This window comes from Massilia sp. 05N420, assembly GCF_056397205.1.
The window spans coordinates 1-55,802 of the sequence record NZ_JBFTMX010000017.1 but is presented as its reverse complement, the minus strand read 5'-3'; the positions used below and the strand labels follow the sequence as shown (position 1 = coordinate 55,802).

At 65.9% G+C, this 55,802-nt stretch carries 55 protein-coding genes, 1 tRNA gene and 1 pseudogene (1 of these 57 running past the window's edge); 38 read left to right on the top strand and 19 right to left on the bottom strand.

Annotation, left to right across the window (positions count from 1 at the left end; genetic code table 11):
* The 6 genes in view from AC1DIX_RS13865 to AC1DIX_RS13840 are tightly spaced (at most 3 nt apart) and all read left to right on the top strand, a layout consistent with a single transcriptional unit that may run on beyond the window.
* Positions 1–620: the 3' portion of a lambda exonuclease family protein gene (locus tag AC1DIX_RS13865; RefSeq protein WP_477325022.1), read on the top strand. The gene continues 355 nt to the left of window position 1, outside the view; only the last 620 of its 975 coding nucleotides appear in the window; its start codon lies beyond the left edge, outside the window; the stop codon is at positions 618–620.
* Positions 617–757, top strand: a complete 141-nt coding sequence (locus tag AC1DIX_RS13860) for a hypothetical protein (protein WP_477325020.1) — start codon at positions 617–619, stop codon at positions 755–757. The genes AC1DIX_RS13865 and AC1DIX_RS13860 overlap by 4 nt, the downstream gene beginning before the upstream one ends.
* Positions 738–977: a hypothetical protein gene (locus AC1DIX_RS13855; protein ID WP_477325018.1), complete on the top strand. Its 240-nt coding sequence runs from the start codon at positions 738–740 to the stop codon at positions 975–977. Before AC1DIX_RS13860 ends, AC1DIX_RS13855 begins: the two co-directional genes overlap by 20 nt.
* 3 nt (positions 978–980) lie before the next feature.
* Entirely contained in the window at positions 981–1,670 is a 690-nt protein-coding gene (locus AC1DIX_RS13850; protein WP_477325016.1) for a hypothetical protein, read from the top strand.
* A gap of 2 nt (positions 1,671–1,672) precedes the next feature.
* Positions 1,673–2,086, top strand: coding sequence for a hypothetical protein (locus AC1DIX_RS13845; RefSeq protein ID WP_477325014.1), 414 nt, complete (start codon positions 1,673–1,675; stop codon positions 2,084–2,086).
* A 2-nt stretch (positions 2,087–2,088) separates the two neighbouring features.
* Positions 2,089–3,888 carry a DNA cytosine methyltransferase gene (locus AC1DIX_RS13840; protein WP_477325012.1) on the top strand — a complete coding sequence of 600 codons (1,800 nt, stop codon included), beginning with the start codon at positions 2,089–2,091 and terminating at the stop codon, positions 3,886–3,888.
* A gap of 3 nt (positions 3,889–3,891) precedes the next feature.
* Here AC1DIX_RS13840 and AC1DIX_RS13835 read toward each other — a convergent pair whose 3' ends face one another.
* The gene (locus AC1DIX_RS13835) at positions 3,892–4,089 is read right to left on the bottom strand and encodes a hypothetical protein (protein ID WP_477325010.1); all 198 of its coding nucleotides are present in this window, start codon (positions 4,087–4,089) and stop codon (positions 3,892–3,894) included.
* Positions 4,090–4,160: 71 nt separating this feature from the next.
* Between AC1DIX_RS13835 and AC1DIX_RS13830 the strand changes: the two genes are divergently transcribed.
* Genes AC1DIX_RS13830 through AC1DIX_RS13815 form a run of 4 tightly spaced genes read left to right on the top strand, consistent with a single transcriptional unit; the run spans position 4,161 to position 5,425 of the window.
* Complete coding sequence (locus tag AC1DIX_RS13830; protein WP_477325008.1) at positions 4,161–4,580, top strand: hypothetical protein; 420 nt, start codon at positions 4,161–4,163, stop codon at positions 4,578–4,580.
* On the top strand, positions 4,573–4,953 hold the full coding sequence (locus AC1DIX_RS13825; protein WP_477325006.1) for a hypothetical protein: 381 nt from the start codon (positions 4,573–4,575) through the stop codon (positions 4,951–4,953). The genes AC1DIX_RS13830 and AC1DIX_RS13825 overlap by 8 nt, the downstream gene beginning before the upstream one ends.
* 8 nt (positions 4,954–4,961) lie before the next feature.
* A complete protein-coding gene (locus AC1DIX_RS13820) occupies positions 4,962–5,141 on the top strand; it encodes a hypothetical protein (RefSeq protein ID WP_477325004.1) in 180 nt (59 codons plus the stop codon).
* 14 nt (positions 5,142–5,155) lie between these two features.
* The gene (locus AC1DIX_RS13815) at positions 5,156–5,425 is read left to right on the top strand and encodes a helix-turn-helix transcriptional regulator (protein WP_477325002.1); all 270 of its coding nucleotides are present in this window, start codon (positions 5,156–5,158) and stop codon (positions 5,423–5,425) included.
* 20 nt (positions 5,426–5,445) lie between these two features.
* Here the strand turns inward: AC1DIX_RS13815 and AC1DIX_RS13810 are convergent, their stop codons facing one another.
* The 3 genes from AC1DIX_RS13810 to AC1DIX_RS13800 form a co-directional block, all read right to left on the bottom strand.
* The gene (locus AC1DIX_RS13810) at positions 5,446–6,456 is read right to left on the bottom strand and encodes a tyrosine-type recombinase/integrase (RefSeq protein WP_477325000.1); all 1,011 of its coding nucleotides are present in this window, start codon (positions 6,454–6,456) and stop codon (positions 5,446–5,448) included.
* A 179-nt stretch (positions 6,457–6,635) separates the two neighbouring features.
* Positions 6,636–6,720: transfer RNA gene (locus tag AC1DIX_RS13805), tRNA-Leu, on the bottom strand.
* 73 nt (positions 6,721–6,793) lie between these two features.
* On the bottom strand, positions 6,794–7,597 hold the full coding sequence (locus tag AC1DIX_RS13800; RefSeq protein ID WP_477324998.1) for a lysostaphin resistance A-like protein: 804 nt from the start codon (positions 7,595–7,597) through the stop codon (positions 6,794–6,796).
* A 124-nt stretch (positions 7,598–7,721) separates the two neighbouring features.
* Here AC1DIX_RS13800 and AC1DIX_RS13795 point away from each other — a divergent pair, with 124 nt between their 5' ends.
* The 10 genes from AC1DIX_RS13795 (at position 7,722) to AC1DIX_RS13750 (ending at position 18,960) form a co-directional block, all read left to right on the top strand.
* Complete coding sequence (locus AC1DIX_RS13795) at positions 7,722–8,507, top strand: hypothetical protein (protein ID WP_441933231.1); 786 nt, start codon at positions 7,722–7,724, stop codon at positions 8,505–8,507.
* Positions 8,508–8,560: 53 nt separating this feature from the next.
* Entirely contained in the window at positions 8,561–10,837 is a 2,277-nt protein-coding gene (locus AC1DIX_RS13790) for a penicillin acylase family protein (RefSeq protein WP_477324996.1), read from the top strand.
* A gap of 154 nt (positions 10,838–10,991) precedes the next feature.
* Positions 10,992–11,615, top strand: coding sequence for a PEP-CTERM sorting domain-containing protein (locus AC1DIX_RS13785; protein ID WP_477324994.1), 624 nt, complete (start codon positions 10,992–10,994; stop codon positions 11,613–11,615).
* 120 nt (positions 11,616–11,735) lie between these two features.
* Positions 11,736–12,287 carry a thymidine kinase gene (locus AC1DIX_RS13780; protein ID WP_477324992.1) on the top strand — a complete coding sequence of 184 codons (552 nt, stop codon included), beginning with the start codon at positions 11,736–11,738 and terminating at the stop codon, positions 12,285–12,287.
* 13 nt (positions 12,288–12,300) lie between these two features.
* A complete protein-coding gene (locus AC1DIX_RS13775; protein ID WP_477324990.1) occupies positions 12,301–12,810 on the top strand; it encodes a hypothetical protein in 510 nt (169 codons plus the stop codon).
* A gap of 117 nt (positions 12,811–12,927) precedes the next feature.
* Entirely contained in the window at positions 12,928–15,216 is a 2,289-nt protein-coding gene (locus AC1DIX_RS13770) for a carboxy terminal-processing peptidase (RefSeq protein ID WP_477324988.1), read from the top strand.
* Positions 15,217–15,405: 189 nt separating this feature from the next.
* Positions 15,406–15,987, top strand: coding sequence for a PEP-CTERM sorting domain-containing protein (locus AC1DIX_RS13765; RefSeq protein ID WP_477324986.1), 582 nt, complete (start codon positions 15,406–15,408; stop codon positions 15,985–15,987).
* A gap of 136 nt (positions 15,988–16,123) precedes the next feature.
* On the top strand, positions 16,124–17,314 hold the full coding sequence (locus AC1DIX_RS13760; protein ID WP_477324984.1) for an acyl-CoA dehydrogenase family protein: 1,191 nt from the start codon (positions 16,124–16,126) through the stop codon (positions 17,312–17,314).
* A gap of 24 nt (positions 17,315–17,338) precedes the next feature.
* A complete protein-coding gene (locus AC1DIX_RS13755) occupies positions 17,339–18,496 on the top strand; it encodes an acyl-CoA dehydrogenase family protein (RefSeq protein WP_477324983.1) in 1,158 nt (385 codons plus the stop codon).
* Positions 18,493–18,960 (top strand): MaoC family dehydratase, encoded by a 468-nt coding sequence (locus AC1DIX_RS13750; RefSeq protein WP_477324982.1) that lies wholly within the window; start codon positions 18,493–18,495, stop codon positions 18,958–18,960. The genes AC1DIX_RS13755 and AC1DIX_RS13750 overlap by 4 nt, the downstream gene beginning before the upstream one ends.
* 7 nt (positions 18,961–18,967) lie before the next feature.
* Here AC1DIX_RS13750 and AC1DIX_RS13745 read toward each other — a convergent pair whose 3' ends face one another.
* The 5 genes from AC1DIX_RS13745 to AC1DIX_RS13725 form a co-directional block, all read right to left on the bottom strand.
* Positions 18,968–19,888 carry a diguanylate cyclase gene (locus tag AC1DIX_RS13745; protein ID WP_477324980.1) on the bottom strand — a complete coding sequence of 307 codons (921 nt, stop codon included), beginning with the start codon at positions 19,886–19,888 and terminating at the stop codon, positions 18,968–18,970.
* Positions 19,885–24,381, bottom strand: a complete 4,497-nt coding sequence (locus tag AC1DIX_RS13740) for a PAS domain-containing protein (protein ID WP_477324978.1) — start codon at positions 24,379–24,381, stop codon at positions 19,885–19,887. Before AC1DIX_RS13740 ends, AC1DIX_RS13745 begins: the two co-directional genes overlap by 4 nt.
* A gap of 52 nt (positions 24,382–24,433) precedes the next feature.
* Entirely contained in the window at positions 24,434–25,654 is a 1,221-nt protein-coding gene (locus tag AC1DIX_RS13735; RefSeq protein WP_477324976.1) for an acyl-CoA dehydrogenase family protein, read from the bottom strand.
* A 69-nt stretch (positions 25,655–25,723) separates the two neighbouring features.
* Positions 25,724–26,788, bottom strand: a complete 1,065-nt coding sequence (locus tag AC1DIX_RS13730; RefSeq protein WP_477324974.1) for a phosphotransferase — start codon at positions 26,786–26,788, stop codon at positions 25,724–25,726.
* A gap of 94 nt (positions 26,789–26,882) precedes the next feature.
* On the bottom strand, positions 26,883–27,581 hold the full coding sequence (locus AC1DIX_RS13725; RefSeq protein ID WP_477324972.1) for a histidine phosphatase family protein: 699 nt from the start codon (positions 27,579–27,581) through the stop codon (positions 26,883–26,885).
* A 358-nt stretch (positions 27,582–27,939) separates the two neighbouring features.
* On the opposite strand from AC1DIX_RS13725, the gene AC1DIX_RS13720 reads away from it, so the two are divergent.
* The 4 genes from AC1DIX_RS13720 to AC1DIX_RS13705 all read left to right on the top strand — a co-directional run bounded on the left by AC1DIX_RS13720 (position 27,940) and on the right by AC1DIX_RS13705 (position 31,958).
* Positions 27,940–29,646, top strand: coding sequence for a GspE/PulE family protein (locus AC1DIX_RS13720; RefSeq protein WP_477324970.1), 1,707 nt, complete (start codon positions 27,940–27,942; stop codon positions 29,644–29,646).
* Between the two features lie 3 nt (positions 29,647–29,649).
* Complete coding sequence (locus AC1DIX_RS13715; protein ID WP_441933200.1) at positions 29,650–30,894, top strand: type II secretion system F family protein; 1,245 nt, start codon at positions 29,650–29,652, stop codon at positions 30,892–30,894.
* Positions 30,891–31,370 carry a type II secretion system protein gene (locus tag AC1DIX_RS13710; RefSeq protein WP_477324968.1) on the top strand — a complete coding sequence of 160 codons (480 nt, stop codon included), beginning with the start codon at positions 30,891–30,893 and terminating at the stop codon, positions 31,368–31,370. The genes AC1DIX_RS13715 and AC1DIX_RS13710 overlap by 4 nt, the downstream gene beginning before the upstream one ends.
* A 63-nt stretch (positions 31,371–31,433) precedes the next feature.
* Positions 31,434–31,958, top strand: coding sequence for a prepilin-type N-terminal cleavage/methylation domain-containing protein (locus AC1DIX_RS13705; RefSeq protein WP_477324966.1), 525 nt, complete (start codon positions 31,434–31,436; stop codon positions 31,956–31,958).
* Positions 31,959–32,009: 51 nt separating this feature from the next.
* On the opposite strand, the gene AC1DIX_RS13700 is transcribed toward AC1DIX_RS13705, so the two are convergent.
* The 5 genes from AC1DIX_RS13700 to AC1DIX_RS13680 are packed head-to-tail and all read right to left on the bottom strand — an operon-like array spanning position 32,010 to position 37,413.
* Positions 32,010–32,483, bottom strand: coding sequence for an MSHA biogenesis protein MshP (locus AC1DIX_RS13700; protein WP_477324964.1), 474 nt, complete (start codon positions 32,481–32,483; stop codon positions 32,010–32,012).
* Positions 32,484–32,494: 11 nt separating this feature from the next.
* The gene (locus tag AC1DIX_RS13695) at positions 32,495–33,385 is read right to left on the bottom strand and encodes a type II secretion system protein (protein ID WP_477253479.1); all 891 of its coding nucleotides are present in this window, start codon (positions 33,383–33,385) and stop codon (positions 32,495–32,497) included.
* Positions 33,382–33,882 carry a prepilin-type N-terminal cleavage/methylation domain-containing protein gene (locus tag AC1DIX_RS13690; protein WP_477324962.1) on the bottom strand — a complete coding sequence of 167 codons (501 nt, stop codon included), beginning with the start codon at positions 33,880–33,882 and terminating at the stop codon, positions 33,382–33,384. Before AC1DIX_RS13690 ends, AC1DIX_RS13695 begins: the two co-directional genes overlap by 4 nt.
* Positions 33,872–34,354, bottom strand: a complete 483-nt coding sequence (locus AC1DIX_RS13685; protein WP_477324960.1) for a pilus assembly FimT family protein — start codon at positions 34,352–34,354, stop codon at positions 33,872–33,874. The genes AC1DIX_RS13690 and AC1DIX_RS13685 overlap by 11 nt, the downstream gene beginning before the upstream one ends.
* A complete protein-coding gene (locus AC1DIX_RS13680; RefSeq protein ID WP_477324958.1) occupies positions 34,351–37,413 on the bottom strand; it encodes a DUF6701 domain-containing protein in 3,063 nt (1,020 codons plus the stop codon). The genes AC1DIX_RS13685 and AC1DIX_RS13680 overlap by 4 nt, the downstream gene beginning before the upstream one ends.
* Before the next feature lie 307 nt (positions 37,414–37,720).
* Between AC1DIX_RS13680 and pilM the strand changes: the two genes are divergently transcribed.
* From pilM to AC1DIX_RS13645, 7 genes are read left to right on the top strand one after another with little or no spacing between them, the layout of a single operon-like run.
* A complete protein-coding gene (pilM, locus tag AC1DIX_RS13675) occupies positions 37,721–38,614 on the top strand; it encodes a type IV pilus biogenesis protein PilM (protein WP_477324956.1) in 894 nt (297 codons plus the stop codon).
* Positions 38,611–39,285 (top strand): PilN domain-containing protein, encoded by a 675-nt coding sequence (locus tag AC1DIX_RS13670; protein WP_477324954.1) that lies wholly within the window; start codon positions 38,611–38,613, stop codon positions 39,283–39,285. The genes pilM and AC1DIX_RS13670 overlap by 4 nt, the downstream gene beginning before the upstream one ends.
* Positions 39,282–39,971, top strand: coding sequence for a hypothetical protein (locus tag AC1DIX_RS13665; RefSeq protein ID WP_477324952.1), 690 nt, complete (start codon positions 39,282–39,284; stop codon positions 39,969–39,971). The genes AC1DIX_RS13670 and AC1DIX_RS13665 overlap by 4 nt, the downstream gene beginning before the upstream one ends.
* A gap of 8 nt (positions 39,972–39,979) precedes the next feature.
* Complete coding sequence (locus AC1DIX_RS13660; protein WP_477324950.1) at positions 39,980–40,414, top strand: hypothetical protein; 435 nt, start codon at positions 39,980–39,982, stop codon at positions 40,412–40,414.
* Positions 40,411–42,192 carry a pilus (MSHA type) biogenesis protein MshL gene (gene mshL / locus AC1DIX_RS13655; RefSeq protein WP_477324948.1) on the top strand — a complete coding sequence of 594 codons (1,782 nt, stop codon included), beginning with the start codon at positions 40,411–40,413 and terminating at the stop codon, positions 42,190–42,192. The genes AC1DIX_RS13660 and mshL overlap by 4 nt, the downstream gene beginning before the upstream one ends.
* Positions 42,192–43,100: an ExeA family protein gene (locus AC1DIX_RS13650; protein ID WP_477324946.1), complete on the top strand. Its 909-nt coding sequence runs from the start codon at positions 42,192–42,194 to the stop codon at positions 43,098–43,100. Before mshL ends, AC1DIX_RS13650 begins: the two co-directional genes overlap by 1 nt.
* A gap of 10 nt (positions 43,101–43,110) precedes the next feature.
* The gene (locus AC1DIX_RS13645) at positions 43,111–44,349 is read left to right on the top strand and encodes a tetratricopeptide repeat protein (protein WP_477324944.1); all 1,239 of its coding nucleotides are present in this window, start codon (positions 43,111–43,113) and stop codon (positions 44,347–44,349) included.
* Between the two features lie 163 nt (positions 44,350–44,512).
* On the opposite strand, the gene AC1DIX_RS13640 is transcribed toward AC1DIX_RS13645, so the two are convergent.
* Complete coding sequence (locus AC1DIX_RS13640; protein ID WP_477324942.1) at positions 44,513–45,670, bottom strand: pyridoxal phosphate-dependent aminotransferase; 1,158 nt, start codon at positions 45,668–45,670, stop codon at positions 44,513–44,515.
* A gap of 8 nt (positions 45,671–45,678) precedes the next feature.
* A complete protein-coding gene (locus tag AC1DIX_RS13635; RefSeq protein ID WP_477324940.1) occupies positions 45,679–46,125 on the bottom strand; it encodes a putative toxin-antitoxin system toxin component, PIN family in 447 nt (148 codons plus the stop codon).
* A 36-nt stretch (positions 46,126–46,161) separates the two neighbouring features.
* On the opposite strand from AC1DIX_RS13635, the gene yaaA reads away from it, so the two are divergent.
* Entirely contained in the window at positions 46,162–46,929 is a 768-nt protein-coding gene (gene yaaA, locus AC1DIX_RS13630) for a peroxide stress protein YaaA (protein ID WP_441933169.1), read from the top strand.
* A 204-nt stretch (positions 46,930–47,133) separates the two neighbouring features.
* Here yaaA and AC1DIX_RS13625 read toward each other — a convergent pair whose 3' ends face one another.
* Positions 47,134–47,973 (bottom strand): outer membrane protein assembly factor BamD, encoded by an 840-nt coding sequence (locus tag AC1DIX_RS13625; RefSeq protein WP_441933168.1) that lies wholly within the window; start codon positions 47,971–47,973, stop codon positions 47,134–47,136.
* 98 nt (positions 47,974–48,071) lie between these two features.
* On the opposite strand from AC1DIX_RS13625, the gene AC1DIX_RS13620 reads away from it, so the two are divergent.
* Both AC1DIX_RS13620 and pgeF read left to right on the top strand, forming a co-directional pair.
* On the top strand, positions 48,072–49,088 hold the full coding sequence (locus tag AC1DIX_RS13620; protein ID WP_477324938.1) for an RluA family pseudouridine synthase: 1,017 nt from the start codon (positions 48,072–48,074) through the stop codon (positions 49,086–49,088).
* Positions 49,088–49,876, top strand: coding sequence for a peptidoglycan editing factor PgeF (gene pgeF / locus AC1DIX_RS13615; protein WP_477324936.1), 789 nt, complete (start codon positions 49,088–49,090; stop codon positions 49,874–49,876). The genes AC1DIX_RS13620 and pgeF overlap by 1 nt, the downstream gene beginning before the upstream one ends.
* On the opposite strand, the gene AC1DIX_RS13610 is transcribed toward pgeF, so the two are convergent.
* Positions 49,869–50,075, bottom strand: coding sequence for a hypothetical protein (locus tag AC1DIX_RS13610; protein ID WP_441933163.1), 207 nt, complete (start codon positions 50,073–50,075; stop codon positions 49,869–49,871). The genes pgeF and AC1DIX_RS13610 overlap by 8 nt on opposite strands.
* 55 nt (positions 50,076–50,130) lie before the next feature.
* On the opposite strand from AC1DIX_RS13610, the gene phaC reads away from it, so the two are divergent.
* From phaC to AC1DIX_RS13590, 4 genes are all read left to right on the top strand, one after another.
* Complete coding sequence (gene phaC / locus AC1DIX_RS13605; protein ID WP_477324934.1) at positions 50,131–51,888, top strand: class I poly(R)-hydroxyalkanoic acid synthase; 1,758 nt, start codon at positions 50,131–50,133, stop codon at positions 51,886–51,888.
* Positions 51,889–52,072: 184 nt separating this feature from the next.
* Positions 52,073–52,630: a polyhydroxyalkanoate synthesis repressor PhaR gene (phaR, locus tag AC1DIX_RS13600; protein ID WP_441933161.1), complete on the top strand. Its 558-nt coding sequence runs from the start codon at positions 52,073–52,075 to the stop codon at positions 52,628–52,630.
* A gap of 179 nt (positions 52,631–52,809) precedes the next feature.
* Complete coding sequence (gene rimO / locus AC1DIX_RS13595) at positions 52,810–54,267, top strand: 30S ribosomal protein S12 methylthiotransferase RimO (RefSeq protein WP_477324932.1); 1,458 nt, start codon at positions 52,810–52,812, stop codon at positions 54,265–54,267.
* 165 nt (positions 54,268–54,432) lie between these two features.
* Positions 54,433–55,596 (top strand): cystathionine beta-lyase, encoded by a 1,164-nt coding sequence (locus AC1DIX_RS13590; RefSeq protein WP_477324930.1) that lies wholly within the window; start codon positions 54,433–54,435, stop codon positions 55,594–55,596.
* 41 nt (positions 55,597–55,637) lie between these two features.
* Here the strand turns inward: AC1DIX_RS13590 and AC1DIX_RS13585 are convergent.
* Positions 55,638–55,802, bottom strand: a pseudogene (locus AC1DIX_RS13585) (electron transfer flavoprotein subunit alpha/FixB family protein); the annotation flags it as partial.

Below are 55,802 nucleotides of genomic sequence, written 5' to 3'. Positions count from 1 at the left end.
ACGGCGACGGCCTCATCGAGATCAAGGCGCCGATCGACAGCACGAAGATCCTGGCCATGTGGGCGACCGGCGACACCAGCGAGTATGACCACCAGATGCAGGGTGGGATGTGGATCACCGGCCGGCAGTGGTGCGATTTCATCATGTACGTGCCTGACCTGGCCTGCATTGGCAAGGACCTGTATGTGAAGCGCGTGTTCCGTGACGACGCCTTCATCGCCGATATGGCGGCGCGCCTGGTGAAGTTCGACCAGCTGGTCGACCAGTGCGAAGCCGTGTTCCGCGGCCCGCAGGCCGGGACGCTCGTCGATGCCGAATTTGACCCAGACTTCCAGGAAGTGGCGGCCGCGCCGGTGCGGGCCACGGCACAAAACGAGCCACAGATTATTCCGGAAATTATTCCCGAGCTGGCGCCGGCGCCGCGCGTCGCGATGGCTGCTGAGGTGACCAGCATCGACGTTGCCCGCGTGCCGGCGGCGCCGGCCGCCGCGCCCAGCCTGCGCTTGGGCCAGATCGGCGAGGCCTGCGTCCATGCCTCTGGACGGTCCTGCAGTGCAAGCAGCAGGACTTCCAACGCTTCCTCGGCGTCGCCGACGAACAGGCCGCCGCCGACCGCGTGAAGCAGCTGTGCGAAGTCACCACCCGCGCGCAGCTGGACCGCGACCCGGCCGCGCAGGCGCGTTGGGACGAGCGGATCCGGCGCGCCTACCTGAAGCACCAGAACAAGGAGAGCGCCGATGCGCACCATAACGATTGAGATCGACGACCAGGGTTACACGGTCCGCGAAGGCGACCGGTACCACGACGGCCTCTGCTGGGACGAGATGCTCGGCCAGGTCGTGGAGCTGACGCACAGGAAGCTGGGCGAGACGCGGTACCCGATGCTGACCGAAGCCCAATGGATGGAATGGCGCAAGCGCCTGAACCGTCCGAAGAACCACCCCAACACCAACCACAACCAGGACCAGGAGATGTAACGAATGAACGCCACCAACAAACACGAACAGACCAGCCTCGAAGGAATGGGCGACGATGATCAGGGCCCCGGCCACTTGATCGCGCGCGTCAGCGCCGTCGCCGTCAAGCTGGTGTTCCCGTTCGCCGGACAGAACGACATTCGCTTTTACCTGAACGGCATCAACATCCGCCCGCTGGACGACGGCTCTGTAATGGTGGTTGCTAGTGACGGCCACCGGCTGATCGTGGTGCGCGACCCGAACGGGTACGCCGAGCGCGAGGTGATCGTGCGCATTGACAAGGACGCGCTGAAGCATGCGGCCAACGCGAAGCACACGCTGGACGTGATGTCGAACGGTGCAGCGATGTTCTCCGGCGAGGTGGCGCAGCCGCTGTTCATCCAGCCCGGCAATTCGCTGATCGACGGCGCCTTCCCGCGCGTCGAACGCATCATCAGCACAATCGGCTACCGCGAAGGCATCGCTGGCGCGGTCAATCCTGGCTACCTGAGCGACGCGCTGGCGATCGCGAAAAGCTTCGGTAACTCGATCCGCTTTTTCACCCGCGACGCCGACAGCCCGCTGAACTTCGTGCTCGGCGGCCTGGGCGACCTGGAATGCTTCGGCGGGATCATGAAGCTGCGTGACAACTTCGACGTGCTGCCGGGCTGGTTCCCGCTGCCTGGCGCGCCGAACAGCCTGGGCGAGTTCTGATCATGTGCGCCGCCCACCAGAAGCCGCGCAAGCACCCGGACAACCTGTCGAATGCGGAGAAGGTGTCGCGCCGCGACGCCGCGATCGAGCGCATCGGCGAGATGCTGGCCGAGAAGCCGCGGACCGTGATCGAAATGGCCGCCGACCTAAGCATCCCCTGGAACACGGTCTACGGCTACATGCGGTTCATGCAGGAGGTGGGCGATGCGCACCAGACCGGCGAATTCGACGGCGGCCGCCGCGAGTTCTGGGCTGCTGGGAGAGCGAACCAGGGCGAGGTGCTGGAAACTCTGGATGCCAACCCGCGCCGCGCCTGGATCGTGCCGGCGCGCCAGATGGGCATGCCGCGCGATCCGCTGGTGGCGGCGCTGTTCGGGCCGGCCGCCACCCAACCGATGATTCAACAAGGACAATAAGAATGCTGCGCGAGAGCCTCACCCGAGAATTTACCCACTTCCATTTCTGCTGCGGCATCGGCGGCGGCGCCAAGGGCTTCAACAAGGCGAGCCCGCGCGTCGGCGCCATGGCCGCGCGCTTCCGCTGCCTGGGCGGCGTCGACGTGTCGCCGGCGGCGATCCGCGACTTCAACCGCATCGCCGGCGTGCCCGGCACTGTGATGGACCTGTTCAGCCGCGGCCAGTACACCGCCTTCCACGGCAAGGAGCCGCCGGCAGACTGGCGCGAAATGGGGCCGACAGACATCCGGCGCGCCGCCGGCAACGAGCGCCCGAACGTCGTGTTCATCAGCAGCCCGTGCAAGGGCGCCTCGGGCCTACTGTCCGAGACCATGAGCCTGACGCCCAAGTATCAGGCCCTGAACGAGCTCACCCTGCGCTGCATCTGGCTGATGGCCGAGGCCTGGGCCGACGATCCGGTCGACCTGATCGTCTTCGAGAACGTGCCTCGGCTGGCCACGCGCGGCCGGCACCTGCTGGACCAGATCAACCAGGTGCTGCAGCGCTATGGCTACGCGGTGGCGGAGACCACGCACGACTGCGGCGAGCTGGGCGGCCTGGCCCAGAGCCGCAAGCGCTTTCTGCTGGTGGCGCGCCATGCCGAGAAGGTGCCGCCGTTCCTGTACGAGCCGGAGAAGAAGCGCCTGCGCGCCGTCGGCGACGTGCTCGGCCGCATGCCGTTCCCGGGCGACACCAGTGCCGGCCCGATGCACCGCATCCCGCGCCTGCAGTGGAAGACCTGGGTGCGCCTGGCATTCGTCGAGGCCGGGAGCGACTGGCGCAGCCTGAACCGCCTGGCGGTCGAGAACGGGCACCTGAGCGAATACCTCATCGTCCCGGAAATGCACCGCGGCGTGCTGGGCGTGAACGGTTGGGGCGAGCCGATCGGCACGGTGACCAGCCGCAGCATGCCCATGAACGGGAACTTCGGTGTGGCTGATCCGCGCTTCGACTCTGGCGTCTACGACTGCGGCCAGTATGGTCTGTGCGGCTGGAACGAGACGATGGGCGCCGTCATCAACGTCAAGAGCCCGGGCCAGGGCACGTTCGCGGTCCAGGATCCACGGCCGCCGCAGCGCGACCTGTTCGGCAAGTACGCGATCACGCGCTGGGACCGCGGCACCGGGACGGTTATTGGCGGCGATGACTCGGGCGCCTACGGCGTGGCCGATCCGCGATCGACCAGCAGCTTCGACGGCGCGGGCAAGTACCAGGTCACGCCGTTCGACCAGCACGCCGGCACCGTGATCGCGGCCAGCACCACCGGCCAGGGCGCCTTCGCCGTCGCAGACCCGCGCACCAGCCTGAACGCCCGCCAGCAGGGCGACGCCTACCTGACCGGCGGCCACTACGGTGTGGTGCCGTGGGATTCGCCCAGCGGCGCCGTAAGCGCAGCAGCGCGCCAGGACAACGGCCGGTGGTCGGTGGCGGATCCGCGCATCGACGTGCTGCCGGCGCCGGACCAGAAGACGGTCGCCATCATCCGCGCGCTGGACGGCACCTGGCACCGGCCGTTCACCACGCTCGAGCTGGCCGCGCTGCAGTCGCTGATCGAGCCCGAGGAATACTTGCTGCTGGACGGGATGAGCGACAGCGTCTGGCGCGAGCACATCGGCAACCTGGTGCCGCCGGACGCCGCCACCGCGATCGCGGAAGTGATGGGCACCACGCTGCTGCTGGCAGGCGCCGGCGAAACCTTCGTACTGAGCGCGACGCCGATCTGGGTGAGGAACGTCGCGCTGGCCCTGACGATGCCGCAGTAGGGATTAGGAATGCTCCCGCGTTACCTCGGCAAGGTAGTTCGTCGCCAATGCCTGAGCGATAAAGGGAACAGCATCTTGGTTCATATTGAGCTGATCTGCAAGTTCGCCAGCTACAACAAACTGAGCGAGGGTCAGCGCCCTTGCCGCCGACAAGACGCGGAAGTGGTGCTTTTTCAACGCGACTTCTTCGACATGATCCATATGGCTCTCCTTTTAGTTGTAAGAAAGAAAATACTATCACACCGTGCTGAGCAGCCGGTGGAAAGGACAAGATGAGCAATACGACCGACATCCTGCACGAAGCGAAGCGCCTGCGCCTGCTGGCGGCCGCGCTCGAGCTGCAGCATTACACCAGCACCGCGGCGAACGTGGTGCCGATCCCAGGCGGCGAGCGCGTGATTGCGATCGGCACGCCGGCGGAGGTGCGCGCGCTGCTGGCGGACGCCCGCCGTTGCCCGCACTGTGACGGTACCGGCGACGTCCACCGTCCGGACGGAACCTGGGCCGGTACCTGCACGTGCGCAGCAGGCGCGGCAGTGCCGGCAATCGACGCGGCCGCGATCTGTGACAGCGTGGCCGCCAAGAGCAAGTACCACCTGTTTCGGTCGGGCGCCAAGATTTGCGCCGGTGAGATCCGCGCGGCGCTGGCCGGCGTCGACCAGGTCGACAGCGAAGGTGGTCACCATGACTGAGCTCTACTACCTGCAGGACAGCCGGAGCTATGTCGGCAACGACATGCTGTTCTGGGCCGTCGACGGCAAGGGCTACACGACCGATCTGCGCAAGGCCCAGGTCTATACCAAGGACGAGGCCGTGGCCCAGCACCGCAGCCGCGAGACGGATATTCCCTGGCCGAAGGAATACATCGACGCCCGTACCCGGCCCGCTGTGGACATGCAGCATGTGAAGCGCGCGGACGCACTGGCCGGCACCGGGATCGAGCTTACGAAGGCGCGCCCGAAGCGCCCTGACGTCATCAACTGCGGCGGATGCGGCCAGTTCATAGGCGGCACGCAGCGATACCTCGAAAGCTGCCGGACCTGCGGCGCTGATAACCGACCATGAGGATGCAAATGATCGAACGAAAAGCAGACCGGCGCCGCGGCGCGTCATCTTACTTCACCAGCCCGGTGAATGACCGCCGCCGGCCAGCGTACGAGCGCCGCGGTACGGTGCGGGCCACGCCGCCGCCGACCCGTGAGGTGCTGGTGCATGGAGAGCGCCGGGTGCTGCCCAATGCTGGACTGGAATAACGGAGAAAGAAGAGATGAGCGAACAAGAACTGATTCAGCAGATGGCCGCCGCGGTGGCCCAGCACCTGCAGCCGGCTATCCCGGTGAACGTCGACCTGTGGGATGTGGCCACGATCGCGCGCGTCCTGAAGCGGAGCGAGAGCCAGGTGCGAAACCGCCTGATCTGCCTGCCGGACTTTCCGAAGGCGATTCGCCTGCCAGTGGAAGGGGGAGGGCGCGGCAAGCCACTGTACCGAGCCAATGAGGTGCTGGAGTGGACCCGGAAGTACCAGGACCGGCACTGACCGGCCCTGCCGGCGCCGGCTCAATCGAGCCGCGCCGCCATATTCTCGGCACTCTCGTTGTAATAGACCTGCAACTGGCGGAGGTCTCGGTGCCCGACCATTCGCGCCAGGTCCAGCACGCTCAGCTTTTTTGCCAGCCTGGTGATGGCCAGATGGCGCGTATCGTGGAAGGTGGCGTCCGTAATCCCGGCGCGGATCCGGTATTTCCGGAACATGGCGTCAAGTGGCTTCGGCGCTAGGCCAAACACGGACCCGCCTTCGTCAGGCGCTGGAAGGAGCTCGAGCAGCTGCACGGCACGTGTCGACAGCGGCACCTTGCGCTTCGTGCCATTCTTCGTTTCGGTCAGCGTGGCCACGCGGCCGACCACGTCATGCGGCACCAGACCGCAAATCTCACCTGCACGCATCGCTGTCTCGATGGCGAATAGGAAGGCCACCGCGATCCGCTGGGCAACCGTCTCGACCCGCTCTTCGCCCCCAAGATCAAACCCCAGCACAAAGCAGATGCGCTCGATCTCGTCCTCGGTGTACAGTCGGTCGCGCGGTTCCGACTCCTTCGGCCGGCGCACATCGGTGGTGGGGCTGACCGCGATCCACTTCCATTCCTTCGCGGCGATGGCAAAGACATTCGACAGTAGGTTCAGCTCACGGYTGACAGTCGAGCCCGTCATCTTGTCGGTATTGAGGCGGTGGTCACGCCACTTCCCGATCACTTCCGATGTCGCATCAGCGAGCTTCATGTCTCGAAAGGGTTTTCCATCGACTTGCCACTGCCCGATGGCGCCAAGCCTGAGCACTTCGAAGCGATACCCGCGCTTCGTTGCCGAAACCTCTTTTTCGTAACGATCGAAGGCGTCGCCAACGGTGCGGCCACGCTGCACCCCGGTCGTCTTCTCTATCCGGATCTCGGTTTCGCGTTGAGACGCCCAGGCGCTGGCCTCACCCTTCGTCGGGAAGGTGCGCGACTCGCGCACGCCCTGAATCGCCACCTGAACCCGCCATCCGCCCTTTACCTTCGAAAACGACGCCACGTCATCTCTCCATGCTCAACAGTACGCGCGTAATTATCTCGTAAATTACGCGTAATGGCAGCGTGCATTAAGGTGCGAAAAGGTGCTGGAAGCGGATCAAATAACGGGACTGATTTCTCGATAAGTCCCTGATTTGATGCGGAAAGATGGGGGAAGATGTAAAGCGTAAAGCTTTTCTGTGGTGCCGGTGACCGGAATCGAACCGGTACGGGTTGCCCCGGCGGATTTTAAGTCCGCTACGTCTACCAATTTCGTCACACCGGCGTAGTGTGAATAGCCCTTGCAGGCGGGCGCCGAATTCTAGCACAGCCGCTCCCGCCGCGGGGGCGATTCGAAGTCAAACAGGCAAGATCGTCGAACCCGGGCGCGGGCGGCGGCCGGCGGCCAGCATGACCACGCCCAGCATCGCCAGATGCGTCAGCGAGGACAGGGCCGGCCCGAGCAGCGGATCCAGCAGCTCGATGTTCGCGACCCGGTCGCCCAGCTGGCCGGCGAAATTCCAGCCCCAGTGCAGCCCGACCGCGGCCCACAGCGAGCGGCTGTAGTACAAGGCGGCCGCATAGGCGAGGCCGAAGGAGAAGATCCGGCCCAGTTCGAGCGCGCCTTCCTGGAAGCGGTAAATATGATTCAGGGTGAACAGCAGGGCCGAGCAGACGATGAACAGGCGCCGCCGCGACAGCGCGGGAATGGCGCGCATCAGGAAGCCGCGGGTGACGATGTCCTCGGCAATCGAGGGGATGAAGGTTTCGGGCAGCAGGGTCAGCACGGACAGCAATATCGCGCCGGCCGTCAGCCCCGGCGGGAAGGCGATGCTGTAGATGCCGGCGCCACTGCCGACGGCCAGCGCCGTGATCTTGGCCAGCAGCGCCAGCCCGAAGGCCACCACCAGCAGCAGGCCCCAACCCGGCCGCAAGCCCAGGTACCAGGCGCCCAGCCCGGGGTAGCCGAGCCAGCGGCCCACCAGCCAGGCGACCGGCAGGAAGGCGATCATCAGCGCGGCCTGGACCGGGAAGCTGTGCAGGATGTGGCCGCCCAGGCCCTCGGGCAACTGGTAGGCGGTGAACAGCAGCAGGAAGGCGAGCGCTAGACGCCCCTTCGAGGCGGGCGCCGTATGCATGTGGTGGTCGGGCCGGGTCGTCATGGTATTTACGCTGAAAATCATTAAGCTTATGTTAATGATGCCCCGTCGTCAACGCAGTCCTTGCTTTTGAAGAAGCATGCAAGGTGGTAGCATGCGGGTCCAGTTGTTGCTGCAAGGACCAGAATTGAATATCACGATTAACGACGAACTCCGTAGCTACGTCGACCCCCTCACTCCCGCCGAACACGAAGCCCTGGAACGCAGCCTGCTTACCGAAGGATGCCGCGAGGCGCTGATCCTGTGGCGCGACGTGCTGATCGACGGCCATAACCGCTACGCCATCTGCACCCAGCACGAGATCCCGTTCCGGACTGTCCAGAACGACAATTTCGACTCGATCGAAGACGTCAAGCTGTGGATGATCGACAACCAGCTGGCGCGCCGCAGCGTCACCGATTTCCAGCGCGGCCTGATGGCCCTGCGCAAGAAGGAGATCCTGGCCGCGCGCGTGGTGCAGAAGACCGACGACGACCTGCAGACCGAAGCCGACCAGGCCGTCCCGTTCGCGCCGCCGTGGAACACGCGCCAGGAGGTGGCCCGTGCCGCGCGCGTGTCGGCCAACACCATCAGCCAGATCGAGCGCATCCAGAAGACCGCGGCGCCGGAACTGGTGGACGCGGTGCGCAGCGGCGCCATCTCGATCAGCTCCGCCGCCAACGTCGCCTCGCTGCCGAAGGAAGCCCAGGTGGCGGCGGTCGCCGGCGGCAAGAAGGAGCTGCAGCAGGCCGCGCGCCAGGTGCGCGAGCAGAAGAGCGCCGCCAAGCCGAAGAAAGAGGCCGAGTTCGAGACGCCCGAAGACCAGATCAAGGCCCTCAAGGCCCAGGTGGCCGAGCTGAAGGACCGCGTCGCCACCCTGATCGGCGAGAACGATGTGCTGAAGCAGAAGCTGGTGCACCTCGGCGCGGCCTGAGCGCGGGCGGCAAGCATAACGATAACGATAACGACATCCCCAGGAGACCATTGATGCAGACTTCCCGCCTGTTCGCCTCGACCGCCCTGAGCCTGGCCGTGCTGGCTGCCTTGCCGCCGGCCGCGGTTGCCGCCACCGCTGCCACTGCGGCCGCGCCGAAAGCCGCGGTGCAGTCCGCCGCGCAGTCTGTCGCCCAATTCTCGCCCGCCGAACTGGCGCGCCTGAAGAAGGCCGCCCAGCGCGTGACCATCCTGCGCGACAAGTGGGGCATCCCCCACGTGTTCGGCAAGCGTGACGCGGACGCGGTGTTCGGCATGGTGTTCGCCCAGGCCGAGGACGACTTCAACCGGGTCGAACTCAATTACATCAATGCGATGGGACGCCTGGCCGAGGTCGAGGGAGAATCGGCGCTCTGGCGCGACCTGCGCATGAAGCTCTACATCGACCCGGCCGACCTGAAGGCCAAGTATGCGGCCAGCCCGGCCTGGCTGAAGAAGCTGATGAACGGCTGGGCCGATGGCCTGAACTGGTACCTGGCCAGCCATCCCCAGGTGAAGCCGAAGCTGCTGACCCGCTTCGAGCCCTGGATGGCGCTCAGCTTCAGCGAGGGCAGCATCGGCGGCGACATCGAGTCGATCAACCTGAAACAGCTCGAAGCCTTCTATGAAAAGCGGCCGGCGCCCGCGCTTGCCATGTCATTCGCCATGGCCGACCTGGGCAAGGGTTTCGACAAGGAGCCGCAGGGGTCGAACGGCTTCGCGATCGCGCCCCGGCTCAGCGCCGGCAAGCACGCGCTGCTGATGATTAACCCGCACACTTCGTTCTACTTCCGTCCCGAAGTCCACATGGTCAGCGAGGAAGGCCTGAACGCCTACGGCGCCGTGACCTGGGGCCAGTTCTTCATCTACCAGGGCTTCAACGAGCGCCTCGGCTGGATGCACACTTCGGGCGGCGGCGACGTCATCGACGAATACCTGGAAACCGTGGCCGAGCGCGACGGCAAGTTCTACTACAAGTACGGCAACGAAGAACGTCCGATGCGCAGCAGGACCATCGTGCTGCCGTACAGGACCGCGGACGGCATGGCCAGCCGCAGCGTCACCGCCTACTTCACCCACCACGGCCCGGTGATCCGGGAAGAGGGCGGCAAGTGGGTGGCCGTCAGGATGATGGACGATCCGGTGCATGCCCTCGAGCAGTCCTATGGCCGCACCAAGGCGCGCGACTACGCCGCCTTCCTGAAGGTGATGGACCTGCGCACCAACTCCTCGAACAACACCGTGTATGCGGATGCCGACGGCAATATCGCCTACTTCCACGGCAACTTCATCCCGCGCCGCGATCCGCGCTTCGACTGGACCCATCCGGTCGACGGCAGCGATCCGGCCACCGAGTGGAAGGGCCTGCACGAGGTGAAGGAAACCATCACCGTCTTCAATCCGAAGAGCGGCTATATCTCGAACACCAACAACTGGCCCTGCACCGGCTTCGGCGTCAGCAGCCCGGACTGCAAGGCCTACCCGAAATATATGTGGTCGCTGCCGCAGAACGCCCGCGGCGTGCACGCCGAACGCGTGCTGCACGACGCGAAGGACCTGACCCTCGACAGCCTGATCGGCAAGGCCTACGACCCCTACCTGACCGCCTTCGAGCCGCTGGTGCCGGCCCTGGTCAGGGACTGGGACGCGCTGCCGCAGGGCGACGCCCTCAAGGCGCGCCTGGCCGAGCAGGTGGCGCTGCTCCGCGCCTGGGACCTGCGCTGGGCTGTGGACTCGGTCCCGACCTCGCTGGCGGTCTACTGGGGCCAGGACATGGTCAAGCAGGCGGCACAGCGCGCCCGCGCCCAGGAAACCCCGGTGGTCGACTTCATCCAGACCCGCCTGAGCGCCCAGGAACGCCTGGCGTCGCTGGCGCGCGCCTCCGACAAGCTGCAGGCCGATTTCGGCAGCTGGAAGACGCCCTGGGGCGAGATCAACCGCTTCCAGCGCATCAGCGGCGAGGTCGACCAGCACTACGACGACAGCAAGCCCAGCATCCCGGTCGGCTTCAGCTCGGCCAACTGGGGTTCGCTGGCCTCCTTCGGCATGACGGCCAAGCAGACCACCAGGCGCATCTACGGCGACCGCGGCAACAGCTTCGTCGCCGCCGTGGAGTTCGGTCCGCGCCTGCGCGCCAAGAGCATCCTGGCGGGCGGGGAAAGCGGCGATCCGAAGTCGCCGCACTTCAACGACCAGGCCGAGATGTACAGCCGAGGCCAGTTCAAGGACGTCCTCTTCTATAAAGAGGACATCGAGAAACAACTCGAGCGCAAGTATCACCCGGGGCAGTAAGACGTTCTGAGCCGCCCCTGCGCGCACTTTTATGCACCGCAAGGTGGGCGTAAAACGGCTGTTGGCACGATTGCAACATGGCTTGTATTCCTGATATCTACTGATGCCAGCCCAAAGGCTGTCCGATCGATGTCTCGACAACAGGAGTGCAATCGTGCCTACCAAAATGTCTCTGCTGAAACCCTTCTGCGCCGCGGCCTTGCTGTGCGCGGCCGCGGCCGCCCAGGCCGACATCACCGTCTACACCAGCCAGGCCGAGTTCCTGGCCGCGGTGCAGGCGCCCGGCGTCGACACCTACGACGACCTGACGGTCACGCTGTACGGCGAAACCCTGACCCGCAGCGCGGGCGCCTATACGTATAACGCCTACTCGGCCACCGGCCTGTACGGCGCGGGCGGCGACGGCGGCGATTTCTGGCTGTCGAATAACACGCCGATCGCCCCGATCGTGTTCTCCAACTTCAGCGGCGGGGTGAGCGCCTTCGGCGGCAACTTCTTCGCCTCCGACGTCTTCGGCCAGTACACCACGGGCAACCTGATCCTCACGGCCATCGACGGCAGCGCGCTCAGCTATGGACTGGCCGGCGCCGCGACCACCGACTTCCTCGGTTTCGTATCGACCGTGCCGCTGGCGGCGGTCACGATCGCCACCGACGGCGGCGTCGGCGTCTGGCCGACCGCCAACAACGTCGTGCTGGCGGTGCCGGAGCCGGCCACCTACGGCATGCTGCTGGCGGGGCTGGGCCTGGTCGGCCTGATGCGCCGCCGCAGGCGCTGAGCGCTGCGCCTTGGGCGCCGCCCGGACGCCGATTCTGGTGCCGGGCGGTTTTCCATTGGCGGTCCGCTTGCTATAATTTTGCAAGTTAACAAGTCCAGTGGGACACAGGCGGAACGCGCAGTGGCAAAACTCTATTTCAGGTATTCGGCGATGAACGCCGGCAAATCCACCTCGCTGCTGCAGGTGGCCCACAACTACGAAGAGCAGGGCCAGGGAGTCCAGCTGTACACGGCCGCCATCGACAACCGCTACGGCGTCGGCTTGATCACCTCGCGCCTGGGGCCGCAGCGCGAAGTCGGCCTGTTCGACCAGGACACCGATTTCCTTGCCAGCGCCCCGGACGTCGCCTGCGTGCTGGTCGACGAAGCGCAGTTCCTGACCAAGGAGCAGGTGGTGCAGCTGCACCGCCTGGCACAGGTACGCGGCGTGCCGGTGATCTGCTACGGCCTGCGCAGCGATTTCCGCGGCGATCCCTTCCCCGGCTCGGCCTACCTGCTGGCGCTGGCCGACGACATTGAGGAAATCAAGAACATCTGCACCTGCGGCAAGAAGGCGACCATGAATATCCGCGTCGACGCCGAAGGCCGCCGCATCCGCGAAGGCGAGCAGGTCAGCATCGGCGGCAACGAAAGCTACCGCCAGGCCTGCGGGCGTTGCTTCTACAAGGGCTGAGGGAAGCGCCGGGATGGCCGACATCCTGCTCTACCTGGTGCCCTCGCTGGCGCTGGCCTTCCTGATCTGGATGGTGACCTCGCTGCATCCGCTGTTCTTCGTGTTCAGCGCGGTCGGCACCCTGTGCCACGAGCTGGCGCATTTTGCGGTCGGCCTGCTGCTGGGCGCCGACCCGACCGGCTTCTCGATCATCCCGCGCCGCCAGGGACGCACCTGGGAGCTGGGTTCGGTCACCTTCGCCAACCTGCGCTGGTATAACGCGGCCCCGGCCGYGCTGGCACCGCTGCTGGTGCTGCTGGTGCCGCTCGCGGTGGCCTGGTGGCGCACCCGCGGCGCCTGGAGCTTCGGTCCGGCCGACCTGGCCCTGACCCTTCTGCTGGCGCCGCAATTCCTGTCCTTCTGGCCGTCCCCGGTGGACTGGCGGCTGGCCGCGCGCAGCTGGCCCTGGCTGGTGATTATCATGGTGACAGCGATCGCCATGTTCTGGTTCCGACCGAGTCTGTTTCAATTTGTAACAGCCTGAGCTTCGCTGGGAGGCGCAGACTTAAGCTCGGCTGAATATGCGTGCAGGCCGACTCTACGTCGCCCTGGTATCCTGTAGAATTGGTCGCACGAGAGAATCCGCCCGGAGAAACGAACAATGAAGAAGCAGATGTTGATGGTTGCGCTGGCGTTGGCCTTTTCCGCCCACGTCGTCACGGCGCAGCCGGAAAAAGTGCAGGCCAATGCGGCCCAGACCAATGCGGCCCAGACCAACGCGGGCCCGCTGAAGCCGACCGCTGCCCAGACCCAGGCGGCGCTGTGGGCATCGCGCGTGCTGGCGCGCTACCACTACAAGGCGATGCCGCTGGACGACGTGATGTCGGCCAAGATTTACGACAACTACTTCAAGACCCTCGACAGCGAGAAGCTGTATTTCACCCAGGCCGACCTCGACCAGTTCGCGCCGGCCCGCACCAAGTTCGACGACGCCATCAACAACGAAGACCTGACCCTGCCGTTCCAGATCTTCAACGTCTACCAGCAGCGCTTCAGCGACCGCATGGCCTATGCGCGCGAACTGGTCCAGAAGGGCAATTTCGATTTCACCACCAACGAAACCCTGCAGATCGACCGAGAGAAAGCCCCGTGGGCGAAGAACGAGGACGAAGCCCGCGACCTGTGGCGCAAGCGCGTGAAGAACGACTGGCTGCGCCTGAAGCTGGCCGGCAAGGACGACAAGGGCATCCGCGAGACCCTCGACAAGCGCTATGAGGGCTACCAGAACCGCCTCAAGAAGCTGAACAACGAGGACGTGTTCCAGATGTTCATGAACGCCTACGCCACCGCGATCGAGCCGCACACCAACTACCTGGGCCCACGCTCGGCCGAGAACTTCGACATCATGATGCGCCTGTCGCTGGACGGCATCGGCGCCGTGCTGCAGTCGCGCGACGATTACACGGTGATCCGCGAGGTCGTTCCCGGCGGCCCGGCCGACAAGTCCGGCAAGCTGAAGGTCGGCGACCGCATCGTCGGCGTCGCCCAGGGCAATGGCCCGTTCACCGACGTGATGGGTTGGCGCATCGACGACGTGGTGCAGCTGGTGCGCGGCGAACGCAACTCCACCGTGCGCCTTGACGTGCTGCCGGCCGACGCCGGCCAGGACGGCAAGCACGTCACGATCCCGCTGGTGCGCCAGAAGATCAGCATGGAAGAACAGTCGGCCAAGAAGCAGATCATCGAAGTGAAAGAAAACGGCGTCAAGCGCCGCATCGGCATCGTCTCGCTGCCGACCTTCTACCAGGACTTCGAGGCCCGCCGCAAGGGCGACAAGGACTTCAAGAGCGCAACCCGCGACGTCCAGCGCATCCTGGGCGAACTCAAGAAAGAGAAGGTCGACAACGTCCTGATCGACCTGCGCAACAACGGCGGCGGCTCGCTGATCGAGGCGGTCGAACTGACCGGCCTGTTCATCGACAAGGGTCCGGTGGTGCAGCAGCGCACCGCCGAGGGTCGCATCGACGTCGAGAGCGACACGAATGCCGGCCTGGCCTGGGACGGTCCGATGGGCGTGCTGATCAACCGCGGTTCGGCCTCGGCGTCCGAGATTTTCGCCGCCGCGATCCAGGATTACGGCCGCGGCATCGTGATCGGCGAGCCCAGCTTCGGCAAGGGCACGGTCCAGACCCTGATCAACCTCGACCGCTTCTCGCAGAACGACAAGATGAAGTACGGCGAGCTGAAGATGACCATCGCCCAGTTCTTCCGTATCAACGGCGGCACCACCCAGCTGCGCGGCGTGACGCCGGACATCAAGCTGCCGGTGACCTCCGACGCCGAGAACTTCGGCGAGTCGTCCTACGACAATGCGCTGCCCTGGGTGCAGATCAAGCCGGCAACCTACCTGCCTGCCGGCGACCTGAAGGAACTGATCACGCCGCTGCAGAAGCGCCACGATGCCCGGGTCGCCAAGGACAAGGAATTCCGCGATATCGAGCAGGACATCGCAGAAGCCCTGAAGCTGCGCAAGGATAACGTCATCTCGCTGAACGAAGCGGTGCGCCGCAAGGAACGCGAGAACCAGGAAGCCAAGGCCCGCCTGCGCGAATCGCGCTTGGCGGACGCCCAGGATCCGGGCAAGGCCGACGAGCCGGTGGCCGGTCCGGGCAGCAAGGAGCAGCGCGCCAAGGCGCCGAACCCGACCGCGCCGAAGAAGAGCAATGTGGTGCTGAAGGGCGCGCCGCGTGCCGACGACGGCCTGCAGGGCGACGAGCGCAGCCTGGCGGCGGAAATCGCCGCCGAGAAGGCCGCCAAGAATGCCAAGGACGTCTACCTGCAGGAAGCCGCCCATATCCTGGCCGACGAGGCCGGCATGCTGAAGGCCGATACGCGGATGGCATCGCGCACCATGCCATACATGTCAGGATTGAAACAAAACGGCAACTGAGTCGTTATTGATAAGGTAATATCTGATTTTGCTGTCGGACTACTCCGACAAGGCCCAAAAAACAGGCTGTTCCCTAGGGAGCAGCCTTTTTTTATGCGTTTCAATTGAAATTTGCCCTTCTTGCATTCGTGTTATGGTTACTCAGCAATTGTAGTAATCATAATTTTAACATTCAGTAAGGAGCGCGAAATGACAATACGTTATCTCATCGGAGCGGCGTTGATGGCAGGTGCCTGCGTGGCTCATGCGGACGTCATCCCTGCATCGGGCAGCAACGCCTCGGTCCAGGCCCTGTACCAAAAGGTCAGCGCCAGCGTCGGCAGCGATATGAAGGTGTCCCTGCGGCAGGGAAGCGACGGTGTCTATGTGACCGGCCTGAGCATCGCCAAGGCGGCGGCCTTGGCAGGCGACGGCATGTCGGTGATCGCAACCCCGGACGGGTTCAAGATCGTCGACAACTCGCACACTGCCGGCGCAGGCAATTCCACCATCGGCGGCGGTGCCGAGAGCGGCATCCCCGCCCCGAACACCGGCCTGCCGACCGAATCCGGCGCCAATACCGGCACCGACAAGCTGACCGGCAACGGCAACACCCCGACCCAAGGTGGCATCGGCGGTAACACCGACATCAGCATCGGCATCGGTAACGGTAACGGTAATGGCAGCGGCAACCTGGCCGACGCCACCGACCTGCCGGAACCGTCGACCGTCGCGCTGATGCTCGCCGGCCTGCTGGGCGTCGCCGGTCTCGGCCGTCGTCGCGCGCGCTGATCCAGGAGCGCAGGCAACACCTCTCCAGCGGGCTGCGGCCCGCTTTTTTTCGTCCAAACGGCTGAGTAAATTCGGGTACAATCTTTGGAACGATCGTGCTTTTTTGGCGCGCCGCAAAGAACAACGAGGAGACCCCATGGACCTGAATTACACGAGCGAAGACCTGGCCTTCCGCGACCAGATACGCGCCTTCCTGGAGGCGGAGCTGCCGTCCGACCTGCAGCACAAGGTGCTCAACCGCCTGCGGCTCGGCAAGGACGACTACGTCCGCTGGCACAAGATCCTGGCGCGCCAGGGTTGGGTGGCGCCGGGCTGGCCGAAGGAATACGGCGGTCCCGGCTGGACGCCGGCGCAGCGCCACATCTTCGAGGAAGAATGCGCGCGCGCCGGCACGCCGCAAATCATGCCCTTCGGCGTGAACATGGTGGCGCCGGTGATCATGGCTTTCGGCAGCCAGGCGCAGAAGGACACCTACCTCCCGCGCATCCTGTCCTGCGAGGACTGGTGGTGCCAGGGCTATTCCGAACCGGGCGCCGGCTCCGACCTGGCGTCGCTGAAGACCACCGCCGTGCGCGAGGGCGACGAATACATCGTCAACGGCCAGAAGACCTGGACCACGCTGGCCCAGCACGCCGACATGATCTTCTGTCTGGTGCGCACCGATCCGGGTGTGCGCAAGCAGGAGGGCATCTCCTTCCTCCTGATCGACATGCACAGCCCCGGCATCACCGTGCGGCCCATCATCATGCTGGACGAGGACCACGAGGTGAATGAGGTCTTCTTCGACAACGTGCGGGTGCCGGCGGCCAATCTGGTCGGCCAGGAGAACCGTGGCTGGACCTACGCCAAATACCTGCTGGGCCACGAGCGCACCGGCATCGCCGCCGTCGGCCGCTCCAAGCGCGAGCTGGCGCGCCTGAAGCGCCTGGCCGGCCGCGAGCAGAAGAACGGCCGTCCGCTGATCGAGGATCCGCTGTTCGGCGCCAGGGTGGCCGAGCTCGAAATCGAACTGATGGCGCTCGAAACCACCGTGCTGCGCGTGCTGGCGCAAGCGGACAAGGCGCCGGGACCGGAAGCCTCGGTGCTGAAGGTGCGCGGCACCGAGATCCAGCAGCGCCTCACGGAACTGATGGTCGAAGCCGCCGGCCCGATGGCCTTGCCCTTCGATGAAGCCTACCTGGAGGGCGAGCGCGAACACAGCGTCTTCGACGACGATTTCGCCGCGCCGCTGCTGTCCCACTACTTCAACTATCGCAAGACCTCGATCTACGGCGGGTCGAACGAGATCCAACGCAACATCATCTCCCAGATGATCCTGGGCCTGTAAGGAACGCTTGTAAGGAAAATGAGCATGGACTTCGCATTCAAGGAAGAGCAGCTGCAACTGGCCGACGCCCTCAAGCGCTGGATCGCGCGCGATTACGGCGTCGAGGCGCGCCGCGAGATCGTGCGCTCGCCCGCCGGCACCTCGGAACAGGCCTGGGCCACGATGGCCGAGCTGGGCCTTACCGCGCTGCCGGTGCCGGAAGAGCAGGGCGGTTTTTCAGGCGACGCCGTCGACATGTTCGTCGTGATGCAGGAGCTGGGCCGCGGGCTGGTGGTCGAACCCTATTTCGCCACCGTGCTGGGCGCCGAATTCCTGCGCCTGGGCGGCGGCCACGGGGCCCTGCTGGAACGGATCGCGGCGGGCGAACTGAAGCTGGCCTGCGCGCTGGGCGAACGCCAGTCGCGCCACGACATGCGCGACATTGCGACCCGCGCCGAACGCGACGGCGGGGGCTGGCGCCTCAGCGGCGAGAAGAAAGTGGTGCTGCACGGCGCCCAGGCCGGGATGCTGGTCGTGTCCGCACGCAGCGGCGGCGGGCAGCGCGGCGAGGACGGCATCGCCCTGTTCGCGGTACCGGCCGATGCCGAAGGCGTGCACGTCACCGAATACCGCATGCTGGACGGGCAGCGCGCCGCCGACGTCCGCCTGGACGGCGTGCGGGTCGACGCCGCGGCCGCGATCGGCCAGCCCGGCGCCGGCTGGCCGCTGCTCGAAGCGGCCCTCGACTACGGCGCCGGCCTGCTGTGCGCGGAAGCCGTGGGCGCGATGGACGCGCTGTTCGCCGCCACCCTCGAGTACCTGAAGACGCGCCAGCAGTTCGGGGTCCCGATCGGCAAGTTCCAGGCCCTGCAGCACCGCATGGCCGACATGTACATCCACCTCGAGCAGGCCCGTTCGATGGCGTTGCTGGCGGCCGTGCGCCTGCGCGGCGGCGAAGCGGCCGCGCGCCGGCAGGCGGTGTCGGCAGCCAAGTACCGGGTCGGCCAGGCGGCGCGCTTCGTCGGCCAGCAGGCGGTCCAGCTGCACGGCGGCATGGGCGTCACCGACGAACTGCCGGCGGCCCATTACTTCAAGCGCCTGAGCACGATCGAACTGACGCTGGGCGATTCGGACCACCACCTGGCGCGCTTCATGGCGCAGCCGGATTTCACCGGCCAGGCGGCGGCAGCGGAGGCGCCATGAGTGCCGAAAACAGCATCGACTGGTATTTCGAAGACTTCTTCCCGGGCCAGGACATCGACCTCGGCACCCGTGCCGTGACCGAAGAGGAGATCATCGCCTTCGCCTCGGCCTACGATCCGCAGCCCTTCCACGTCGACAGGGAAGCGGCCTCGCACTCCATCTACGGCGGCGTGATCGCCAGCGGCTGGCATACCTGCGGCATGATGATGCGGATGGTGGTCGACGGCCTGCTGGCGAAGTCCACCAGCATGGGTTCGCCGGGCCTCGACAGCGTGCGCTGGCTGGCGCCGGTACGCGCCGGCGACACGCTGAACGTGCACTACCAGACCGCCCGGGTCAAGGCCTCGAACACGAAGCCGGACCGCGGCGTGGTGTGGTCGAAGTGGGTCGCGATCAACCAGCACGGCGAGACCGTCTGCACGGTCGAGGGCATGGGCATGTTCAAACGGCGTCCGGCCGCCTGAGGCCCCGTCAGCCGGCGCTGGTCCGGTACTGGTTGCGGCCGCCGGCCTTGGCCTGGTAGAGCAGGGCGTCCGCCACCTGGACCAGGTCGGCGGGCCTGCTGTGCTCGCCCGGAACCATCGACGAGATGCCGATGCTGACCGTCAGGCGCGCGCTGGTGGGCGAGGCCGCGTGCGGCAGGTCCAGCACCTCCAGCTCGTGCATCAGGCGCCGCGCGACGCCGGTGGCGCCCAGTTCGTCGAGCTGGGGCAGCAGGATCGCGAATTCCTCGCCGCCGTAGCGCGCCACCAGGTCCTGGGTGCGGCCGGCGGCGCGCCGCATCGCGCCGGCCACCTGCACCAGGGTGGCGTCGCCGGCCGGATGGCCGTAATGGTCGTTGTAGAGCTTGAAGTGGTCGATGTCGACCAGCAGCAGCGACACCGCCAGCTGCGCGCGGCCGCAGCGCCGCCATTCCGTCTCCAGGCGCTCGTCGAAGGCGCGGCGGTTCGCGACCCCGGTCAGGGCGTCGGTCAGGATCAGTTCGCGCAGGGCATCGCGCTGGCGCTTGACGGTAAGCTGGGTGCGTACCCGCGCGCGCACCACGGCGGCGTTGACCGGCTTGCTGATGAAATCGGCGGCGCCGGCGCCCAGGGCGCGGGTCTCGTCCTCCGGCGACTTGAGGGCGGTGACGAAGATCACCGGGATGTCGCTGGTCTCGGGCGCGGCGAACAGTTCGCGGCACAGGGCATAGCCGTCCATGCCGGGCATGACGGCGTCCAGCAGGATCAGGTCGGGATGCTGGGTGCGGGCGATCTCGAGCGCGCGCGGACCGTCCATCGCGAACAGCACCTCGTGCTCGTCCTGCAGGGCGGCGTGCAGGATCTGGATGTTTTCCATCGCGTCGTCGACCACCAGGATGCGACCGTTGATGGCCATGTCGGTCCAGCTCATGCATCCTCCTCCTTGATCCTCAGTGTCCCTGCCAGTTGCTCCACCAGCGCGGCCGCGGTTTCGAAGCGCAGTGTGGCCACCGCCTCCGACAGCGCCGGCAGGGCCTGCGGCGCCAGCCGTGCGAGGGCCGGGCGCAGCGACTCGAACTGCGCCATCGCCTTCATGTTGTTATTTTGTAGCAAATCGCGTAAATGCGCCAACTCGTCCTGGACGGTCGGCCGTTCCAGGCCGGCGTCGGCAATGCCGGCCTGCGGCGGCGCGGCGGACGCCTCGGCCGGCAGCTCGCGCGCGGCTTCCAGCACGGTCGTCATCGCGCCTTCCAGCCGCGCCAGGCGCAGTGCCAGCGCAGCCTCGTCCTCGAAGCGCAGTGCCTGTTCGAGGTCGAGCGCGCGGCTGGCCAGTTCGGTGGCGCCGAGGTTGGCCGCGACCCCGCGCAGGCGGTGGATCAGCTGGCCGGCGCGGACCCGGTCTCCGGCGGCCAGCAGGGCGCGCACCTCGCCGATCACGGGGCCCTGCGAGCTTTCGAAGCGCCGGAACACGGCGGCAAAGCTCGCAAAGCTGCCGCCGAAGCGCGGCAGGGCGGCCTTCAGGTCGATGCCGGCCAGCAGGCCCGGCAACATCACCGGCGCCGCGCCGACCGGGTCCGCCTGGCCGTCCTCGCCGCGGCCGGTGCGGCGCCGCAAGACCTGCACCAGTTCGTCGACGTCGATCGGCTTGGCCAGGTAGCCGTCCATGCCGGCCTCCAGGGCGCGGCGCCGGTCTTCCTCCATGGCGTTGGCGGTCATCGCCAGGACCGGCAGCGTTCCATAACCCATGGCGCGGATCGCGCGCGCGGCCTCGAAACCGTCCATCACCGGCATCTGCAGGTCCATCAACACGGCGTCGTAGTGGCGGCTGCCGTCGGCCAGCACGCTGATCGCCTGCTGGCCGTTGCCGGCGAAGTCGGCCTCGGCGCCGGCGTGCTGGAGCACAAAACTGGCCACTTCCTGGTTCAGCAGGTTGTCCTCGGCCACCAGCACGCGCAGTCCGCTCAGGCGGCCGACCAGCGATGGCGCCGCCGGCCCTGTCTCGCCCGCCGCGCGGCCGTCACGCAGCTCGGCCAGCGCGTCCTCCAGCGTGGCCGGGGTGAAGGGCTTGCCGAGCACGGCGTCGACTTTCAGGTCGGCCGTCAGCGCATCCAGGCGCTCGCGCTCGGGATCGGCCGCCAGCAGGGCGCAGCGCGGCATCGCGAGCGCGCCGTCGCTGCGCGCGAAAGCCAGCACCGAGGCGCCGTCGAGGTCGGGCATCGCGCTGTCGATGAAGGCCAGGTCGAAGCGGCGCGTACCGCGCAGCAGGGCCAGGGCCTCGGCGCCGGTGGCCGCGCGTTCGACGTCCCAGCCGCGGCCTTCGAGGGCTTGCGCCAGCGCTTCGCGGCTGCTGGCGTTGTCGTCGGCCACCAGCACGCTCCTGGCATCGCCGGGCGCCGCCAGCGCTGGCGCCGCGCCGCCGTCCAGCCCGAACCAGGCGGAGAAGCGGAACCGGGCTCCCTTGCCGGGCACGCTGTCCACGCGCAGGTCGCCGCCCATCAGCTCCACCAGGCGGCGGCTGATCGCCAGTCCCAGGCCGGTGCCGCCGTACTTGCGGCTGGTCGAGCTGTCGGCCTGCGAGAAGGCTTCGAACATGCGCTGCTGCTGCTCCGGCGCGATGCCGATGCCGGTGTCGCGCACCTCGAAGGCCAGTTCGGCCCGGCCGTCGCTGCTGTCGGCCAGCCCGATCGACAGCACGACCTCGCCGCGTTCGGTGAACTTGATCGCATTGCCGACCAGGTTCAGTAGCACCTGCTGCAGGCGCATCGGATCGCCCACCAGGCGCGGCGGCACGTCCGGCGCCACCGCGAACACCGGCTCGATGCCCTTGTGCCAGGCGGCGGCGGTGCCCAGCACGGCGACGCTGGCCAGCACCTCGTCGAGGCGGAAGCCGGTGCGTTCCAGCACCAGCTGGCCGGCTTCGACCTTCGAGTAATCGAGCACGTCGTTCAGCATCGACAGCAGCGACCTCGCCGCCATCTGCATCCGCGTCACGTAGGCGCGCTCGCGCCGTTCCAGCTTCGCCTCTTCGAGCAGGCGTGCCAGGCCGATGATGGCGTTCATCGGCGTGCGGATCTCGTGGCTCATATTCGCCAGGAACTGGCCCTTGGCGCTGCTGGCCGCTTCGGCGGCGTGCAGGGCGTCCTCGAGGCGCGACTGGGTGCGTTTCAGCTCGGTCACGTCCGAGTGCAGCATGTAGAAGCCGCGCACCTGGCCGGCATCGTCGAAGTCCGGGATATAGCTGCCCCAGGCCTGGATCGGCTCGGCGCCATCCCGGCGCTGCAGCTGGCGCTCGAAGAACTGCGGCTCGCCGGCCAGCACCCGGTCCAGGTAGGGCCGGACCTGGGCCATCTGGGCATCGTCCAGCAGCTCCTGGGCCGTATGGCCGATCACCTCGGCGGCCGGGCGGCCCAGCCATTCGAGATAGGGGCGGTTGGCGAACTGGCAGCGCAGCTGGGCGTCCCAGTAGCCGACCAGCGCCGGCAGGTGGTCGGTCACGGTGCGGATCATGCGTTCGTTCTGCTCGATACGCTGGCTGGCGGCGCGCAGGGCGGCGTCGGTCTGGACGCGCGCCGTGATGTCGCGCACGGTACCGTGCACGATGCCCTTGCCGCCGATCTCGACGCTGTTGAGCAGTACGTCGGCATGGAACAGGGTGCCGTCGCGGCGCATGTGGATCCACTCGAACTGGCAAAAGCCGGTGTCGATCGCGCGCCGCATGTATTCGTGGGCGAGCTGCTCGGAGCGGCGGCCGTCCGGCTGGAATTCGGGCGAGACGCTGGCCGGCGACAGCTGCAGCAGCTCGGCCAGATCGGCACAGCCGTACAGCTCCACCGCGGCCCGGTTGGCGCTCAGGTAGCCGGCRCCGAGGGCCACCAGCACGTGGGCGTCGGCGGCGCCTTCGAACAGGGCGCGGAACAGGGCCTCGTTGTCGCGGTTGCGTTCTTCCTGGCGTTTGCGCTCGGTGATGTCGAGCACCACCGCATTGATGCCGACCATCTCGCCGTCGGCATCGTAGACCGGATAGTAGCTGGAGATCCAGTGCCGCATCACGCCCGGTTCGGCCGGCGGCTCGCCGCTGTCCTCGACGTCGATCAGCGGACGCTTGCTGGCCAGGACCTGGCGGTAATGCGCCTCGATCGCCACCCCGCGCTCGCCGAACAGTTCCGGCAGGGTGCGGCCGATATGGGACGCGATCGGGATCCCGTTCACCGCCGCCAGGTAGTCGTTGATCATGATGATGCGCAGGCCGCGGTCGAGGAAGGCCAGGCCCACCGGCGCGCTGGCGTAGACGTTGGCCAGCAGGGCGCTGGAGCGCTGCAGCTCGCTGGTCCGGGCCGCCACCAGGGCTTCCAGGCCCTGGCGGTATTGCAGCAGGTCGCCCTCGACCTTGCGCAGCGCGCGCGCCACCGTGGCCGCTTCCTGGGTTCGCAGCACAGGAATGTGGAGCGCGCGGCCGCGTCCGAGATCGGCCGCCGGTTCCGTCAGGGCGCGGACGTCGCGCGCGATCGAGCCGCCGATGCCCCAGGCCAGCAGCAGGCTGATCGCCATCAGGAAGCCGATGCCGGCCAGGGTCGCGCCGGGCGAACGGCCCAGCAGGTCACGCGCAGCGTCGCGCGGAAAACCGATGGTGACGGTCCAGCCGTGCAGGGGCGTGCCGGCGTAGGCGGCGTTGAAGATTCCCTGTCCCGGGCGCGACAGGGTCACGTTGCCGCTCGGGCTGCGCAGCAGGGCATCGCGCAGCTCGGGTGGAATCGGCGAACCGATCCCGCGCACCGCCTCGCCGCTGCGCGCCACCATCCGGCCGTGGTTGTCGTAGACGTAGGCATCCCAGCCCACGGGCAGCTGCTGGCCGGCCAGCAGTCCGACGATGCGGCGCGGGCGCTGCTCGACCGATAGCGCATACGCCACCTTGCCGTCGCGCCAGACCGGCACCGCGATCGAGATCACCCAGGGCTGGGTGGCGTTACCGCGGTGCAGGCCGGATGTGACCGCATCGCCGGTCTCGAACACGCGCCGGACGTCGGCTTCGTTGCCGCTGGTGGTCAGCGGCGTGCCCCAGGGATGGCGGGTGTCGAGCAGGTCGCGGCCGTCGGCGCCGCTCAGCACGAAGGCGTAGACGGGGAATTCCGGCCGCAGCAGGCGGCGCGCGACGGCATGGAAGGTGGCGAGGTCGCCGGCCGCCAGGCTGGGCTGGTTGGCGAGGGCGCGCGCGGCGGTCTCGCCGCTGTCGAGGTCGCGGTCGACGGCCGCCGCCAGGGCGCGCGCGATCATCTGCGCATCCTGGACCACGTGCTGRGCCTCGCGGCGGTCGGCATCGCGCGCGAAGGTGAAGTAGCCGAGCAGGATCGGCAGCGCGCAGGCGAATACCAGCGTGATCAGCCGTGAGCGGATCGAAGGAAGAAAACGTCGTTGAAACAGCTGCACCGCAAACCCCGCCCGCTACGCGGAGCCCATGCGCCGCCATGAAGCGATGTTATCAGCTATATTTTGCCAGCTCCAGTTTGGCGATCGCGTTGCGGTGGACTTCGTCCGGACCGTCGGCCAGGCGCAGCGTGCGGTTGCCGGCCCACTGGTAGGCCAGCGGGAAGTCGTCCGAGACCCCGGCCGCGCCATGCGCCTGGATCGCCCAGTCCAGCACTTGCTGGGCCACGGTGGGGGCCAGCACCTTGATCATGGCGATCTCGGACTGGGCCTGCTTGTTGCCGACGGTGTCCATCAGCCATGCCGTCTTCAGGGTCAGGAGGCGCGCGGTATCGATGCGGATCCGGCTTTCGGCGATGCGTTCGCGCCAGACGCCCTGTTCCGAGATCTTGCGGCCGAAGGCGACCCGGCTGTCGAGGCGCCTGCACATCAGTTCCAGCGCACGCTCCGCGACGCCGATCGCGCGCATGCAGTGGTGGATGCGGCCCGGTCCCAGGCGGCCCTGGGCGATCTCGAAACCGCGCCCTTCGCCCAGCAGGATGTTCGAGGCCGGCACGCGGACGTTCTCGAACAGGATCTCGCAGTGGCCGTGGGGAGCGTCGTCGTAGCCGAACACGGGCAGCGGGCGCTTGATCGTGATGCCGGGCGTATCGCTCGGGACCAGGATCATCGACTGCTGCTGGTGGCGGGCCGCCGCCGGATCGGTCTTGCCCATCACGATGAAGAGCTTGCAGCGCGGGTCGCCGGCGCCCGAGATCCACCATTTGTGGCCGTTGATGAGGTAGTCGTCGCCGTCTCTTTCGATGCGGGTTTCGACATTGGTGGCGTCGGAGGAGGCGACGTCGGGTTCCGTCATCGCGAAGGCGGAGCGGATCTCGCCGTTCAGGAGCGGTTCGAGCCACTGGCGTTTGTGTTCTTCGGTGCCGTAGCGTTCGAGCGTCTCCATATTGCCGGTGTCGGGCGCGGAACAGTTGAAGACTTCGGGCGCCCACGCGACCCGGCCCATGATCTCGCATAGCGGCGCATAGTCGAGGTTGGCCAGGCCCTCGGGCGCACGTTCGGAGCGCGGCAGGAAGAGGTTCCACAGGCCCTGTTGGCGGGCGATCGGCTTCAGGCTCTCGACCAGGGCGGTCGGGATCCAGCGGTTTCCCTGCTGCTGGCCGTTGCGGTCGACTTCTTCCTTGAAGGCTTTCTCGTTGGGGTAGATGTGATCATCCATGAAGGCGAGCAGCCTGGTTTGCAGGTCCTTGCAGCGGGTGGAGTAGTCGAAGTCCATAAGTGTTCCCAGTATGTTGTTTCCCGCGCAGGCGGGAACCTAGGTTCAGCAAGCAGGCTCGCAGCGCTTTTAGCGGCTGCGCAACGCAAACTGCCAGGCCATCTCCGCCATCGGCCGCGCAGCCTTGCCGTTCTCGAGCGCCTGGGCGCTGGAAGCGGTGCCGTCGACATAGCGCTTCATGATGCCCTGCATGATGCCGGCCAGGCGGAACAGGTTGTAGGCGAGATAAAAGTCGAAGTCCTCGCGGCGGATCGTGCGGCCGGTGCGCCGGCTGTAGGCGGCGATGTACTCGTCCTGGCTTGGAATGCCCAGGGCGGGTAGGTCGAGGCCGGCGATCCCGCGGAACTTGCCGGGCGGGATATGCCAGCTGAGGCAGTGGTAGGAAAAATCGGCAGCCGGATGGCCCAAGGTCGACAGCTCCCAGTCCAGCACCGCCAGGATGCGCGGCTCGGTCGGGTGGAAGATCATATTGTCGAGACGGTAGTCGCCGTGCACGATGGACGTATCGTCGCCGGGCGGGATGTGCTGCGGCAGCCAGGCGATCAGCTTGTCCATCGCCTCGATCGTCTCGGTTTGCGAGGCCTGGTACTGCTTCGTCCAGCGCTCGATCTGGCGGCCGAAGTAGTTACCGGGCTTGCCGTAGTCGCCCAGGCCGATGGCGGCGTAGTCGATCGTGTGCAGYTGGGCGATCACGCGATTCAGTTCGTCGTAGATGGCGGCGCGCTCTTCGCGGCTCATGCCGGGGAGGGACTGGTCCCACAGCACGCGGCCTTCGACGAATTCCATCACGACGAAGGCGCGGCCGATGATCGATTCGTCCAGGCACAGGGCGTACTGGCGCGCGACCGGGAAGCCGGCCTTGTGCAGCGCGTCCATCACGCGGAATTCGCGGTCGATGGCATGCGCCGAAGGGAGCAGCTTGGCCGCGGGGCCGGGCTTGGCGCGCAAGACATAATGACGGCCGCCGGCGGACAGCTTGAAGGTCGGATTCGACTGGCCGCCCTTGAACTGCTCCACCGCCGGCGTGCCGCCGGGGTAGTCTTCCACATGCTGCTGAAGCCAGGCGCAGAGGGCTGCGCCGTCGAAGCGCTGGCGTTCGGATACTGGCTTGGTGCCTATCATCTCTTCGAACATCGTGTCTCCCTTAGTGCCGTCGTTCCCGCGCAGGCGGGGGCCCATGCTGCTTTTTCCGTTAAATAATAGCGCAAGCCAGAACGAGCGTGCTTTTTTAACGCGACTTGCGGTACTGCTCGAACAACAACTCCATGGTGGTCGCCCGCGCCTGCGGCTGCAGCGGCTCCGGCGGGCTGTGGTTCACGCAGCGCACCACCCAGTCGCGCTCATCCTCTCCGACGTCGAGCGCATTGATGCATCCCGGCGCCTGCGCAAGGCCGCCCAGGAAAAGCCGCTGGCCGGTGAGTGCCAGCGACAGGATCGCGCAATTGACGCCGCCGTGCAGCACCAGCAGCACCGTGTCCCAGTCCGCATCGGCACGCAGCCGCTCGATGGCCGGGTGGACGCGGTCCATCAGCTCGCCCACCGACTCGCCGCCCAGGAAGCGCTGTCCGGCCGGTACCAGGCCCTCGAAAGCCCCGGTGAAGGCGCGTTTCAGCTCGGCGGTCGGAATCTTGGACAGCCGGCCACCGCGAATCTCCTCCAGTTCCGGCCAGATCTCGGGTGCGATCGCCTGCCCGGTCACCGCCAGCACCCGCGCCGCGGTCTCGACGGTACGCGGCAGCCCGGAAACGATCACGCGGTCGAAGCGCACACCGGCAGCAGCAAAAGCAAGACCGGCCGCATCAGCCTGCGCCCGGCCATCCTCGTTCAGCGGCACAGTCTCCGGAAGGTAGGGCTTACCAGCGGTATCGAAATAAGTAACGCTGCCATGGCGCATCAAAAAAATCCGCCGGCGTACGGCACGAAGCATGCGTCCTCCATCTATCAAAAATTCGGGGTCAGAGCACTTTATTCGCTAAGTTCGGGGTCAGAGCACATTTTCGGGCAATGTCCTTTACTCACTTCTCAGCCAGTCGCTTCCACGATGGCGGCGCCGGCTATCCAGGGGGCGGAGAAGTAATTGTGTCTTTGGGGCAATTTCCTCAAAAAGTGCTCTGACCCCGAATTTGGTGAGAAAAGTGCTCTGACCCCGGTTTGGTGTTGGTCATATTACATGGCGAATACGCTTGACGTTACGTATGGACGACAGAACTTAATTCCATGAGTCAATGTTTGGACTTTCTGTTTTACAATTGAAGGACTAGTCCTACAAAACGTTAAAGGGTGTCATGGCGAGGCCAGAAAAAGTCCGGCTTGGGGAAATCCTGGTGCAACAGAAGCTGCTGTCGGAAGAGCAGCTGAATGCGGCGCTGGGTGACCAGAAGCGCACCGGGCGCAAGCTGGGCCGGGTGTTCGTCGAGAGCGGCTTCGTCACCGAAGAGCAGATCTCCGGCGCACTGGCGCGCCAGCTCGGCATCCCTTACATCAATCTCAAGTTCTACAACATCAACCAGGACGTGGTCCGGCTGATGCCCGAGACCCAGGCGCGGCGCTTCCGTGCGCTGGTGCTGGAAGACCGCAGCGAGACCGTGCTGGTCGGCGTCTCCGATCCGACCGACCTGTTCGCCTACGACGAGATCGCGCGCCTGCTCAAGAAGAGCATCGAGCTGGCGGTGGTCAACGAGACCGAGGTGCTGCAGGCGATCGACCGCATCTACCGCCGCACCGGCGAGATCACCGGTCTGGCGCGTGAGCTGGAGCAGGACCTGGGCGACACCACCTCGGTCGACTTCGGCGCCCTGGCATCCAACTCCGGGCTCGAAGAAGCGCCGGTGGTCAAGCTGCTGCAGTCGGTGTTCGACGATGCCGCCCAGGTGCGTGCCTCCGACATCCACATCGAGCCGCAGGACGGCCGCCTGCAGATCCGCTTCCGCATCGACGGCGTGCTGCACCTGCAGACCGAGGCCGACATCAAGATCGCGACCCCGCTGGCGCTGCGCCTCAAATTGATGGCCGACCTCGACATCTCCGAGAAGCGCCTGCCGCAGGACGGCCGCTTCGCGGTCAAGGTCCGCAACCAGCGCATCGACGTGCGTATCTCGACCATGCCGACCCAGTACGGCGAATCGGTCGTCATGCGTCTGCTGAACCAGGTCGGCATGAACCTGCGCCTGGACGCGATCGGCATGCATCCGCGCCTGGTCGAGCGCTTCCGCGCCATCGTCCAGCGCCCCAACGGCCTGGTGCTGGTGACCGGCCCCACGGGTTCCGGCAAGACGACCACGCTGTACAGCGCGTTGGCCGAACTCAACTCGGTCGAGAAGAAGCTGATCACGGTCGAGGACCCGGTCGAATACCGCCTCCCGGGCATCAACCAGGTGCAGGTGAACGACAAGATCGAACTGAATTTCGCCCGCGTGCTGCGCAGCGCGCTGCGCCAGGACCCGGACATCGTGCTGGTCGGCGAGATGCGCGACCAGGAGACCGCCCAGATCGGCCTGCGCGCCGCCATGACCGGCCACCTGGTGCTGTCGACCCTGCACACCAACGATGCCGCCAGCACGCCGCTGCGCCTGATGGACATGGGCGTGCCGCGCTACATGGTGGGCGGCTCGCTGCAGGCCGTGCTGGCGCAGCGCCTGGTGCGCGTGATTTGCGAGAGCTGCGCCCAGCCGTATGCGGCGCCGGCGCCGGAGCGCGCCTGGCTGCGTGCGGAACTGGGTGACCGCGCCGAGAGCGTGCCGCTGTTCCACGGCCGCGGATGCTCGCACTGCAACGGTACCGGCTACCGCGGCCGCACCGGCGTCTACGAGTTGCTCGAGATGACGCGCGCCGTGCACGAAGCGATCAACCATCCGGACCCCGGCCATTTCCTGAAGGCGGCCCATGCGGAGATGCGCGGCGAGACCCTGCGCCGCAGCGCGGTGCGCCTGGCGGTGCAGGGCAAGACCACGGTGGGAGAAGCCATGCGCGTCAGTAACCAGCTCGAGGACTAAAGCGTGCCGTTCTTTGCCTACAAAGGCCGCAACGGAAGCGGCGAACTGGTGGCTGGCGTGCTCGAGGGCCTGGACGCCGGCGCGGTCGCCGACCAGTTGTTCGGCGGCGGCGTGACCCCGATCGAGATCAGCCCGACCACGCGCAAGTCGGCCTCCGTGTCCGGCGGCGAAGAGGACGGCCTGTGGGCGCGCCTGACGCGCAAGAAGGTGACCTCGCTCGACGTCCAGCTGTTCAGCCGTCAGATCTATACGCTGCTGAAGTCGGGCGTGCCGATCATGCGCGGCCTGGGCGGACTGCAGGAGTCGGCCGTCAACAAGAGCTTTGCGGTTGTGATCCGCGACCTGCGCGAATCGCTCGACGCCGGCCGCGAACTGTCGACCGCGATGCGTCGCCACCCCGAGTGCTTCTCGCCCTTCTACCTGGCGATGGTGCGCGTCGGCGAGATGACAGGGCGACTGGAGGAAGTCTTCCTGCGCCTGTTCGATCACCTGGAGTTCGACCGCGACATGCGCGAGCGCGTGAAGACGGCGCTGCGCTATCCGAGCTTCGTGATCATTGCGATGGCGGTAGCGATGATTGTCGTGAACCTGTTCGTGATTCCGCAGTTCGAGAAGGTCTTCAACAGCTTCCACGCCGAGCTGCCGCTGATGACGCGGATCCTGATCGGCTTTTCGCGTTTCACGGTGGCGTGGTGGCCGGCATTCGGCGTCGCCGCCGCAGGCATGTTCTTCGGCTTTCGCGCCTGGACCCGCAGCGGCGCCGGCAGGCTGGCCTGGGACCGCTACAAACTCCGCCTGCCGATCGCCGGCAAGATCGTCCACAAGGCGACCATGGCGCGCTTCGCCCGCAGCTTCGCGCTGTCGATCCGCAGCGGCGTGCCGATCGTGCAGGCGCTGACGGTGGTGTCGCAGACCGCCGACAACGCCTACCTGGCGATGCGCATCGAGCAGATGCGCGACGGCGTCGAACGCGGCGAGAGCATCCTGCGCACCGCCACCAATGCGCAGGTGTTCACGCCGATCGTGCTGCAGATGATCGCCGTCGGCGAGGAATCCGGCTCGCTCGACGACCTGATGGACGAAATCGCGATGATGTACGAACGCGAAGTCGATTACGAACTGAAGACCCTGTCGAGCCAGATCGAGCCGATCCTGATCACCTTCCTCGGCGTGATGGTGCTGGTGCTGGCGCTGGGTATCTTCCTGCCGATCTGGGACCTGGGCAAAGCTGCCCTGCACAACAAATGAAGCCAGGATTTCCACACAAAGCCCAGCGCGGTTTCACGCTGCTGGAATTCGCCGCCGTGATGGTGGTATCGAGCATCGTCAGCGCCGTCGCGCTGGACCGCTTCGAGTTCTACCGCGAGCAGGCCGAGATCGCGGCGGCGCGCCAGGTCGTGGCTGCGCTGCGAACCTCGCTGCAGGTACGCAGCAGCCAGCTGATGTCCAGCGGCCGCGATCAGGAGCTGCAGCGCCTGGCGGCCGACAATCCGATCAAGCTGCTGGCCTGGAAGCCCGCGAATTACCTGGGCGAATACTATGCGCCCGACCCCAGGGAGATCGGCGCTGCGGGCTGGGTGTTTGACCCGCGCGACAAAACTCTTGTGTATTTACCCAAAAACACTGAAAGTTTTTCCTTTAGTACATCTAGATTGCTTAGATTCAAGGTAGAATTTCTGCGCGCAAGCAAGAAAAGCCTCGCCCTGAATCAAGTCAGCGGATAGGCGGTCTTAAACCACCACGAGCGGCGTCGAAACCGCAAAACCTCACTTCATTCGGAGAGTTTGATGAACAAGAATATCAAGGTCCAGGCGCAGGGCGGTTTCACCCTGATCGAACTGATCGTCGTGATCGTTATCCTGGGCATTCTGGCGGCGACTGCGCTGCCGAAGTTTGCCAATCTGGGCGGCGATGCGCGCCTGGCCAGCATCAATGCCGCAAAAGGCGCTCTGTCGTCGGCGGCCTCCATTGTGCATGGCAAGATTATCGTGAACCCGGGCGCGGTTTCGAGCAGCAAGATCACCATCGACAATACGTCGATCGACGTGGCGAATGGCTATCCGGACGCGACCACCACCGGCATCATGGCGGTCGCGGGATTGGGCTCGGCCGATTACACGCCGTACAGCCCCACCCAGAACGCCAGCGCCACCAACAAACCGGCCACGGTCGCCGGTCAAATCGCCTTCGTGCCGAAGAGCCTGGACGGGACTACGAATGCGACGAAGTGCTTCGTGCTGTACACCGCGGCTACGGGAAGCGCCGCGGCGACCGTTTCCGTCAACACGACGAACGCAAGCGACTGCGAATAATCGTCGTTCCGGGATCGGCGCTCGCCGATCCCGCCCTCCTGGCCCGATCCCCTAGTAGCAATCCCCGCCAGCCGGCGTCATGCACACCGTCGCCACGCGCCGCCGCTCGGTATAGTCCACCTGCGCGCTGCTGCCATTGTCAGGGCACGACCCCGAGCTGCCGTTGCAGGCCACCGCCTCGACCTGGTACAGGTTCTTGACTACCACGTCGCCGCTGACCGGATCCTGCCCCTCATTGTAGCTCGTAGGCTTGCAGCGCACGGTGACCAAAAAGCCGCTGTCCTTCTGGAAGTCGTTCAAGTCCTCCTTTGCCGCGCAGCCCTGCGCGTTATTCATTTTCAGCTGGTAAAACGCCCATTCGAGACCGGCCCGCGCCGCCTGGCTGGCGCGCGCACCGAGCGCCGCGCCGGTGGCGGCATTCGCCTGGCTCGTGTTCAGGCGCACGATGGCGGTCGCCATACCGGCCATCAGCACCAGCAGGATGACGGCGGCGATGTAGGCGAAACCGCCCTGTGTTCGCAACATCGGCGGACGTTTCACGGCATGTTCTCCACTTGCGAGCCGACCGTGAGCGTGACGGTTTCGCCGTTGTCGGTGAGTGTCAGCTGCAGCTGCGCGAAGCCGCTCTGCGCGGTCGCGCCCTGGCTGGGGTCGTAGGCGAAGTTGCAGTTGCCGACCTTGGTGCTGACGATTGAGCTTTTGCCGCCAGGGTAGATCGCGTCGCTGCCGGTGGTGACCGGGCAGCTCTGGGTGCCGCTGAAGCCATAGCCGACGATGCGGGTCAGGGTGCGGCTGCCATCCTGTGCCGGTGCGCTGCACATATAGGTGACTGCCTGCAGGGTATTCGGCACGATGTAGAAGCGGCCGCCCTCATACCCATAAGGGAACTGCTTCGCTGCCTGCAGTGTGATGCGGGACGTCCCGAGCTTGGCGGGCGGGGTGGTGACGGATTCGACCTGGCCTCGGCTGACGCCCGTATAGACGTCGGCAGTGTTCTGGTTGCCGATCACGACCCAATCGCCTTGCACCGGCGTGGTGGTAAAGAGCGTGAGCACGTCGAAGGCCACGGATGGCTGGGTCAGGTCGAGCCACTTCGACGGGTTCCCCGGATTGTCCTGGTCCCACTGCGTATCGGCGGCCGTGCGGAAGCGACCGCCATCGCTGCTCGGCACCATCTCCAGGCAGGATGCGCCGTTCGCGCTTTGCGCGGGCAGCAGGCGCAGCGAGTTCGGTACCGCAGTATGGATCTCCGTGACCATGCGACGCAGGGCAGTGTCGGCCATGTGGGTCAGGTTGGCGCGCCGGCCCACCGCCAGGTAATTCTGCAGGGCGGGACCGAACTGCATCGCGAAGATTCCTGCGATGATGCCGGTCACCGTGATCACGACGACCAGTTCGACGAGGGTGAAGCCGCGTTCCTTGTTCATGGGGGTGTGCGCCATCCGGTGAGGACGAAGGCGTCCTCGGGCCTGGCGTCCATCTTGTAGGTGACGGTGATCGTGATCTTCAGATTCGGTGTGCCGGCTTTCAGCTTCGAGAGCGTGTCGTCGAGGGGCACGCTGACGGTCACGTTGTACGACTCCAGGCCGGCGATCGGATTGTTCTTGGCGTCGCGGATGCCGGACAGGTTCTTTCCATAGCCGTCGAAATCCCTCACATCGATGAAAGTATCGCGCACGATGGGGTTATAAGCGGTGGTGTTCAGGCCGTAGGGCCTGAGCAGGATCTCGCCCATCAGGCTCTCCGCGATCGCCACCTTCTGCTGCAGGATCAGCGGGTCGGCGCTGGCGCGGTTGCCGGTGCTGAAGGCCGCCACCAGTCCGCCCAGGGCGGCGGCGATGATGACCATGGCGATGATCAGCTCGACCAGGGTAACGCCGGCGCTGCGCCGGCGCATCCGCACCCGAGCGCGGTTATTCGACATAGCCGGTGCCTCCCGCGAGCGTGATGACGCGCTGGGGCGAGCCTTGCGCGGAAATCGTGATCTGCGCGGCGTCGACCAGGGTCTTGCCGTCGACGTCAGAGCTGATGTCGCCGTTCGGCTGGAAGTACAGATTGCCGCTCAAACCGCTGGCCAGCACGTCCGGATCCGAGGTCGAGAAATCGCTGTCCGGCGCATTCGCCAGCAGGTTCGCGCAGGCCGGCGTCGATTTCGCCGGGTTCTCCACGGCGATGCGCAGGGTCAGCGCCTTGGGGCCCAGGCTGGCGCAGACGAGGCGGCGATGCGCGCGCGCCGAGGTCGCCGCCAGCCGCAGGCCGCTGACGAGCTGGTCGCCGAACACCTGGGCGCCGCGCTCGCCGCTGTTGATCAAGCGCGGCACGGCGACCGCCGCCATGATGCCCAGCAGGACCATGATGACGATCAGCTCGACCATCGTGAAGCCGCGCTCCCTCAATTGAACACCTCGCGCGTGTGGATCAGGCGCTTGGCCTCGGGCGTGTAGATGCCGAAGGTGGCGCGCGCGGCCGGGTCTGCGGCCGGTGCCGCCGAAGGTGCGCAGATGCCGTTCGGGCCGCGCAGCCAGGGCATCTTCGCGCCGGTGCTGGCGGGACGCGGGGCGGGCAGGCAGGATGTGTCCGTGGTGGCGGTGCCGAGGTTGATGGCGACGGTCGCAGTGCCGGTGCCGCCGGTGGGGTGCAGGCTCAAGCTGCCCAAACCCTTTGTCATGCTGATGACCTGGCGGTTCTGGTCGATGCCGGCCGGGGTCAAGGCGGGCGGCAGAAGCGGCGAGGCGGCCTGGATCGCGATGGCCGAGGTGGGAATCGGATGGAGGTCGTCCCCATCGCTGGTGTTCTGGATCCAGCTGCCGCCGGTCCAGTACTGCAGGGTGACCGGCAGGGCCAGGTCGCCCTTGGCGTTGCCGAAGCGGCTGGCGATGGTGACGCGGCCGCTGCGGGCTTCATAGACGTCTTCGCCGCCGGCGGGGGCATCTTTCGAGCTGACGCCGCCGGCTGCCGTTTCCGTCGCGCGCAGGCGGATCTTCAATGGCAGGCTCGGCGAGTTCGCGAAGGTGAACACCAGCGGCGTGGACGACGTCGCGGGCAGGGTGGCGACTCCGCTGACGAAGGTGCTGGCCGGTAGCGGCGCTGCGCTTGAGCTGCCGGTTCCCGACAGCGTGCCGGGATTGGGGAAAGGCGGCGTGGTGTTGGGGGTGGCGGGAATGGGCGTGCTGCCGGTGGCATCGTAGGCGGTCAAGACCACCGGTTTGCTGTAGCCCAAGCCGCTGTCGTAAAGCGTCGTGACATTGCCCAGCGCGCTCATGGCAGCGACGGTAACGTCGACCGGCTCGCCGGAATAGTAGAAATTCCTGCCAGTGGCGACCCGGCTTTCCTTGACCTTGAAATAGGCCGGCACCGAGAGGATCGCGCCGCAGCCGCTGGCGGCGCCGAGGCTGGTCTGGACCGCGGCCGGACGGGGCTTGGCGCCGCCGAGGTACTTGGCGCTGGTTTGCTCGGCCTTGATGTTGAAGGCGCCGGCTTCCGTATAGGTGAACTGACCCCAGAAGCCGGTCCCGGTCATTTTGCTGTCCACGAGGCTCAGCTGGCCCAGATCCGTCGCATTCAGCTTGCAGCCGACCGTGTCGAGTGCGCCCATGCTGAAGTTTACGGTCTCGGGGGTGGCTTCCAGACCAAAGTTGGGGGTTGTGACGCCTTCTGCATTGAGAGGAGTAACGGTAACATCGAAGGCCTTGCCCGCGATCGTCGGCGACGTGGTTTTCAGGCTGAACGAATATGGCGCGACGATGACATCGCCGCTGGTTCCCTGCGCGCTATTGTCCGAGGTCGAGGCGGCGATGCCGAGCTTGCCGACGTCGGCATAGTACATCCAGAAGGTCGCGCTGCCGTTGTTATCGAAGGTGATCGGGAAACCGCGGGCGCTGCCGGTGCAGGTACTGGTACTTGCGCCGGCGGCGCTCAGGGTCTGGAACGACGGGTCGTTGCTTGCCACGTTGGCGAGGCTGCTCACCTTGACCGGCAGGCTGCCCTTACCCGGATTGCCGTAGGCGCAGCTCAGCTGTATTGTTTTCTGCTGGCCGACCAAGGCAGGCACGCAGGATTTCGTCTTCGGGTCGGAGACGGTGGCTGTCAGGGTGAACGGCGTGACGGTTGCCGAATACTGGTCCTGCAAGGTCAGGCCGAGCCCGATGGTGCCATCGAAATTCATGCTGCAGGACGCGCTGCCGTTCGACGTGCTGCTGCACTGGAGGGCATTGGCGGCCGCTACGCTGGCCCCACCGAGCGCCAGCGTCGCCGTACCCGGAACGGACTGACTGACGGTCGCGTTGATGCTGACCCCGCTCGAGCCGATGGCGAAGCTCTTGCCCCCCGGCTGCAAGGTGACGTTGACGCCACCGGTATAGAGGCTCGTACATGCCGAATCGGCGCAGGCCTTGACCGTCACCGGCTCCGGCGTGCAGGCGCTGGCGCTGCCGTCGTGCAAGATCAGGAAGTGGTCGATGGGCGTGGCGGATGGCGCAACCGCGCAATGCGGCCCCTGGTCCGTGTTGACCGGGAAGCCGCTGTTGTTGGTGACGCAGTCGCACTGGCCGTTGGTCGTGCCACCCGTGCAATAGATCATCTTGGTGACGCGGCCGGCCCAGTTCAGGGTTGCACGGTCGACCGTGGCGTTGCCGTTGATGATCGCGTTGGAACTGTCGAGTGTGAGGTTGCCGGCGCTGACGTCGCCGGTCACGTTGACCTTGTCGCCTAGCCGGAGCGAGGTCTTGGCGGTGATCTTGCCGTTGACCGCGCTTTGCGAAGCCAGCAAGGAGACCGTCGGGGCGACGATGTCGCCGGCAACCGAGCTGCCGGATGCGAGGGTAAAGCTGGTCCTGGCCGTGACGTTGCCCTTGATGACCACCGGCGAGTCGGTGTCGATGACGTTGCCGTTCACCGCGCCGTTGATGGTGCAGTGAGAACCGATCGAGACGTTGCCGCTCGCGCTGACGCTGCCGGTAATGCTGGTCGTCGAGCCGGAACCGAGGTTCATGGTGACGGCGCTGATGTTGGCGGTTACCGACTGCGCCTGGTTGCCGATCGTGAAGGTTCCGCCACTGATGAGGTTGCCGCCGCTGATCGCCAGATTGCTCGGCTTGATATTGCCGATATTCAGGTTGCCGGTCACGTTCAGGGTTGCCGAGCCGCTCATCGCCAGGCTCTGGTTGTAGTCGAAGTTGACGCCGCTGCTGTTGACGATCACCGTATAGCCGTCGGCGATCGTCATCGTATCGGTGCTGGTGGTCAGCGGAAAGGCATTGCAGGTATAGGTTTTGTCGGCGAGGGAGCAGGTTCCTGCCGCGCCGCCGTTGAAGACGAGAGAGGCCGCTTCGGCAGCCGTGCCCGCAAGGCAGCCGCTTACCAGGACGCACCAGGCGCACAGATGCGCCAGTGCCGCGGGTCCGCCCGTGCGCCCGCGCCTGAACATCGAGAAAAAGCTGTCCGCGAATCTCTTCAAACTATTTAATTAATGGCCAGAAACAATACACTCGCGAGTGTGCATGAGTTGGCCGCTAATCGCAAAATCATTTTTGCTGCCGCCGCACGTGGAGAACGTGTCCGTCCACCATGAGGTGTACTTACAACAGGAAATCGTCAGTTCTGTAAAGAATGTTCGGAATATTTTTCCTTAGTGAAAAAATGGTATCGGCTTTCAACCACAGTTGAATATAATCAAGGACTAGCGAAACCACTCAAAAGTCACCATACCATTGCTCCGGATGCGTTTTTTTAGGAAAAAAAAGAAACAAGGCGCCTGGCTGGCAATGGTGTTGCAACGCGACGGCATCGTGGCGGCCAGCGTGCGCCGCGGCGACGGCAAACCGGCGGTGACCGTGGCCAGCCACTATCCGGGCCAGGCGAATGCCGACGTCCTCGAAAAGGCCGGCAAGGATTTGCATGCGCAGGATTACCGCTGCACCACGGTGCTGGGCGGCGGCGACTACCAGATCATGGCGGTCGAGGCGCCAAATGTGCCGCCCGACGAGCGCAAGGCCGCGATGCGCTTCCGCCTGAAGGACATCCTCGATTTCCCGGTCGCCGAAGCGACCTTCGACCTGGTCGAGATCCCGCTCGATCCGAATGCCGCCGTGCGTCCCCAGCAAAGCGTATTCGCGGTGGCGTCGCGCAACGGCACGATCAAGGCGCGCCAGGACCTGTTCCAGCAAGCCAAGGTCGAACTCGGCACCATCGACATTCCCGAAATGGCCCAGCGTAACCTGTCGACCATGCTCGAGACCGACGGCCGTGGCATCGCCATGTTGTCCTTCGGCGAGGATGGCGGCCTGCTGACCGTGTCTTGCCGCGGCGAGCTGTATCTGTCGCGCCGCATCGACGCCACCCTGGCCCAGCTGCTCGATACCGACCACGAACGCAAGCACCAGGCCTTCGACAAGATCACGCTCGAGCTGCAGCGTTCGCTCGACCACTTCGAACGCCAGTTCTCCTTCATCGGCGTGGCCAGGCTGGTGCTGGCGCCGAGCGGCGTCCAGGGCCTGGAAGAATACCTGTCGAGTAATCTCTACACCCGCGTCGAAACCCTCGACCTTGGCATGCTGCTCGACCTCGCGCGCGTTCCCGAGTTGCTCGGCGCTGCGGCCCAGCAGCGCTTCTTCGTTGCGATCGGCGCCGCGCTGCGCGAGGAAGGGGCGGCGGCATGAGCCAGCAGATCAACTTGTTCAACCCGGCCTTCCAGAGGCAGACCACGCTGTTCTCGGCGCGCGCGATGGGTATCGCCGCCGGTGCGCTGGTGCTCGGCCTGGCCGCGATGGGGGCCTGGTCCGAGCTGCGCCTGGCTCAGCTGCAGGGCGAAGCGAACACCGTCGCGCACCGCCTGGAAGTCGCGCAGAAGCGGCTGGCAAGCGTGTCGGCGGAATTCACGCCGCGCCACAGCGATCCGGCGCTGGCAGCCCAGATGGTCGAGGCCGAGCAGCAGCGCGCGGCGCTGCAGCATGTGGCCCAGGTGATCGAACGCGGCGAACTGGGGAATACCCAGGGCTACGCCGAATACTTCCGCGCGATGGCGCGCCAGAGCCGCGAGGGCCTGTGGCTGACCGCCGTCAGCGTCGGCGGCGCAGGCCGCGAGATCGGCGTGCAGGGCAGGGCGCTCGATCCGGCCATGGTGCCGGGCTTCCTGGGCCGCCTGCGCAACGAGCCTGTCCTGCAGGGCAAGGCCGTCGGCAGCATGCAGATCGGCGAAGCGCCGCCGCTCAAGCAGGCCGGCGCGGACGGCAAGGAAAGCAGCGTCCCCGCCCCCTATGTCGAATTCAGCCTGCAGTCGGCGGCGGCGGGCGACAAGGGCGGCATGGGCGACAAGGGAGACCGGCCATGAAGCAGCGCTGGTCCCGGCTTGCCGCGCGCATCGACGCGCTCAGCCAGCGTGAACGCCTGCTGGTGTTCGCCGCCGTGATGGCGGTGCTGGCCTTCCTCGGCCAGGCGGCGCTGCTCGCTCCCCTGCAGCGCAAGCAGGACCTGTTGAAGAACCAGATTTCACTGCAGCGCGCCAGCCTGGCCGAGACCGAGAGCGCGATCGGGCGCAAGGTCGCGGAAGCCGAGGCCGATCCGGACCAGGCGCTGCGCACCCGCCTGGCGGCGACGCGCGCCGACACCGCGCGCATGAGCGAGCAGATGCGCGCCATGCAGAACGGTCTGGTGCCGCCCGAGCGCATCGCGCCGCTGCTGGAATCGATCCTGCGCGCCAACGGCCGCCTGAAGCTGGTGTCGATGCAGACCCTGCCGGTCGGCTCGCTGAACGAACTGGGCGCGGACCCGGCCGACAAGGCCGCTGCCGGCRCACCCATCGCGGCGAAGCAGCCGGACCTGCTGTTCCGTCATGGCGTCGAACTGACGGTACGCGGCAGCTATCTCGACATGGTCGATTACATGACGGCGCTCGAAGCGCTGCCCACCCAGCTGTTCTGGGGCAAGGCCCAGCTCCAGGTCGAGCAGTATCCGACCGTACGCCTGACCCTGACCCTGTACACCCTGAGCCTGGACCCGAAATGGATGAAGCTGTGAGGAAGAGCATGAAGCGAGCCACCCCCCTGTTCACGACCGCGGCCCTGGCGGCGCTGTTGGCGCTGGCCGGCGCCACCAATGCTGCCGCCGCCGCGATTCCGGAAGCGGCCCAGCGTCTGCCTGACCCGACCCGTCCGCCGGCCGCGGCGCTGCAGACGCCTCCCGGTTCCGGTCCCGGCGCAGCGGCGGCCGACGTCCCGCCGCAGCTGCAGTCGGTGATGCTCGGCGCCGCCGGCGGTCATCGCATCGCCGTGATCGACGGCCAGGGCGTGCGCGTGGGCGACAGCGTCCGCGGCGCGCGCGTGGTCCGCATCGCCGACAGCGAGGTCGAGCTGCAGCGCGGCCGCGAACGCCAGGTGCTGCGCCTGTACGTGCAGGACAGCGCGGGCGGCATGACCCGCGTGTCGGCCGGCGCCGCGCGCCGCAGCGGAGGACGACAATGAAGCAGCTGAACAAACCGTTCGCAGCCTTGCTGGCGGCAATGCTGGCGCTGGCCGGTTGCCAGACCCCGCCCGCCAACACGACCTACGACGCCATCAAGAATGAAGTGGCGCGCGATGCCGCCAGACGCCCGGCGGCGCCGGCCGTCGACGATGCGGTCGCCAATGCGCTGCTGCCGCCTGCAGCCAGCCTCGCGACCCAGCTGCCGAAGGCGCGCCCGGCGCTGGAAGAGCGCTTCAATGTCTCCTTCAACAACGTGCCGGCCCAGCAGTTCTTCCGCTCGATCGTCGCCGGCACCCGCTACAACATCCTCGTGCATCCGGACGTCAGCGGCGCCATCACCGTCAACCTGAAGGACGTGACCCTGCAGGAGACCCTGGACGCGGTGCGCGAAGTCTACGGCTATGACTACAAGATCGAGGGTACTCGCATCTCGGTCAAGCCGCTGACCATGCAGACCAAGATGTTCCGCGTGAACTACCTGGTCGGCAGCCGCCGCGGGATGTCGAACCTGCGCGTGTCCTCGACCTCGGTGGCGAATGCCGTCAACAACCAGAACGGCAACCAGAACAACGGCAGCAACCAGAACAACAACCAGAACCAGAACAACCCGAACAACCCCAACGGCCAGAACCAGAACCAGGTCGAGAGCACCGACGTCAGTACCACTTCGAACAACGACTTCTGGACCGACCTGAAGGCGGCCATCGAAGCCATCGTCGGCTCGAAGGAGGGCGGGCGCAGCATCGTCGTCAGTCCGCAGTCGGGCGTGGTGGTGATCCGCGCCATGCCGGACGAGCTGCGCAACGTCGACGCCTACCTGAAGGCGACCCAGCTGGCGGTCGACCGCCAGGTGATCCTGGAGGCGAAGATCCTTGAGGTCGAGCTGAACGACAGCTTCCAGAGCGGGGTGAACTGGGCGTCCTTCGCTTCGATCAGGAGCGGTCATGACAACCGCGTCTCGGGCGGCCTGGTGGCGCCGGGTTCAACCCTGACGCCGCTGCCCTTCAATGGCGGCCAGCCGGGCGTCATCAGCGATCCGAGCACCGGCCTGTCGGCCAGCACCGGCTTCTCGCTGTCGAATGCGGCCGGCGCCGCCGGCTCGATGTTCGGCCTGGCGGTCCAGACCAGCAATTTCGCGGCCCTGATCTCCTTCCTCGAGACCCAGGGCACGGTGCACGTGCTGTCGAGCCCTCGTGTGGCAGCGGTCAACAACCAGAAGGCGGTGCTGAAGATCGGTACCGACGAGTTCTACGTGACCGGCGTGAGCACCACCACCAACGCGAACGCGTCCGGCAATACCACCACCTCGCCGAACGTGACCCTGCAGGCCTTCTTCTCGGGCGTGGTGCTGGACGTGACCCCGCAGATCGACGACCGCGGCAACATCCTGCTGCACGTGCACCCGTCGGTGAGCCAGGTCTCGACCGTGAACAAGTCGGTGAGCCTGGGCACGGCCGGCAACCTGAACCTGCCGCTGGCGGCGTCGGCGACCTCGGAGCTGGACAGCATCGTGCGCGGCTCGAACGGCCAGGTGGTGGCGATCGGCGGCCTGATGCGCCAGTCCTCGACCGTCGACAATTCGCAGGTGCCGGTGGCCGGCAACGTGCCGGTGCTGGGCAACCTGTTCGGCGCCAAGAAGCGCGTCAACCAGAAGCGCGAACTGGTGGTGCTGATCAAGCCGACCATCGTCGAAGGCATCAACAACTGGAACGACGACCTGCTCGACACCGGCCGCCGCATCGAGCAGCTCGATCCGCGCACCCGAGGAATGCGGTAATGTACACGGCCCATTTCGGCCTGCGCGAGCCGCCCTTCGGGATCACGCCCGACACCAGCTTCTTCTTCGGCAGCCCGGGCTCGCAGGAAGCGCTGAACACCTTGCTGGTGGCGGCGCGCAACGGCGAAGGCTTCATCAAGATCACCGGTGAAGTCGGCACCGGCAAGACCCTCCTGTGCCGCAAGTTCATGGCGACCCTGGGCGACGGCTTCGTCACCGCCTACATTCCGAACCCCTACCTGGAGCCGCGCACCCTGATGCTGGCCCTGGCCGACGAGCTCGAGATCGCCCTCGACAAGGACGTCGACCAGCACCGCCTGCTGAAGTCCATCATGGACCGCCTGCTGGCGCTGGCCGGGCAGGGCAAGCGCGTGCTGCTCTGCCTCGACGAGGCCCAGGCGATCCCGGTCGAGAGCCTGGAAGCGCTGCGCCTGCTGACCAACCTCGAAACGGAAAAACGCAAGCTGCTGCAGATCGTGCTGTTCGGCCAGCCGGAGCTGAACCGCAAGCTGGAGCTGGAATCGATCCGCCAGCTGGCCCAGCGCATCACCTTCCACTACCACCTCGGGCCGCTGAGCCGCGACGACCTCGATTTCTACGTCGCCCACCGCCTGCGCGTGGCCGGCTTTGCTGGCGCCCGCCTGTTTTCCAGCGGCGCCATCGCCAGCCTGTACAAGGCCAGCGGCGGCGTGCCGCGCCTGGTCAACGTGCTGGCGCATAAATCGCTGATGCTGTGCTACGGCGAGGGCGGCCACAGCATCTCGCGCGCCCACGTGAACGCAGCCGCGAAGGATACGCTGGCGACCAGCACCAAGGGAAAGGGCGGACGCCGCTTCCTGCCCTGGGCCGCCATCGGCGCCGTGCTGGCCGGTGCCGCCGCCACCGTCGGCTGGGCAATCACACGATGACGAGCCTGCGATGAGCCTGATTAACAAGATGCTCCAGGACCTCGACTCGCGCGGCACGCCGGGCGCCGAGTCCTTGCCATTCCAGATCCGGCCGGTGGTGCGCGAGCGTCAGCGGCTGGGCGAGCGCGTCGATGGCCGGACCCTCAGGCTGGCCGCCCTCGGTACCGGCGCGACCGTGCTCATCGCCCTGGCTTCGTGGTATGGATGGACGCAGGTCCAGGCGAATCGCAGCGGCGTGAAGCCGACTGTCGTGGCCGAGGCGCCGGCGCCGGAAACGCGTGTGACTTCGGTCCCGGTCGTGGCGCCGGTCGCCGGCGGGCCTGCGGCCGTGTCAGCAGCGCCGGCGCCCGCCGTGGCCGTGCGCCACGACGACAGGTTCGACGCAGCGCCGGCCGCCGGCGTGCATCCGAAGAGCGTGGACGGCTATGCGCCGGACAGCGACGAAGCCCGCGCCGCACGCCAGGCCATCATGGCGGAGCTGCAGGCACGCATGACGGCAGGCACGCCCAGCCCGCTGGCCCGTGCCCGCGCGGCCACCCACGAGGCGAAGCCGAAGGACAAAGCCAGGGCCAGGACGGAAGCCCGCCGGGAGGACAAGTCCCCGGCGCCGTCGCGCGCCGCCGAAAGCGCTGCCGACACCGCCAGGGACAAGCGCRGCGCCGGCCAGGGCCGCCAGGAATCGGGCGTCCAGCGCGCCGAGGGCGAATACCGTCACGCGCTCAACGCGCTGCAGGATGGACGGATGACGGAAGCCGTCGCCGCGCTGGAGCAGGCGCTGAAGCTGGATCCGAACCACGATGCGGCGCGCCAGACCCTGGTCGGCCTGTTGATCGAAGCCAGGCGCACCGACGAGGCGATCCGCCATCTGCAGGGCGGCCTGATCCTCGACCCGCGCCAGCCGGCACTGGCCATGCTGCTGGCGCGCCTGCAGATCGAACGTGGGGCTTCCGGCATCGACACCCTCACGCGTACCTTGCCCTATGCGGGCAACAACGCCGACTATCACGCCTTCCTGGCCGGCGCCCTGCAGCGCGAACAGCGCTACCGCGAGGCGGCCGAGCAGTACCAGGCCGCGCTGCGCACCGCGCCTGCCAATGGCGTGTGGTGGATGGGACTGGGGATGTCGCTGCAGGCCGATAAGCGCAATGCGGAGGCGCTGGAAGCCTTCCAGCGGGCGCGTGCGAGCGGCACTTTGTCGGCGGAATTGCAGGCGTTTGTGGAGCGGCGGCTGCAGCAGTTGGGACGTTGAGCGGCTTACCTGCACGATACTGGTAACGGAGCCCGCTGCCTTGAATCGTCGTCCCCGCGAAGGCGGGGATCCAAGTTCTGCTCGAGTTGTCGAAACGTATGCAAACTTGGGTTCCGGCTTTCGCGGGAACGACGTGCTCATGTCGCGCGAATGACGATGCTTCTTACACCTTCGCCAAGCGCTCCAACGCCACCTCCAAAGTCTCATCCTGCTTCGCAAAGCAGAACCGCACGATCCCCGACTCCTTGCCCTGGCTGTAGAACGCCGACACCGGAATCGCCGCCACCTTGATCTCGCGCGTCAGCCACTGCGCGAATTCCGATTCGCTCAGGTCGGAAATGCCGTCGTATTTCACGCACTGGAAATAGGTGCCGTCCGCCGGCAGCAAGGTGAAGCGGGTATTCGCCAGGCCTGCGCGGAACAGGTCGCGCTTCTTCTGGTAGAAGGCCGGCAGCTCCAGGTAGGGGCTGGGGTCGCGCATATAGGCGGCCAGGCCGTGCTGCATCGGCGTGTTCACGGTGAAGACGTTGTACTGGTGGACCTTGCGGAACTCGGCCATGAGGCTGGCCGGTGCCGCCACGTAGCCGACCTTCCACCCGGTCACGTGATAGGTCTTGCCGAAGCTCGAGACGACGAAGGCGCGCTCCGCCAGCCGCGGATCGCGGCTGACCGATTCGTGCTGCTGGCCGTCGAAGACCATGTGTTCGTAGACTTCGTCCGACAGGATCAGGATGTCGGTGCCGTCGACGATATCGGCGAGGGCGTCCAGGTCGCTCTTGCGCAGGATGGAACCGGTCGGGTTGTGCGGGCTGTTGATGACGATCATCCGGGTACGCGGCGTCACCGCGGCGGCGATCTCGTCCCAGGGCACACTGTAGCCGCTGTGGCCTAGCCGCATCGGCACCGTCACCGGCACGCCGCCGGCCAGCTGCACGGCCGGCAGGTAGCTGTCGTAGGCCGGTTCGATGATGATGACTTCCTCGCCCGGATGCACGGCGCACAGGATGGCGGTGGTCAGGGCCTGGGTGGCGCCGGCGGTGACGGTGATCTCGGCCACGGCATCGTAGGCGTGGCCGTACAGGGCCTGTATTTTTGCGGCGATGGTTTCGCGCAGCAGCGGCACGCCGGACATCATCGGATACTGGTTCAGGCCGGCGCGCATGGCCTCGTCGACCAGGCCGAGCAGGCGCGGGTCGCAGCCGAAGTCGGGGAAGCCCTGGCCGAGGTTGACCGCGCCATGCTCGTTGGCGAGCGCGGACATCAGGGTGAAGACGGTGGTGCCGACGGCCGGCAGGCGCGATCGAAGAATGGGAGTGGACATGGCGTTTCTCACATATCAGGGGCGAGTTTGACCCAGGCGTCCGGCGTCATGATCCGGTACAGGCCTTCGCGCGYGGTCTTCTTGGCCAGCTTGAGCAAGGCCTTGTCCTTGGTGATCAGGATGGCGGCGTCGGCGTCGCGGGCGATCTCGAGGAATTTCTGGTCGTCGCGGTCGGTGCAGACGGGCAGGCGGATCGCGCGGCTGTCCGGCGCCACCACACGGATCAGGGCGTCGAAACGGGCGGCCGCGTCCGGGCGCGTGCTGTCGTCGAGCGGCAGGTGAGGGTAGTGCAGGACGTACAGGTATTCTTCGCGGCAATCGGCGCGGGTCACTGCCTGGACCGCGCCGCTCTCGAGCGCGGCCAGCAGGCCGGCCCAGCGCGGGTCGCGGAAGACGAAGAGGTCGAGGCAGACATTGGTATCGATGACGATGGGTTTGGCTGAAGCGGGTATCATGTCGGCAATTTTACTTGTTGTACGCATTTCTCACCCATGCTGATCGTTCTTTCGCCCGCCAAATCGCTCGACCTCGACACGCCGCCCACCACCGACCGCAGGACCACCCCGCAATTCATCGACCGCGCCGCGGAGCTGATCCGCGTGCTGAAGGCGTATTCGCCGGCCCAGGTCGGCGCACTGATGAGCATCTCCGACCCGCTGGCCGTGCTGAACGTGACCCGTTACGCCAGCTGGCACCCCGACCACGTTGATGCGCGCCAGGCCGTGATGTCCTTCGACGGCGACGTCTACACCGGCCTGGACGCGCGCAGCCTCGACGCCAGGGCGCTGGACTACGTGCAGGACCACGTGCGCATCCTGTCCGGCCTGTACGGCGTGCTGCGCCCGCTCGACCAGATGCATCCCTACCGCCTGGAGATGGGCACCAGGCTGGCCAACCCGCGCGGCAAGGACCTGTACGCTTTCTGGGGCGAGACGGTGACGGGCGCGCTGAACGAGGCGCTGGCGGCGAACGGCGCCACCGCGCTGGTGAACCTGGCTTCGGAAGAGTACTTCAAGTCGGTCAAGCCCAAGCTCTTGAACGTGCCGCTGGTCGTTCCCGTGTTCGAGGACTGGAAGAACGGCAAGTACAAGATCATCTCCTTCTTCGCCAAGCGGGCGCGCGGGATGATGGCGCGTTATGCGGCTGAGCGTGGGATTACCGACCCGCAGGCATTGAAGGCCTTCGATGTCGATGGTTATGCGTTCGACGAGAGTGTGTCGACGGAAAAGGCGTGGGTGTTCAGGCGGCGGGTCGAATAAACCCCCGTCGTTCCCGCGACCTCAGATCCGTCGTCCCCGCGAAAGCGGGGACCCATGCCGAGCGATCGAAGCTGCGATCTGACGAATGATCGCGAGAGTTCAGGTTGGCCGATTTCTGTGCTTCAGTATGGGTTCCCGCCTTCGCGGGAACGACGTTTTGGAGCCGCCAAAAGAAAAACGCCTGCGATCAGCAGGCGTTTCAATTTACTGCACAGCATCCTTCGGCGCCGGTTGCGGCCCGGACTTGGCCCAGAACTTCCACCACGGCGCATCGCCGCTGCCCTTGCCACCCAGGAAGTGGCTGTTCGGATAGTTGGTCTGGAACACGCGCTGGGTGTCGTCGCGCAGGTCGAACATGCCCAGCTTGTCGTAGCTGCGGATCATGATGAACAGCGCTTCCTCGCGCGCCGGCGAGGTCGGGAAGTTGGTGACGGCTTCCTGGGCGCGGTTCAGCGAGGCCAGGTAGGCGCCGCGGCGGTAGTAGTAGTTCGCCACGTGGACTTCGTAGGAAGCCATCGCGTTGATCAGGTAGTTCATGCGCTGGATCGAGTCCGGCGCGTATTTGCTGTTCGGGAACTTGTCGACCAGTTCCTTGAAGGCGGCGAAGGCTTCACGGGTCGCTTTCGGGTCGCGTTCGGTCGGATCCTGAGAATAGATGAAGCTCATGAAGCCGATCTGGTCGTTGAAGTTGATCAGACCGCGCAAGTAATACATATAGTCGACCTGCGGATGATTCGGGTGCAGCTTGATGAAGCGTTCCACCGCGGCCAGGGCCTCGGCCTGGTCCTGGGCTTTATAGTGCGCGTAGGCGATTTCCATCTGCGCCTGGGTCGCATAGGTACCGAAAGGATAGTTGGTTTCCAGCTTTTCGAAGAGCTTGATGGCGGCTTCGTAGTGGGCGCCATCCATTTCTTCACGCGCGTCAGCGTATAATTTCGATGCTGACACGTTCTTGCTTTCGTCGGACTTTCCCGGCAACAAGCCGCAAGCTGACAAACTGAGCAGAGCACCCGTCACAACCAATACAGACAATTTTTTTTGCATAGCTTTTTGCAAGAAAGTTTTTACCGAGATACAACGAACGGCTGATTATAGCCGATGGGAACAACGTGATATTAAATGCTGCGCCGAATTCGGCGGAAATGACTCTCGCCCCCGATTTGGACGACGACCTGGACGCCGAGTTCGCACCACAACCCGGCCTGGCGCCGAGTGGTGTCGACTTCTCGCCGATTACCCTGACCCTGGACCCGTCGCACTGCGGCCAGCGCCTCGACAAAGTCGTGGCCGGGCTGGTGCCGCAGTTCTCGCGCAGCCGCCTGCAGCAATGGTTCGACGAAGGCCACGTCACGGTCGACGGCAAGCCGGCCAAGGGCAAGGGCACCGCCTACGGCGACGAAACCGTGTTGGTCGTACCCCAGCCGGCGCCGGAAGACACGGCCTATACGCCGGAAGCGATGGAACTGAACATCGTGTATGAAGACGAGTCCATCCTCGTGATCAACAAGCCGGCCGGCCTGGTCGTGCACCCGGGTTCGGGCAACTGGTCGGGCACGCTCCTCAACGGCCTGCTGCATTATTGCCCGCAACTGGTCTCGGTGCCGCGCGCCGGCATCGTGCACCGCCTCGACAAGGATACTAGCGGCCTGATGGTGGTCGGCAAGACCCTCGAAGCCCAGACCGACCTGGTGCGCCAACTGGCGGCCCGCACCGTCAAGCGCGAATACTTCGCCCTCGTGTGGGGCACGCCGCGCCTGTCCGGCACCATCGATTCGCCGATCAGCCGCCACCCGACCGAGCGCACCAAGATGGCGGTGTCGAATGCGCCGATGGCCAAGCCGGCCATCACGCACTACGAGCTGCTGGCGAAGGGCGAACTGGACCGCCGTCCGGTGAGCCTGGTGCAGTGCCGCCTCGAAACCGGCCGCACCCACCAGATCCGCGTGCACATGCAGTCGCTGGGCTACAGCCTCGTCGGCGACACCGTGTACGGCAAATCCCACCTGCTGTCCTTCTTCCACCGCCAGGCGCTGCAGGCGCGCCGCCTGGGCCTGACCCATCCGGCCACCGGCGAACACATGGAGTGGGTGGTACCGCTCGCCGCCGATTTCGCGGAATTGCTGGAACGCGCCGGCATCGAAGAGCCGGAAGCGGCCTGATGCCGGGGCTGCATCCCGGGCACCTGGTCAGGCCGGACTGGCCGGACCTGCCTGCCAACATCGATGCGCTGGCGACCACCCGCCTGGGCGGCGTCAGCGCTGCGCCTTTCGATGACGGCAATGGCGGCGGCGGCCTCAACCTCGGCCTGCACGTGAAGGACGACCCCGACGCCGTCGCCGAAAACCGTGCGCGCCTGCAGGCCCTGCTGCCGGGACGCCCGGCCTGGATCGCGCAGGTCCACGGCGCCGAGGTGGTCGATGCCGCCACGGTCCAGCCCGGCGGACCGGTGCGCACCGGGGACGCCAGCATCGCGACGCAAGCGGGCGTGGTGTGCGCGATCCTGACTGCCGATTGCCTGCCGGTGCTGTTCGCCGACCTCGAAGGCAAGGTGGTGGGCGCGGCCCATGCCGGATGGCGCGGGCTGGCCGGTGGCGTGCTCGGCGCCACCGTAGCCGCGATGCGCGCGCAAGGCGCGGGCGAGATCACGGCCTGGCTTGGTCCAGCCATCGGACCGGAAGCTTTCGAAGTCGGCCCAGACGTGCTGGATGCCTTCCGCGCCGCGCTGCCGGACGGTGGAGCAGAGGAGGGGTTCCGGCCTTATCCCGGACGCGAAGGCAAGCATCTGGCGAACATGCCGCTGCTGGCGCGCCGGCTGCTGGCGCGCGACGGCGTGACCCGCGTGCACGGCGGCGACCGCTGTACCTTCACGGAACGCGATCGTTTCTATTCCTACCGGCGTGACGGCGCCGGCAGCGGGCGTCAAGCGAGTTTGATCTACATTAAGTAACGGGCGTATCGGGACGCTTAGAGTGTTGAGCTTCCCGCTTGCGCGCCCGGCCGCGCCGCCATGCTCCCGTCAGGTAGAAAACGAGAGATAATGGCAACACGCCGTAAAACAGGAAGGTCATGATGCCGGCAACCACGGAAGGCTCGGTGGCCGCCATCAGGGTCACGACATACATCCATCCGATGGCGACGATCCACATAAGACTTTCCTTTGTTGCACGCTCGAATACCCGATTCTAAACAATGGACGCCGATATGAATACGCCCGTAACTACCGCGCAGCCTGGCGCTGCATGGATGTCGCAGTTTTCCGATCCCTCCGTTTGGCAATCCTGGATGAAGTTCGCCGACCCCTCGGCGTTTGGCGGCGGCATGGCCCAGCAGGCGGCGCCGGTGATGCGCATGCTGGGCGATTTCGGCGCCGGCTTGCCGCAGGCCAAGCTCGAAGCCCTACGCAACGACTACCTGCAGAAGGCGATGCGCCTGTGGCAGGACGTCATGAGCGGCAAGACGCCCGAGTTCAAGGACAAGCGCTTTTCGGCGCCCGAATGGACGGCGAACCCAGTGTCGTCCTTCAGCGCCGCGTCCTATCTCCTGAATGCCGAATTCCTGCTGGCGATGGCCGAGGCGGTCGAAGCCCCGCCGCGCGACAAGCACAAGATCCGTTTCGCCGTGCAGCAGATCGTTGATGCACTGTCGCCAGCCAATTTCCTGGCAACGAATCCCGAAGCCCAGCAGAAACTGATCGAGACCAAGGGCGAGAGCCTGACCAAGGGTCTGCAGAACATGCTGGCCGATATGCAGAAGGGCCGGATCTCGCAATCCGACGAGTCGGCGTTCGAGGTCGGCCGCAACGTCGGCGTCACGCCCGGCACCGTCGTATTCGAGAACGATCTGTTCCAGCTGATCCAGTACACCCCGGCAACCCCGACCGTGCACGAGGTGCCGCTGCTGATGGTGCCGCCCTGCATCAACAAGTTCTATATCCTCGACCTGCAGCCGGAAAATTCGCTGGTGCGCTATCTGGTGGAGCAGGGCAATACCGTATTCATGATGTCCTGGCGTAATCCGGACCAGGCTATGGGCAGCAAGACCTGGGACGACTTCGTCGACCAGGGCGCGGTCAAGGCCATCGAGGTCGCCCGCGAGATCTCCGGCAAGGAGAAAGTGAACGTGTTCGGCTTCTGCGTCGGCGGCACCATCGCCGCCAGCGCGCTGGCAGTCGAGGCGGCGCGCGGACGCCAGCCGGCGGCCAGCCTGTCTCTGTTCACGACCCTGCTCGACTTTGCCGACAACGGCGTGCTGGACGTCTTCGTCGACGAGACCCAGGTCGCGCTGCGCGAACAGCAGTTGGCGAAGGGGGGGCTGATGCCGGGACGCGACCTGGCGACGACCTTCTCCTCGCTGCGTCCGAACGACCTGGTGTGGAACTATGTGCAGCAGAACTACCTGAAAGGCAAGACCCCGCCGGCCTTCGACCTGCTGTACTGGAACGCCGACAGCACCAACCTGCCGGGCCCGATGTTCTGCTGGTACCTGCGGAATACCTATCTGGAGAACAAGCTGAAGGTGCCGGGCGCGCTGACGGTGGCCGGCGTCCAGGTCGACCTCGGCAAGATCGATTGCCCGGTCTTCGTCTACGGCTCGAAGGAAGACCACATCGTGCCCTGGGAAGCGGCGTTCGCCTCGATGAACCTGCTGAACCCGAAAAAGCCGAAGGCCAACCGCTTCGTGCTGGGCGCGTCCGGGCACATCGCCGGCGTGATCAACCCGGCCTCGAAAGGCAAACGCAGTCACTGGGTGAACCAGTCCAATGGTCGCAACCGCCCCAGGAGCGCTGCCGACTGGTTCGCCGGCGCGACGGAAGTGAAGGGCAGCTGGTGGGCGGAATGGGCGAAATTCCTGGCCGAGAACGGCGGCAAGGACGTCCCGCCGCCGGCCAAGCCGGGCAATGAACGCCACCAGCCGATCGAGCCGGCGCCCGGCCGCTACGTGAAGGCACGTGCCGACTGAGTTCTTGATAGACGGGCAACTTGCTTTAAAAATACGTGAGTTGCCTGTTGAATAATTGCTGCGCCTGCGATCGCAACGTGGTATTTTAGAGAATATCCTCTTGGAATCGGAGACGCCCGCGGCTCGGCTAGCCGGTCCGCGGACCGCATAACAGAGCGCCGCGGCGCAATATTTGGAACCTGAGATGAGCAGTGGAAAAAAGAGTAGCGAACGCCTGATCAAGAAGTACCCGAACCGCCGTCTGTACGACACCCAGACCAGCTCCTACATCACCCTGTCCGACGTCAAGCAGCTCGTGCTGGACGCCGACGAATTCACGGTGGTCGACGCCAAGACCAGCGAAGACCTGACCCGCAGCATCCTCCTGCAGATCATCCTGGAAGAAGAAGCACATGGCGCGCCGATGTTTTCGAGCGCCGTGCTGTCGCAGATCATCCGTTACTACGGCCATGCGATGCAGGGCATGATGGGCTCCTACCTGGAAAAGAATGTCCAGGCCTTCACCGACATCCAGAACAAGTTCGTCGGCTCGGCCGCCGGCGCCCTCGAGGGCAAACCCTTCTCGACCGAGATGTGGACCCAGTTCATGAACATCCAGGGCCCGATGATGCAGGGCATGATGAACAACTACATCGACCAGAGCAAGAACCTGTTCCTGCAGATGCAGGAGCAGATGCAGAGCCAGAGCAAGGCGATGTTCGGGACTTTCCCGTTTGGGGTGCCGACGGATACCAAGAAGTAACATCACAGCGCGAAGAGCCCGCGCCCTCAAATCCGTCGTCCCCGCCTTCGCGGGGACGACGGTGTGGCGTAGCGATCCCATGCCGCCACTCAGCAGGCCTTGAAATGACCCTTCGGTTTTCCTGATCCCCCGCTTCCTGTACAATCGCGGATTGCCCAGAATTTTCCGTCGCAATCCACATGCCTGAACTCCGCCGCAATCCGCTTTCCGCCACCCAAGATTCCGCAGCCGCCGCCGCCGAGGCCCCGGCTTCGAACCCGGTCGTGATCCCGCCGGCCGCGCCCGGCGTTGCCGCGCCCAAGGTCGGCTTCGTCTCGCTCGGCTGCCCGAAGGCCCTGGTCGACTCCGAACAGATCCTGACCCAGTTGCGCGCGGAAGGCTACGAGACCGCCAAGTCCTATGCCGGCGCCGACCTGGTGATCGTCAACACCTGCGGCTTCATCGACGCCGCCGTGCAGGAGTCGCTGGACGCCATCGGCGAAGCGCTGGCCGAGAACGGTAAAGTGATCGTCACCGGCTGCCTCGGTGCCAAGAAGGATGCGGCGGGCGACGACATCATCACCAAGGTGCACCCGAAGGTGCTGGCCGTGACCGGTCCGCACGCCGTCACCGAAGTGATGGAATCGGTCCACCGGCACCTGCCGAAGCCGCACGATCCCTTCATCGACCTGGTGCCGGACCACGGCGTCAAGCTGACCCCGAAGCACTACGCCTACCTGAAGATCTCGGAAGGCTGCAACCACCGCTGCAGCTTCTGCATCATCCCGTCGATGCGCGGCGACCTGGTCTCGCGTCCGATCCACGACGTGCTGCAGGAAGCCGAAAACCTGTTCAAGGCCGGCGTGAAGGAACTGCTGGTCATCTCGCAGGACACCAGCGCCTACGGCGTCGACGTGAAATTCCGCACCGGCTTCTGGAACGGCCGCCCGATCAAGACCCACATGACCCAACTTGCCGAGGCCCTGGGCGAGATGGCGAAACAGTACGGCGCCTGGGTGCGCATGCATTACGTCTACCCCTACCCGCACGTCGACCAGGTGATCCCGCTGATGGGCGAGAACCTCGTGCCTTACCTGGACATCCCGCTGCAGCACGCGCATCCGGACGTCCTGAAGCGCATGAAGCGTCCGGCCAGCGGCGAAAAGAACCTGGACCGCATCCTGGCCTGGCGCAAGATGAATCCGGACCTGGTGATCCGCTCGACCTTCATTGCCGGCTTCCCGGGCGAGACGGAAGAGGAATTCGAATACCTGCTGGACTTCCTGCGCGAGGCGCAGATCGACCGCCTGGGCTGTTTCGCCTACTCGCCGGTCGAAGGCGCGACCGCCAACGAACTGGCGAATCCGGTGCCGGAAGCCGTGCGCGAAGAACGCCGTGCGCGCGTGATGCTGCTGCAGGAAGAGATCTCGCTGAAGCGCATGCAGGCCAAGGTCGGCAAGAAGATCCGCGTGCTGGTCGACGAAGTCGGACCGCGCGAAGCTTTGGGGCGCTCGGCTGCCGATGCGCCGGAAATCGACGGCGTGGTCCACATCAAGCGTGCGCTCCAGCCGGGCAAGGCCAAGCCGGCCGTCGGCGAGTTCATCGAGGTCGTGGTGACCAAGGCGGATGCGCATGATCTTTGGGCGACCGTCGCCTGATTGTTCGTGTCACTAGTACCCGCAACAGTTGAACGTCGTTCCCGCGCAGGCGGGAACCCATACTGAGCCGCAGGATTCGAATTGCTCGCGGTAGGGTAACCGGTTCGACGTTGGTGCTTCAGCATGGATCCCCGCCTGCGCGGGGATGACGATATGGTGTAGAAGATGAGCAAAAAATCCCTCCAAACCACCCTGATCCACAGCGACTACCGCGCCCCCGAAGGCTTCGACGCCTTCCCCAGCGCCATCCACCACGCTTCCACGGTCCTGTTCAAGGACGTCGCCAGCATGCGCAGCGGCGACTGGAAGAACAAGAACGCCTACACCTACGGCCTGCACGGCACCCCGACCACCTTCAGGCTCGAAGCCCGCCTGGCCGAGATCGAAGGCGGCTCGCACTGCCTGCTGGCGCCGTCCGGCCTGGCCGCGATCTCGATGGTCGACCTGGCCCTGCTGAAGTCCGGCGACGACGTCCTGCTGCCCGAAAACGTCTACAACCCGAACCGCGAACTGGGACGCTGGCTGAGCGCCGACTTCGGCATCACGGCGCGCTACTACGATCCGCTGGTCGGCACCGGCATCGCGGATCTGATCCAGCCGAACACGAAGCTGATCTGGACCGAGGCGCCGGGCTYGGTGTCGATGGAAGTACCGGACCTGCGCGCGATTTGCGCAGTCGCGAAAGAGAAGGGCGTGCTTGTCGCGCTCGACAACACCTGGTCGGCCGGCCTGGGCCTGCGCGCATTCGACCTCGGCGTCGACATCGTCATGCAGGCGCTGACCAAGTACCAGTCGGGCGGCTCGGACGTGCTGATGGGCGCCGTGATCACCCGCGAGAAGGCGCTGATCGACCGCATCGCCCTGGCCCACATGCGCCTGGGGATGGGTGTCAGCGCCGACGATGCCTACCTGGTGATGCGCGGCCTGCCGACCATGAAGCTGCGCTTCGAAGCCCACGACGCGGCCGCGCGCAAAGTGGCGGCCTGGCTCAAGGCCCGGCCGGAAATCGCGAAGGTGTTGCACCCGGCTTTCGAGGATTGCCCCGGCCACGAATTCTTCCAGCGCGATTTCACCGGCGCCGGCGGCCTGTTCTCGGTACTGTTCGATGCACGCTATACGGAAGAGCAGACCGACCGCTTCGTCGATGCGCTGGAATTGTTCGGCATCGGCTACAGCTGGGGTGGGGCGAACAGCCTGGTGATGCCTTACCGGATCCAGGGTATGCGCCGGAATTGGGCGGATGCGGGAACTCTGGTTCGCTTCAATATCGGGTTGGAAGATACTGACGACCTGATTGCCGATATCGAGCGGGCGTTCGCGAAGCTCTAAGCCGTCACGCCGGGCATTACCCGACCTGACGGTTTTAAAGCTTAGCCCAACTCTTTCACCAGCGCCGGCACGACCTCGAACAGGTCGCCGACGATGCCGTAATCGGCCACCGAGAAGATCGGCGCTTCCGGATCCTTGTTGATGGCGACGATGGTCTTCGAGTCCTTCATGCCGGCCAGGTGCTGGATGGCGCCCGAGATGCCGAC

What these genes read in the sequence shown, in the direction of transcription:
- mshL (WP_477324948.1), top strand. Translation starts at nt 40,411, where the DNA reads ATGAAGCAGCTGAACAAACCGTTCGCAGCCTTGCTGGCGGCAATGCTG.
- AC1DIX_RS13745 (WP_477324980.1), bottom strand. Translation starts at nt 19,888, where the DNA reads ATGAGCTGGACCGACATGGCCATCAACGGTCGCATCCTGGTGGTCGAC.
- AC1DIX_RS13750 (WP_477324982.1), top strand. Translation starts at nt 18,493, where the DNA reads ATGAGTGCCGAAAACAGCATCGACTGGTATTTCGAAGACTTCTTCCCG.
- AC1DIX_RS13755 (WP_477324983.1), top strand. Translation starts at nt 17,339, where the DNA reads ATGGACTTCGCATTCAAGGAAGAGCAGCTGCAACTGGCCGACGCCCTC.
- AC1DIX_RS13765 (WP_477324986.1), top strand. Translation starts at nt 15,406, where the DNA reads ATGACAATACGTTATCTCATCGGAGCGGCGTTGATGGCAGGTGCCTGC.
- rimO (WP_477324932.1), top strand. Translation starts at nt 52,810, where the DNA reads ATGCCTGAACTCCGCCGCAATCCGCTTTCCGCCACCCAAGATTCCGCA.
- pgeF (WP_477324936.1), top strand. Translation starts at nt 49,088, where the DNA reads ATGCCGGGGCTGCATCCCGGGCACCTGGTCAGGCCGGACTGGCCGGAC.
- AC1DIX_RS13815 (WP_477325002.1), top strand. Translation starts at nt 5,156, where the DNA reads ATGAGCGAACAAGAACTGATTCAGCAGATGGCCGCCGCGGTGGCCCAG.
- AC1DIX_RS13720 (WP_477324970.1), top strand. Translation starts at nt 27,940, where the DNA reads ATGGCGAGGCCAGAAAAAGTCCGGCTTGGGGAAATCCTGGTGCAACAG.
- AC1DIX_RS13855 (WP_477325018.1), top strand. Translation starts at nt 738, where the DNA reads ATGCGCACCATAACGATTGAGATCGACGACCAGGGTTACACGGTCCGC.
- AC1DIX_RS13835 (WP_477325010.1), bottom strand. Translation starts at nt 4,089, where the DNA reads ATGGATCATGTCGAAGAAGTCGCGTTGAAAAAGCACCACTTCCGCGTC.
- AC1DIX_RS13725 (WP_477324972.1), bottom strand. Translation starts at nt 27,581, where the DNA reads ATGCTTCGTGCCGTACGCCGGCGGATTTTTTTGATGCGCCATGGCAGC.
- AC1DIX_RS13800 (WP_477324998.1), bottom strand. Translation starts at nt 7,597, where the DNA reads ATGACGACCCGGCCCGACCACCACATGCATACGGCGCCCGCCTCGAAG.
- AC1DIX_RS13610 (WP_441933163.1), bottom strand. Translation starts at nt 50,075, where the DNA reads ATGTGGATCGTCGCCATCGGATGGATGTATGTCGTGACCCTGATGGCG.
- AC1DIX_RS13670 (WP_477324954.1), top strand. Translation starts at nt 38,611, where the DNA reads ATGAGCCAGCAGATCAACTTGTTCAACCCGGCCTTCCAGAGGCAGACC.
- AC1DIX_RS13625 (WP_441933168.1), bottom strand. Translation starts at nt 47,973, where the DNA reads ATGCAAAAAAAATTGTCTGTATTGGTTGTGACGGGTGCTCTGCTCAGT.
- AC1DIX_RS13840 (WP_477325012.1), top strand. Translation starts at nt 2,089, where the DNA reads ATGCTGCGCGAGAGCCTCACCCGAGAATTTACCCACTTCCATTTCTGC.
- AC1DIX_RS13735 (WP_477324976.1), bottom strand. Translation starts at nt 25,654, where the DNA reads ATGGACTTCGACTACTCCACCCGCTGCAAGGACCTGCAAACCAGGCTG.
- AC1DIX_RS13650 (WP_477324946.1), top strand. Translation starts at nt 42,192, where the DNA reads ATGTACACGGCCCATTTCGGCCTGCGCGAGCCGCCCTTCGGGATCACG.
- AC1DIX_RS13710 (WP_477324968.1), top strand. Translation starts at nt 30,891, where the DNA reads ATGAAGCCAGGATTTCCACACAAAGCCCAGCGCGGTTTCACGCTGCTG.
- AC1DIX_RS13825 (WP_477325006.1), top strand. Translation starts at nt 4,573, where the DNA reads ATGACTGAGCTCTACTACCTGCAGGACAGCCGGAGCTATGTCGGCAAC.
- phaR (WP_441933161.1), top strand. Translation starts at nt 52,073, where the DNA reads ATGAGCAGTGGAAAAAAGAGTAGCGAACGCCTGATCAAGAAGTACCCG.
- AC1DIX_RS13705 (WP_477324966.1), top strand. Translation starts at nt 31,434, where the DNA reads ATGAACAAGAATATCAAGGTCCAGGCGCAGGGCGGTTTCACCCTGATC.
- pilM (WP_477324956.1), top strand. Translation starts at nt 37,721, where the DNA reads ATGGTGTTGCAACGCGACGGCATCGTGGCGGCCAGCGTGCGCCGCGGC.
- AC1DIX_RS13845 (WP_477325014.1), top strand. Translation starts at nt 1,673, where the DNA reads ATGTGCGCCGCCCACCAGAAGCCGCGCAAGCACCCGGACAACCTGTCG.
- AC1DIX_RS13770 (WP_477324988.1), top strand. Translation starts at nt 12,928, where the DNA reads ATGAAGAAGCAGATGTTGATGGTTGCGCTGGCGTTGGCCTTTTCCGCC.
- AC1DIX_RS13830 (WP_477325008.1), top strand. Translation starts at nt 4,161, where the DNA reads ATGAGCAATACGACCGACATCCTGCACGAAGCGAAGCGCCTGCGCCTG.
- AC1DIX_RS13820 (WP_477325004.1), top strand. Translation starts at nt 4,962, where the DNA reads ATGATCGAACGAAAAGCAGACCGGCGCCGCGGCGCGTCATCTTACTTC.
- AC1DIX_RS13640 (WP_477324942.1), bottom strand. Translation starts at nt 45,670, where the DNA reads ATGTCCACTCCCATTCTTCGATCGCGCCTGCCGGCCGTCGGCACCACC.
- yaaA (WP_441933169.1), top strand. Translation starts at nt 46,162, where the DNA reads ATGCTGATCGTTCTTTCGCCCGCCAAATCGCTCGACCTCGACACGCCG.
- AC1DIX_RS13660 (WP_477324950.1), top strand. Translation starts at nt 39,980, where the DNA reads ATGAAGCGAGCCACCCCCCTGTTCACGACCGCGGCCCTGGCGGCGCTG.
- AC1DIX_RS13620 (WP_477324938.1), top strand. Translation starts at nt 48,072, where the DNA reads ATGACTCTCGCCCCCGATTTGGACGACGACCTGGACGCCGAGTTCGCA.
- AC1DIX_RS13700 (WP_477324964.1), bottom strand. Translation starts at nt 32,483, where the DNA reads ATGTTGCGAACACAGGGCGGTTTCGCCTACATCGCCGCCGTCATCCTG.
- AC1DIX_RS13695 (WP_477253479.1), bottom strand. Translation starts at nt 33,385, where the DNA reads ATGAACAAGGAACGCGGCTTCACCCTCGTCGAACTGGTCGTCGTGATC.
- AC1DIX_RS13760 (WP_477324984.1), top strand. Translation starts at nt 16,124, where the DNA reads ATGGACCTGAATTACACGAGCGAAGACCTGGCCTTCCGCGACCAGATA.
- phaC (WP_477324934.1), top strand. Translation starts at nt 50,131, where the DNA reads ATGAATACGCCCGTAACTACCGCGCAGCCTGGCGCTGCATGGATGTCG.
- AC1DIX_RS13790 (WP_477324996.1), top strand. Translation starts at nt 8,561, where the DNA reads ATGCAGACTTCCCGCCTGTTCGCCTCGACCGCCCTGAGCCTGGCCGTG.
- AC1DIX_RS13690 (WP_477324962.1), bottom strand. Translation starts at nt 33,882, where the DNA reads ATGTCGAATAACCGCGCTCGGGTGCGGATGCGCCGGCGCAGCGCCGGC.
- AC1DIX_RS13850 (WP_477325016.1), top strand. Translation starts at nt 981, where the DNA reads ATGAACGCCACCAACAAACACGAACAGACCAGCCTCGAAGGAATGGGC.